The organism is Streptomyces flavotricini, from assembly GCF_020639365.1.
GTDB classification, from domain to species: Bacteria; Actinomycetota; Actinomycetes; order Streptomycetales; family Streptomycetaceae; genus Streptomyces; species Streptomyces flavotricini.
Genome location: NZ_JAINUL010000001.1, coordinates 67,746 through 125,004 on the forward strand (window position 1 = coordinate 67,746; position 57,259 = coordinate 125,004).

A 57,259-nucleotide genomic window follows, 5' to 3' on the forward strand; every position below is an offset into this window, starting at 1 on the left:
GAACCCGCCCCGCCGACACCCGTGCACTTCCCCGCCGCCGCAGCAGCACTGGAGGCCATCAACCAGTCCGTAAGAGACGCGCAGCAGTCCTCCGCGCAAACCCCGCTGCCCGCGGCGGGTGCCGGCCCGCACCCGGCCCTGACCGCGCTCCTGATGCTGCGCGAGATCCGCGAACAGCTCGCCGGCTGGGAGAGCGGCCTGATCGAAACCGCCCGCGAACAAGGAGCCAGCTGGGCCGACCTCGCCGGTCCCCTCGGCGTCGCCAGCCGCCAGGCAGCCGAACGCCGCTACCTCCGGCTGCGCCCCGGCAAGGCCGGGAGTACCGGCGAGGAACGCGTCCAGGCCACCCGCGACACCCGCGCCGCCGACCGCACCGTCACCGCCTGGGCCCGCGACAACGCCGCCGACCTGCGCCGCCTCGCCGGCCAGATCACCGCCCTCACCGGCCTGCCCGCCAGCGCCCGGAGTGCCGTCGAGGACCTGAACGCAGCCCTCGGCGACAACGATGCCGCCCGCCTCGTGCGTCCCCTGACCGACACCCGGCCCCACCTGAGGCCCGAGGACACCGCACTCGCCGAAGACATCGACGCCATGACCCGCCACACCCAACAGCTCCGGCAGGACACCCACGACCAGCGCAGCACGTGACCCGCCTCGAAATCCCTTCTCCAACGCACCAGAAGCACCGCCCCAGGCTTATGTCGCCCCCGGTAGACCCCACACCCTCGCCCGCTGCGTCGCTGGAGGGAGCCTGCACTTCCGGTCCCCTGTGGGGCCGATACAGCACGAGGCACAACACGACGGGCCTCCGGGGCAGCCGTGCCCGCACCCCTCGTTCAAAGAACCGGCCAGCCCGAAAGGCAAAGTTCCAGGCCCAGCGGGACGCGCCATGTCCACCCCGGTCCCCCGCTCGCCCCCTGCCAGTGCTCGGCGTCTATCCGGCCCGCACCACCCGGCGTGGCGGGAGCACCAGACCGTTCGACTGAACGAGCACGAACCGGCCCACTTCTTCCCTTCTGGAATCGAACAGAATTACGTTCACAGGTGACCGATCAGACTTCCTTCCCCGACGACCTCCTTCACCTCCAGGAACGCCTCCACCGGGCCCATGCCGAGCACCGCGCCTACTTGGCGGCACTGCCCTGGAGCGTGGAACCCATGAAGGGCTGGGCGCGCGGTGAGCGGTACTCCCACCGCGGGGACGTGCCCGACAGTCCGGGCTGGAGCGACGAGCAGAAGGCGACGGTCGACCGAATGTGGGCCGAGCTGCGGGTGCTGTCGAGCGCGGTGGTCGACCATCCCTACTGGAAGACCATTCCCGCCGAGGTCCTGGTGAACAGACGCATGGAGCTGAAGCGGCAGGCCCTCCCCCACGAACCAGGCGACACACCCGAAGCGCCGTAGCCGTCATGCCGGAGCCCCTCACCGGCTCGTCTTCACGACGGCCGCGAGGCCGCCGTCCGCAGTGGCGGGGTCCGGTAGCGCTCACGGACGGTGGTGCTCGCGTGGTCGCGCCAGTCCCTGCACAGCTCCTTGAACTCGCGCCGCCGTTCCACCAGAAGGAGGCGCAGCCGAGTACCCGCTCGGCTGGGCTGCTCTCCCGGGCGACCAGCCGCTGCATCGTCGCGCGGAGCCGTAGGGTTCGGGACGGATGGGGCCGTAGCGCAGGGTCGACTCGCGGCCTTCACAGCCGAGGACGCCGGTTCGAATCCGGCCGGACCCGCCCCTCCTGCACGAGTGGAGCCCGCCGCCATCTTGACCGAGAGGCTCGGTGCGGTGGTCACTGCGATACGCGGCGGGCGTAGCGTTCGTGGGCCGATGGGCGTGTGCAGCCCAGCGCGAAGCTCGTGCGCTGGCAGCCCGTACGGTCCTCGACGGCGAGCGGGAGAGCGGAGATGGCCGCCCCCATCGGCAAGACCTGCGGGAGGACGCCGGCTGATCGGCGGCGTGCGCCATGGCGGGCAGGGACAGGGCGAGAGCAGCGGCCGCCACGACGGCCCGCATCATGATCATCGCAAGGCGGTTCTATCCGCCCCCACCTCGTCAAGAACAAGGCGCGGAGCCGGGGTTAAGCTGCCAAGGGGCCATGTTTCACCGGCGAAATGCCACTGCTGTGCCTGTACGCGTCCTCCCCCAACGCCGGACGAGGTCAGGCGCCCGGGATGCCTCGCCGATCGCCATCAGGCTCGCCTCGAAGCACCCACGAGTACCCGAGGCGCGAAAGGCCGCAACCGGCTCGGGGGGAGAGCCGATCGGGGCGGGCCCGGGCCAGCCGGGGATTCCCCGTCCGCCCCGAGGCAGGTGTGAATTTTGGTGAGAGCCCTCGACCCCCGCACCGCGTCACGCCTCACGGGTGGCTGCCCGGGATCGCCGCGGCCGGATCCGTGCGGGGCGCTCCACGCCGTCCAGGAGACGCCGCGGACATCCCGGCCCTGCCGCCGAGTTTCGGAGGCAGGGCCGGATACGTGCCCGCCCGCGCCAGCCTCACCGCTCCCCGCGGCTCCCCGCAAGGCGTCCCCGCTGAGGGCTGCCCGCACGGGTCCAGTCGGCGAACCACCAGGCTGCGGTGACCACGGCAGCCCAGAGCAGCCCTTGCAGCAAAGCTTTAGGCCACGCCGCCGACTCACCCCATCGCTCGACTCCCGTCAGCACCCCCCAGGCCACCACGAGGACCACGGCCGTACGCACACGTCGATGCTTGAACATGCGCACAACCTGCCCCGGACACCGATGGCCAACAGAGATCAGTGCGCCATTTTCGGAGCAGGCCGTGGTGAAAATTGCGCTGATGCCCCTGCTGGCCGCATAGAGCCGCGGATCCCGGTCAGGTGCGGGGGTGAGGACCGACTACGCGAACGGAGGCATGACGATGGACTGGCGTCACCGAGCGGCTTGCCGCGAGGAAGACCCGGACTTGTTCTTCCCCATCGGGAGCAGCGGCCCAGCCCTGCTCCAAATCGAAGAGGCCAAGGTGGTGTGCCGCCGGTGCCCGGTCTTGGAGCGCTGCTTGGAGTGGGCTCTCGAAGGGGGCATGGACATGGGCGTGTGCGGAGGCCTCACCGAGGAGGAACGGCGCGCCGTCAAACGCCGCAGGGCCCGGGAAGCACGGGCTCGCCTCCACTCCTGACCACGCCTGCCCTCGGAGCCCGTCCGGCAGGTTCACTCCACGCCGAGACAGCGGCGGCACCTACGAACGCTGTGGGCCGTCCCCGCGCCCGGCGCGGTCGCCGCGGATAGGGCCCACTCGTCCCGCGGCAACCGCTGCGCAGACGCGGTATCAAGGCAGCCATTCCCGAGAAGCCACCGCCGACCTGAGACCTCTGCGGCAATCCAAGAACCTCACTCCCACCGCCGCGGCACGCCACTTCGGCGTCTGGCCGGCCACCATCTCCACCCTCGAACGAGAGCGCGCCGAGACGACGGCCCCGCCCACGCTTGCCGGGACTGGCTCCAGGCCGCCTGACCACCGAGCAGAGTTCGAAGCTCCTCACGCGGGAGCCGAGGGAGCTCCCGCGCCCGGAAGCCGGTTCGCCACCAAAAGCGCCTCGGCAGCCGTCAGAGCGGCGTGCGCAGTGCGGCAGCCGGTGAGGACGTACGGGGTGTAAAGGCAGCTCTCCAGCTCCGCCCGCTGCGCGGCATCGTGGGGAGCGACCAGGGTCCTGCGGCGCGCCGCCCGCACCTGGCTCACCTGCTGGCGCAGGACGAACGGGGACGGGTACAGCGCCGTTGCGGGGGGCGGGGCCGGGGCGGTGCGGGCGCGTTCGATCTCCGCGCGCACCGCCCGCTCCGTGCGGTCGCCGCCGGGCGGGCCGCAGACGTCATCGCGCAGGCCCATCACCACCTGAGCCGTGAGCTCCCGTGGCAGGCCAGCGGCACGGGCCGCGCTGTCGAGGATCCGGTGCGCGACCGTGACCGTGCACGGGACCAGCGCCATCAAAACCCCCACCGCCGGCCCGCCCTCGCCGACGCCGTGCGTGGCAAAGGCTGTACTGGTCATCTCGGGCTCCCTTGCTCACCCCTGCGGGCAGCAAGCCCCCTGTCTACAACCACACCCCACGTCCACCCGCTCCGGGCGGACATCACGCCGCCCGGAATGCTGCCTGCCGTTGACCGGACGTCAACCCGCCATCAACGCGTGCCCCTCGGAGATGAGCAGCCCTGTGCAGACGGTGCGCTGCTGGGACGGTGGTCGACCAGGCCGGTCCCTTGGGTCCCTGCCGGTCCGGTCCGACGCGACCGGGACGGCCGCCGATCTCGGAGGTGAGCAGGTCCCCTGCTGCGTCACGAGGACCGGCCCGGCCGATCCCGCACATATCTCCCAGCGACAGCCATCACCCCGTTCGTCGGCTTCGGGGAATCTGCGTGGCAGGAGGGCACGCACGCGGCGGTGGGCCGCTCCCCGGTCGGGGAGCGGCCCACCATGGCCTGTCGCCGCAACTTACGCAGGCCGCGCTACCAGCGGTACCAGCGGCCGCTGCTGCCCTTCGGACGGGCGACGAACCCGATCAGCCACAGGACCAGGACCGCGATCGCGATCCACCAAAGGATCTTCACCGCGAAACCGGCGCCGAACAGGATCAGGATCAGCAGGAGAACCAGAAGCAGGGGAACCATAGTTATCAACCTCCGAAGCGTCGACTGCCCGCCTCTGCGACGGTCATGCGCTCGATTCTTACCCGGTTCTTATGCGTATGGCCGGGCAAGAGCGACGGTCGGCTACGACGTGGCGTAGCCGGTTCGCCCTGTCGGCGGCAAGGAGGGGGTTTGCGGTCGCCGGGCCGGAGCGGGCGAGCGGTCACGACCAATCCGGTACCACACGAGGAGGTCCGGATGCCGGGCACGGAGAAGACCACGGCACACGCCGAGCAGGCCAAGGGCAACGCCCGACAGGCCAAGGAAGACGTCAAGGACACCTTCCGCCACTGCCACGCCCACACCCTGACACTTCAACCCCTTCTCGGGCCCCGACCCCTCCCCCGGGTCGGGGCCCGGTCGGTCCCGTCCCGGGCAAGCGCGGGCGCGCAGGCGCGATTGATACCACTGCCAGGCGGTAGGGCAGTGGTCGGCGCCAGGACGTGGGCGTGCCGCTATCGACTCCACCTCCGTCAGATCCGGCACCTGCTGCGGGGTGGAGGTGCACAGTTCAGGACGGGACGAGCCCGGGAGGAGCGCGCCGTCGAGCAGCGCCGCCGCGGCTGGTGGTGGGGTGCCGATCCGGCACGACGCCATTTGCCATGCACGTGCCATAAAACCTAGGGTCGGGCGGATTCTGATCATTGACACGGGAGTTCCCGCCGCCATGCGCATTCACCGGCTCGCCAGCGTCACGACCACCAGCTTGCTCTGCCTCACGGCCCTGACCGCGTGCGGGAGCGGTGACGAGGGCGGATCCGTCGACGGGGCACTGGGCAACCAGGCACCCGCTAAGAACGGCGGCACCGGCGGCTCGGGAGGCTCCGACGGCGACGGAAAGGCCGGCGCACCGGGGCTGCCCAAGGCGGGCACGATGGCGAAGGCAGCGCAGATCGTCAACGCCTACGGCGCCTGCAACGACATCTCCACCGACCCGAAGGACGACGACTTCTTCCCCGGCGACGAAACCTACGACCAGAAGTGGGGCGTCACCGAGCGCGGCGCCTGCGGCAAGGGCACCCGCATCTTCATGTTCAAAGACCTCAAGACCTTCCAGGCCACGTACAAGGCCGAACTCGACGCAGACCGCAAGGAAAGCCCGAACAAGGGCCACCGCGGCAAGTTCCTCCTCGGCCAGGACTTCGCCGTCCTGCCCGACCAGAAGCCCGTCATCCGCAACGCGATCAAGCCCGGCGGCCTCCTCATCCTCAACTGCCACCCCGACTTCAACCCTCCCAGCGGCTACCGTAAGGACCCCGCACTCGTGAAGGGCTGCGTCCTGACCGACTACTTCGAAGACTGACCGGCCCCACGCACCGAGACGGTCGCGGTTCGTCGGAGGTAGGCCCCCGCCCGGCCGAGGCGGGAGGGACTGTGAAGAGAACGGGTCTGTTCCGTAGTCGGTGGTGACGGTGAGTGCTTGCCTCTGATCATCGAGCGTGCATGAGGCGAACACGCGTGTAGGAACGGCGTTTTCGGGGTTGCCGGCGTTGGTCATCGAGGATGTGGCAGACGGTGGCGAGATAGTCCGGGTTTCGGCTCGGACCCGGGATGTTCCTGTTCCCTGTCCGGGGTGCGGGGTGGTGACGGGGAGGATCCACGGGTATCACGGCCGGACGGTGCGGGATGTTCCGGTCGACGGCCGGCAGGTCGTGGTCCGGAGTTATGCGACCGGGCGTCCGCCCGGCTCACCCGGTCGCTGGCCGTGCCCGTGTCGTACGCCTCCGCCTGGGGTGGGTCAGTTTCTGCCCGTGCTCGTCGCGACCGGCTCCTGGAACGGTTCGAGGTCCGAAATCTCCGCCAGGGACAGATCCAGGGCCTCGTGGAGGAAGCGGACGATCGTCCAGTGCGGCAGGATGCCCTCGTCCACCGGGCCGAATTCCGCGCAGTACAACGGAATCCAGCGCAGCGCCTCCTCGACGGCCCGCTCCCGGCCGGGGTCGGCCTGGTAGTCCTCGTACCCGATGCTGCGGTGGTGAATGAAGAAGCCCCCCGGGAGGCGCTCCTCGCACAGCGCCCGGTACTCGCGCGTCTGCAGGATGAGGAAGTGCCAGATCTCGTCGATGTCCTGCTCCACCGGGAGGAAGAGCCCGCCCAGGCGGTCCGGGTGCGCGGAGACCAGGTAGAGGTAGCGCATGCATTCCAGCACCTGGCGTTCGGCGTACGGACGCCGTACGCCGGTGCGGCGCTGCGCATGGCGGACCGCTTCCTCGTGGAGCGGCTCCCCGAGGAGGGTGCGCAGCGCGTCGGGCGTCGTACGGGGGCTCATGCGCCTCCTCCTCGGGGGTCCGCAGCCGTCGGTTCCCGGCTGTCAGCGGTTGCCAGCCAGGCGTACTTGCCTGACGCGCCGATCGGCAGGTGGGCGGTGTGCTCGGTGCTGGAGGGTCGCCCGGTGAGGGCGGTCACCGCGGCGGCGAGCGCGGCGTCCCGGCCTTCGGCGGGCGGGCGCCCGTCGAAGGTGGTGTAGCGCAGCAGCGCCGCCGAGCCGGGGCCGCCGTGCGTTTCCAGGCGGTAGAGGAAGACCTCCGGCGCGACGGCGGCCACGCGGTCGTCGAGGTCGGCCTGGGCGACGGGCCCGTGCGGGGTCTCCAGCAGCTCCTTCTCGCGCCCGCAGAACGCGACGACCTTCGCCGGGTCGGCGCTGCCGTCCGAGGTGCGCACGCAGTCGCCCGAGCGGTAGCGCACCAGCGGCATGTACGGGTTGCGGATGCTGGTGACGATCAGGCTGTGGATGCCGCTGCCGGGGGCCACGGGGACGAGCTCGATGCCCATGCGGTCCAGGTACGGGTGGTAGCGGCCGTCCCGGTCGCTGTAGTACAGGTACCCCAGCTCGGTGCTGCCGAAGAGATCGATCACCGGTACCCCGAACCGCTCGGCGAGGTAGCGGCGAACGTTGGCCGGGGTGTACTCGTACGCGGTGACGACGCTGGCCGGCCGCGGGAACGTCTCGGGGCTCCACAGACCGAACTCCTCGGCCCGGCGCGCCAGGTGGGCAAGGTGGTAACCCGAGCAGTCCAGGTGGTAGTCGCCGTCGGGGTGCGCCTCGGAGACCTCGCGGATCTCGGCCAGCATCCGCTCGACGTCGGCCCTGTCCCACTGCCCGGGGTCCAGGCGCAGGTTGAGGTACATGGTGCGCTCGTCGAGCCGGCGGTCCTCCAGCGTCGGGGTGGCGACCGGTTCGGTGCCTTTGCGGCGGGCGTTGACGCGGGCCACATGCTCGGTGGCGAGGACGGTCGTCAGCGAGACCCGCCGGCAGCCGCCCGCCCAGGTCTTCGCCAGGTCCGGGTGTTCGCTCCACAGCCGGTAGTAGGAGCGCAGCAGGAAGTACGGGGGCCGGATGAGCTGCATCCGGGCGTGGTGTGTGCCGGTCGACCAGACGTACTCGGCTTCGCCGGCGGCCAGCGCGGCGGCCAGGCGCGGGGTCATCCAGTTCTCCGGAAAGCCCTGCGCCATCGCGGGCTTCTCGAGGATGGGGAACGCGTCCAGGTCGAGCGCGGGGCGGTAGAGGGGGATGTCCCGAATGCAGTCGAGGACGTCGGCGACCTTCAGGCCGTCCGACTGGGGGATGCCGGTCGGGGTGGATGTGCCGTCCATGGCCACTTTCCGTAGCGGGGCAGGGGGATGGGTCCGCCCGGGGCGGGGCCCCGGGGCGGACGGACGGGGATCGTGGTCCCGTCTGCGCCGCGCCTCCGAGGGCCCCGCCGGCCGGGCGGTCAGGCCGGATCAGGTGCGTCAGGAGATGCAGCCGCTCTTGCCGGCGAGGCTGATGCAGCCCTCCTTGGGCGAGGCGCTGATACAGCCGTCCTTCGCGGACTGAGCCGAGTTGGCCTCGACCCAGCGGCGCCAGACGTCGTCCTGCGTCATGGTGCGAATGAGCTTCTCCACGGCGATACCTCCAGTGATGGGAAGACCATGGCATCGGTGTTTTCCACCGCCTCCCCGAAGGTAAAGAGAACGCCAAGTGCGAGTCAATGAAACACCAAGGGATGGCGTGTAATCGCAGGAGGAAGACCGAAACCGTCACGGCGGCGGCAGCGCGTCCGGAGGGCCGGACCGGTCTCAGGGCCTCGCCGGAACCTCGATGGTGACCCCGCGCAGCTGCGCCCAGCCCTCCAGGGTGGTGCGGCAGGCGTGGTCCAGGTGGCGAAGCCCGGAGAGGTCAAGCTCCACGGGGTGCCCCGAGGGCAGGGCTTCGAGGGTTTCGAGCATCCGGGGCAGCCGGAGGAAGGTGGCGGAACCGCTGAGGGTGACGAGGAACCGGCCGTCCGTCGTCTCATGCACGTCGAGGTGGACGTGCGAGGTCTCCCAGGCGCTCTTGGCCACGGCCAGGGCGATGCCGAACAGGACACCCTCGAACATGTTCGTGACGATGATGGCGATCGCGGTGGCGGCCAGGACCAGGGCCTCGCCTCGGTGGTGGCGCCACAGGGGGAGCAGATCCTTGACGGGGATGAGCTTGCAGCCCGCGTGGACGAGGACGCCGGCGAGGGCGGCCAGGGGGATGACCCCGATCGCGGCCGGCAGGAGCGCGGCGAAGAGCACGAGCCACAGCCCGTGCAGGACACGGGAGAGCTTGGTCCTGGCTCCGGCCTGGACGTTGGCCGCGCTGCGCACGATGACGGCGGTCAGCGGCAGGGCGCCGAGCACGCCGCAGATGGCGTTGCCCGCGCCCTGCGCCATGAGCTCCTTGTCGAAGTCGGTCCGCGGGCCGTCGTGCATGCGGTCGACGGCGGCGGCGCTGAAGAGGCTTTCGGCCGAGGCGATCAGGGCGAAGGCGATGACCGTACCGACGGCCGCGAGGCTGCCCAGCGCGGCGAAGTCCGACAGTCCTGGCGGCTGGATGGCGGCGAGGAGTCCCTGTACGTCGACGCGGGGGACCGACCAGCCGGCCGCGGCGGTGACCGCGGTGGCGAGCGCGACCGCGGCCAGAGGGGCGGGGACCGCCTGGACCTTGACCGGGAGCCTCTTCCAGAGGACGAGGACGGCGATGGTGGCCGCGCCGACGGCGAAGGAGGTCAGGACGGCGCCGGTGGAGGCGATCTCGGTGGCCAGCCGCGGAATCCCCGCGATCTTGCCGAGTCCCGAACGGGGCTGCCCGACGCCGGCCATGGTGTAGAGCTGTCCGAAGATCAGGACGAGCCCGATCCCCGCGAGCATGCCCTGGACCACGGCCACGGTGATCGCACGGAAGAACCGGCCGAACCGGAGTGCCCCCATGGCGAGTTGGGCGAGTCCGGACAGCAGGACGACAGCTCCCAGGGCGCCGAGACCGAACTCCTGCACGGCTTCGAAGACCAGTACGGTCAGACCCGCGGCCGGGCCGCTGACCTGGAGGCTGCTGCCGGGCAGGCAGCCGACGACGAGACCGCCGACGATCCCGGTGACCAGTCCTAGTTCGGCGGGTACCCCGGAGGCGACGGCGACTCCGACACACAGGGGCAGGGCGACCAGGAAGACGACGAGCGAGGCCAGGAGGTCTCGTCGCAGATGGGCGGGCTTCTTGAGGGTGGAGAGCATCAGTGGACTTCCTCGCACGGCGGAAGCGGAAGGGGAAGGCGGAAAGGCGGCCCGTGGGGAGGGCGGATGAGGGTCACAGCGGCCGGAAGGAGCTGGCGGCCGACTGGTACGCCCGCACGGCCCCGGTGTGGACCTCGTAGTACCAGGCGTGCACCGTCAAGGTCCCGGCCTCCACCCGTTCCGCCACACAGGGGTGCTCGTACAGCCGCTCCAGCTGGGCGACCGCGTGGCGCTGGACAGCCTCGGCGAGGTCCGGTGACAGGGGCGCCGTCGTCTCGGGCCGGCCGGCCGCGTGCTCCAGCCAGCTCCGAACGGCGGGCAGGCCGGAGAGGTCGCCGCCGCTCACCAGGGCGTTGACCGCCCCACAGTGCGAGTGCCCGCACACGATGACGTCGCGGACCCCCAGCACCCGTACCGCGTACTCGATGGTGGCCGTTTCGGCAGAAGGACGGCCGCCGCTGTACGCGGGGACGATGTTGCCCGCCGTCCGCAGCTCGAACAGCTCGCCCGGACGGGCGCCGGTGATCAGGGACGGCACCACCCGGGAGTCGGAACAGGCGATGAAGAGGACTTCGGGGCTCTGCCCGGCCTCGAGGGCGTGGAATTCCTGGGCACGTTCCGCCACGTGGGCCGTGAAGGACCGTGCGTTGTCAACCAGGGACTTCATGGTGGCCTTTCTCCTGCGCTCGCGAGGGTGTGCGGGCGCGGTGTGTTCAGGTCATCAGTCGATGGATGGGTCGGCGCGCCCCAGGGGCATGACGCCGGTGTTCGCTCGTCGCCGCCCGCGCCGCGAGCCGATGCGGGGCGGGACAGCACTCGGTGATCTACTTGACCACCTCGCGAACACATCTTTGCCTGAAGATTACCTCGACCGCGGAGGGGGCGTCACGGCCCAATATTCGCCAATAGCTCTACTTCTAGGGGTAGTTGGCGGATTTTCGACGACAATGCGTTCGGGTGCAGGACCCCCCGGAAGGAGGTGGCCGACGAGCCACCCCCACTTCCCACAACGCCGGACATGCACCAGGATGTCGCTCCCGTGCCGCCGCGCCCCCGCGCACCCGCCGGCTCCTCGCGCGGCGACCGCACCCACCACCGCACCCGCCACTGCCGACGCCGCCCCCGACGGGGCGGCCCGCCTGCCGCGTGCGGGGAGATGGAGCAATCGATGGGAACCACCACCGCCGCCGGCGCCGACCGGGTCGACGCCGTCGTCGTCGGCGCCGGGCTCTCGGGGCTCTACCAGCTGTACCGGCTGCGTGCGCTCGGCTTACGGGTAGCGGTCTTCGAGGCCGGCGAGGACATCGGCGGGACCTGGTACTGGAACCGTTATCCCGGCGCACGCTGCGACGTCGAAAGCATGTCGTACTCGTACTCCTTCTCCCCCGAACTGGACCAGGAGTGGGAGTGGAGCGAGCGGTACGCGTCCCAGCCGGAGATCCTGCGCTACATCCACCACGTCGCCGACCGCTTCGGCCTGCGCGGGGACGTCACCCTGCGTACCCGTGTCACGAGCGCCGCGTACGACGGCACCACGCACACCTGGCGCGTCTCCACGGACACCGGGCGCACCGTCACCACCCGGTTCCTCGTCCTGGCCTCGGGCTGCATGTCGGCACCCAAGGACCCCGGAATACCCGGGCAGAACAGCTTCACGGGCGAGGTCCTGCACACAGCCCGCTGGCCGAGCGAGGAGGTCTCCTTCACCGGCAAGCGGGTCGCCGTCATCGGGACCGGGTGCTCCGGGGTCCAGGCCGTCCCCGTGATCGCCGAGCGGGCGGCCGCGCTCACCGTCTTCCAGCGCACCCCGGCCTACGCGCTGCCCGCCCACAACCGCCCGCTGCTCGGCGCCGAGACCGCCGAGCTCAAGGCCCGGTACCCGCAGTTCCGCCAGGCCCAGCGGCTCTCCCGGGGCGGTACCGTCTTCGAACCGCCGACCGGTTCCGCCCTGGCGGCCGACGAGGCGGAGCGGACGGCCGCCTACGAGGCGGCCTGGGGGTCGGGACTGCTCAGCGGGCTCCTCCGCACGTACACCGACATCCTGACCGACGAGAAGGCCAACGCGACGGTGGCCGAGTTCGTCCGGTCCAAGATCCGGTCGATCATCGACGACGCGGAGACGGCCGAGGCGCTCTCCCCGCGCACGTTCCCGTTCGCGACGAAGCGCCCCTGCCTGGACACCGGCTATTACGCCGCCTACAACCTGCCCCACGTGATGCTGGTGGACCTCCGCGCGACCCCGATCGAGACGATCACGCCACGGGGGATCCTGACCACGGAAGAAGAACACGCCCTCGACACGATCGTCTTCGCCACGGGCTTCGACGCGCTGACCGGATCCCAGCTCGCCATCGACATCGTGGGCAGCGCCGGCGTGAGCTTGAGGGAGAAGTGGGCGGACGGCCCCCGCAACCACCTCGGGCTCATGTCGGCGGGCTTCCCCAACCTCTTCACCGTGCTCGGCCCGCTCAGCCCGTCCGTCCTCAGCAACATCGCGGTCTCCCTTGAGCAGCAGGTGGAGTGGATCACCGACTGCATCGCCCACCTGATCGGCCGCGGCCTCACGGAAATCGATGCCACTCCGGAGGCGGAGGAGGCCTGGGGCGCCCACGTCGCGGAGCTCGCGGACCGGACACTGTACCCGACGGCGGAATCCTGGTACATGGGATCCAACGTCCCCGGAAAGCCGAAGGTGTTCCTGGCCTACACCGGCGGGCTGGACCGGTACCGGGCCGTGTGCGACGCGGCGGCCCGAAACGGCTACAGCGGCTTCGTCCTCTCCGGCGACGCCCGCGAACGATGACGGGTGAACATCCACCTCATGGCGCGCCTGGGTCTCTTCTCGTTCTGCCAGTCAGCGCGCGGCGTCAGATGCGGTGCATCGCAAGGCGGAGGGTCGTCCTCATACTGGGCGTATTCGGGTGATCCCGACCACGCGGCGAGGTGCCGTAGCCGGCGCCGCGCGCCCGCCGGGGATTACGGGACAGCCCTCAGGACTTGACGTCCCAGAGGCTTCGCGTGACCCAGCCCTTGTTGACGAAGTCGAAACCGTACCGGTTCTTCAGCGCGACCATCTCCGCGCCGGTGAGCTGACGGTCGCTTTCTCCTGTGCGGGCGATCGTGCCGGAGACCCCGGCGCCGTGTCCCCCGAAGGTCCACCAGACCGTCAGGTGGCGCGGGTCGCGCGTGTGCTCGGCGATCGCATTGTTCTCATGGATACGGCCTTCATAGGTGACGTACCCGCTGGCCCCGGCCAGGACCCAGTCCGGGGCCTTCACGGGATCGCCCTTCCAGGACACGTGGGGGGTGCCGAACTCGTCCATGCTCATCCGGTCACGGCGGGCGATCGCCGTACTGGCTGCCACCTGGATCTGGTCGTAGGGGGTACTCCGGGGCAGAACCACGATCCTACTGGTCACATAAGTCTGGTGTCCGGCCAGCCAGCTGCCGAAGACGTGCCAGCTGCCGGCCTGCAGCAACTCGGGCTGCCCGCTGATCTCCCAGCGTGAGACCGGGCGTCCCGATTCGACATCACGCTGCCATTGCGAAGGGGGCCGCCGTTCAGGGCTGACCGCCACCGCGGTTCCCAGAACACGGAACTCCGGGGCCAGCAAGTACACGCCGACGTCGCTGCGGTTCTCGAAACTGATGGTGACCGGCAGTGCGAATGCCTTCTTGTCGGCGCTGAGCACCGGTTCGCCCAGTGTCACGTCCAGCACTGGATTGATCTCGGTGTGATAGGGCTGGTAGAGCTGCGTGTAACCGAAGTTCGCGACAGCCACGGCCCCCGACACGATCACAGCCGCCGCGATCCGCTTGGGCGCGGGGATCTCGACTGACGTCCGGTAGACGGCGACGGCTGCCCAGGCTCCCCCCGCGGCGAGCGCGCACCACACCAGGAGATAGGCGGTGGAGTCTCCCTCCCTCAGCGTGGTGATGAACAGCATGAGGTTGGCCGTGGCTGCCGTCACGCTGCCCAGCAGCGCCACGAGTCCGGAGTAGGGGAAGCTCTGCCGGTACCAGTGGTCGACTGCGGCGATGGCGCCGAGCAGGACCACGGCCGCGGCCACGATGAGCAGCACACCGGTGAAGCGTCCGGTGTACGCCAGTGCCGTGCTGACGTCCAGGACCCCGAAGAACCCCAGGAAGCCGGTCGTCACGAGGAGGATCAGAACGATCAGCAGCAGGGATACGGAGGCCCGGTCGGCGCGCCGTGCGGTCCGGACGGGCGGTACGCGGGTCCGCCGTGCGCGGGTCCGCGCTCGTGCTCGTACCGCGTCAGCGCCCCGAGCGGTCACAGTGGCGAGCCTCTTCGGACGGGGCCGCGGACACCGGCCCCGGTGGTGTGGATTCATGCGTCAGTCCTCACCCGGCCGCCGCCGGAGCGCCGCGTCGCGGTCCCCGAGCAGGCTCGCACGCCGCCCGTGGCTGAGAGCACTGGCGATGCACCGGTCAGCGGACTCATACCGGTCCAACGAGTGGCACAAGCCCGGGATACGCCTCGATTCTCCGACGGCGTCGGCTGACCGGTGCAAGACGCCGGCGAGCGCGGACCTCACGCACCGCGCCCACTGCGCCTGTTGCCCTGGCCCGCCGGAGCGCTCCCGGGCCGACCCGTCAAGGACGGACAGACGGCGCCGGGTTGCGAGCCCCGGCGCCGCGTTCTCGGTCAACCAGTGGGTCGAGCCGTTCCGGCGTAGGCTTGGATTGCCGCCCGGGTGTTCCGCGGTGCGTGGTGCGGCTGTGCTTGAGGACGCGGTCCCCGAGGAGGCGGACTCTCGACGGTGTCGGCCCCGACGCGCAGGGCAACCGTGGCCACCGTCAAGCCCACTGCACCCGCGCCGATCTGCCGGCAGGCGATCTCCAGACACTTGTGCGCCTTCGCATGGGGAGGCACCGCAACTCCGCCAGCCCTGGCCGCGGCCGCCAACCGGCTGATGTCGCGCTCCATCACGTCGACGTCTGCCACCAGCGCCCGCGTGACCATGCCTCAGGAAGACCTGCCTCTCGCTTCTGGAGCCGAAAGACTCCTGACAGCATGCCAGCGCGGCGATCCCCCCTCACGGCAGGCGCGTGGCCGGGAAGGCCCTCGGCGCAGCCCCGCCGGCGGTCTCCTCCCGGAGGAGGAGGCCGGACCGGGCCGCAGGTCCCGGACCAGGAGGTGAACGGGACCGGGGTCCTCGTGCCCTTGGGCGATGTGCCGTACCAGGGCGGGTTCCTAGCCTCGGGGCATGCGATCACACGAAGCGGACGATGCTCAAGGAGACCCCGTGACCCCTGTCAGCCCCGCCGCACGCCGCGCCTTGGCCGTGGGCTTAACCCTCGCCGCCTGCCTCACGTCCTCCCCCGTCCTGGCCACGGCCGCCGAGACCCCCGCCCAGGACAGCTCCGAGGCTGGACTCGACCGGTACTACCGCCAGCACCTCGGCTGGGGCAGCTGCATCAAGGGCCCCGACGACACCACGGGCCGCGATCTGGACCAGGCAGGCGTGCAGTGCGCGGACGTGACCGTGCCCCTGGACTACGCCGACCCCCGGGGGCGCACGATCACCGTGGCGATCTCCCGGCTCAAGGCCACCGACACCCGCCACCGCACCGGCGCGATCCTCCTCAACAACGGCGGTCCGGGCGGTCCCGCGCTCCAGTCCCCGCCGCAGGCCCGTGCGTCGATGAAGGAGGTCGGCGCGCGCTACGACATCGTCGGCTTCGACCCGCGCTTCATCGGGCGCAGCACCGCGCTGGACTGCGGCTTGCCCGTCGGCATGACCTGGCTGTCCGCCGGCACCGGCCGGGCGGGCTTCGACCGCCAGGTCACCCTGCAGAAAGGCCTGGCCGACAAGTGCCGGGCCACCGACGCCGCGGTGCTCCCCCACATCACCACCCGCAACACGGCCCGCGACATGGACGTCATCCGCGGCACGCTCGGCGAGCGGAAGATCTCCTTCCTGGGCTACTCGTACGGCACCTACCTGGGCACGGTCTACACGCAGATGTTCCCCGGCCGATACGACCGGATGGTGCTGGACGGGGCGATCAACCCGAACGACTACCGCCCCCGGCTGCTGAAGGGCACCGAGCTCGAGAACGAGAAGGCGCTGTCCGACTGGGCCGCCTGGGCCGCGGAACACCACGACACCTACGGCCTCGGCCGCAGCCGCGCCGAGGTGCTCGCCACCGTCGACCGCATCGTCGCGGCGGCCGCGCGCGGTCCGCTGACCATCGGCGCCGGCGCCGATGCCTTCCGGATCGACGACAGCCAGGTGCCGCTCCTCTTCTTCTCGGGCATCGCGGACGACACCGCCCCGGCGCGGGCGTCGTTCGGCGAGCTGCTGTCCGTACTGGCCAAAGCCGCGCAGGGCCGCCCGACGACGGTGCCGCCGATGCTCGTCCCGGAGCTCCGGTACGTGCTGCGCGGTGAGGGCGAGCCCACCGGCGCGCAGTCCGCCGTCATCTGCGGGGACGTGGCCGCCGCGCGCGATCCCGAGCTCTACTGGCGGGACATCGAGCGCAACCGCATCGCGCACCCGCTGTTCGGCGCTCTGACCAACAACATCAACCCGTGCGCCTTCTGGGACTCGCCGCGCGAAGAGCCCACCCGGGTGCGGCGCGATGCCCCTGCATTGATCGTCGCCGCCACCGGTGACCCGCGTACGACGTACAAGGGAAGCGTCGAGCTCCACAAGCAGCTGCCGAGCTCCAGGCTGGTCACCCTTGAGGGCGCCAACCGGCACGCCCTTTTCGGGCGCTACGGCAACGCGTGCGTGGACGACCAGGTCAACCGGTACCTGGCCACCGGCAAGCTGCCGGCGAGGGACCAGACCTGCGTCAAGCAAGCGGGATAGCGGCCCGCGGTTCACGTTCCGAGTGCGCGGGCCAGCAGCGTTCTCCGGTTGTTCGTCGCGGTCTTGGCGAACACCGACTTTCCCCCACCGTTTCGCCCGGCCCGCGCACTGACACGCTGCCTGGGCGCGCGGTCGACTAGCCACTTTGATGTCGTCGGGTTTGGAGAGCGCCTGGGTGCTTGCTTCCGGGCCAGGGTTGTGCTCGGCATGACGAGGGGGGGCCGGGGTGCTACGGCTGGTTCGCTGCCGCTCCGACGCGCGGAGAGCTGGAGAGGTTCTTCCGTCTGAGTACCGGGGCGCTGATGGCCGTGGCGGTTTGGTCTCGGGGCCGGTCGGTGGTCCTGTCTCCTGAAGGCTGCTGACTCCGTCAGTGTGGGTTGTCGTGCTGCGCGAGGGCGTTCTCCCGCAGGTTCGGTTCCTTGCGGAGTGTCCTGGTGAACCATGTGCCGTAGCGGTCTCCCAGGATGGGAGCTGATGCTCCGTGAAGGATGATGCTCAGGCCCACGGTCACGGCGATGACCTCGCTCAGCAGGGTCTCCCCGGGCAGGTGTTCTTCAAGGGCGAGCAGACCGAACACGAGGGAGGCGAGCCCTCGCGGGCCGAACCAGCCGATGTACGCGATGGAGGCGGGGCGCAGGCCGGTGCCGGTTAGGGCGAGTGCTACGGGCAGCATCCGGATGACGGTCAGGCTGAGCAGCGCGTAGAGGACCGTGCGCCAGGTCAGGTGCTGGAGTGTGGGTCCCAGGATGACCGCGCCGAAGACGAGGAAGCTCAGCGAGGCGAGCAGGAGGCCGATGCGTTCGGTGAACCTTGTGCTCTGCGAGGGGTCCGCGTCTTGGGGAGGGATGCCCAGGCCGGCGGGTGTGCGGCGCAGGTGGATGCCGAAGGCCAGGCCGGCAACCCAGGCGCCGATGAAGCCGCTGCCCTCACCCATGACGCAGAAGGCGTATGCGATGACCGGGACGGCGAGGACGAGGAACTGCCGCCAGTCGGAGCTGCTCCACCCCCGGACGAGCGACCATCGCAACAGGCTCGCCCCGCCCCAGCCGGCCGCGATTCCGATCGCGCCGCTCAGCAACAGCGCGCGCAGGAACGTCTCGGCCACGCCCGGGTGGCCGTGGCCCTCGCCCGCCGCCGCGAGTGCCAGGACGAAGAACGGAAGGGCCAAGCCGTCGTTCAAACCGGATTCGACGGTCAGGCCGCCGCGGACCAGCGGGGGCACCCGCTTGTTGGAGAAGGCCTGCTGCCCGAGCGCGGCGTCCGTCGGCGCGAGGATGACGGAGGTCAGGGCCAGCTCCCACACGCTCAGGCCGGGCAGCAGCGGCCAGGCCACCAGCCACCCCAGAGCCATCGCGACCGGCAGGCCGACCGCGAGCAGCCGCAGTGGCAGGAACTCCTCCCGGCGCAGGTCCCGGGCCCTGATCCCCGCCGCGTCGGCGAACAGCAGGAGCACCAGTGCGCTCTCCAGCAGCGTCCGCGTGACCTCGGGATCCTTCGCCCGGTCCAGCAGGTCCAGGCCCAGGGGGCCGATCGCCAGACCGACGAGCATGAAAACCATCGGTCCCGAGAGCACCGTGGTCGACAAACGCCGTGAGAGCGCCCCGTAGCCGACGACCGCACTCCCGGCGACCACGACGGCCCAGCCGTTCATCCGCACTCCTCACGCCCGCCTCGCGCAGAGAGGCGAAGTCCGACTGTATGGCGGCGCCGGTCAGATCTACGGGAACCGTGCTCCGAACTCCGCCGGACCGGCCCGGTCGGCCCAACGCGACGGTATCGAAAGGTGGTCGAGAACACGCCCGATCCGATGGCCCTGCGCTTGGCGCCAGGTCCGGGGAGAGGGTGGGAGCGTTCTCAGTCGACGGGTTCCACGGTCGGGAAGGTCCAGGTGCCGTCGAGGATCTCGGGCCTCGGCCGGTAGAGGCGGACGGTGTAGTTCCAGCCGTCCATGATGCGCAGGCAGTTGGGGCGCCCGTCGGCGCACCCTCCGAGGTTGATGACGAACGAGCCGTCCGGCTCCCTTCGGGCATTGAACTGGTTGAGGACGCATCCGCCTTCGCTGCTGTCCTCGAAGTAGCCATCGGCGTTGTAGAGGGAGATCGACCAGAAGCCGTCGACGGGCACGTCACCGACCACGATGCGGTACTTCCCGACCGGCAGGCCCGGCTCGACCAGCAGGTAGAACGCCTCGCTCTCGGGGAGGCCGGCCCAGCCCACCGCCGTACCGATGAGGTGCCGAACAGGGTCGACGTCCTCACGGCGGCCGAACATTCGCTCAGTTCCGGGCAGGGTCCGGCCGAGCACCGCGAGCGCGTCCCGTACGGCGCTGAGGGAATCCTCGTCGTAGTCGGGTACGACGAGCGGTTCGGCCGACCCCGCGGACAGCCTCAGACCGTCCTGCAGGGCGTTGGCCTCGGCGACATCGGCGGGGTCGCCCGGGTCGACCAGGACGCGCATCGTCAGGAGTACGTGGCGGGTGCCGTGGTCGTTGATGGTGAGCCGGTGCTCACCGGGCGTGTGGATGACCTGGTTGACGTAGTGGTCCTGGCTGAGAACCATGAGCGACGCGTAGCGGTCGCCGCTGTCCGGCATCGTGACAGTGGCGCCTTCGGCCAAGTCCAGCACGGCGAAGCTGTACAGCGTGTCGCGGTTCATCCGGACCGATGTCTGCTGATCGAGCGGTGTCGGCACCCGGCTGTGATGCCATCGGTTGACGCCACCGCAGAGCGCCATCAGCTTCGCCATCGCACGGTTGGATTCGGCCCGGACGAAGTTTTCGACCGTTACCTTGACCTTGTCACTCACGGCCGGTGCTCATTCCCAGGGATCAAAGTTGTTCACCCCGTCGACGCAGCCCTGGTACATGTTGGCCAGGTTGTCGGAGACGATGTGCGCCACGCCGTGGGTGGTGATGGTCAGGTCACGGTCCACCGTCCGCGCCTTGTACGTCCAGCCCTCGGGCAGAGTGAGGCGCTCGGCCAGGCGGGGCAGGGCCGATTCGGTCAGGCTGTGATCCACATGATCGGTGAAGGTCTGCATCACCCAGGTGGTCTCGTCGGGCGATCTCAAGAGGAAGACCGGCCGTCCGCTCAGGAACGTGTACGTGTTGGCCCGGTGGATCTGCATCGGCCGGTAGGCCAGCGCCGACTGGTCCCGCTGCGGGTCGAAGCCGGCCGGCATCTGCATGTCAGCGAGGCAGTTGAACATCAGGCCACCCAGCTCACGGGGCTCGCCTGCGAGGTCGATGGTCAGGGTGTCCATCATCCAGAACCGTCTCGGGTTCTTCCACACCAGATCGCACCCGGTGTCCTTCGCCAGTTGCGCGGTGTCGATCGCCGCGAACTCATCGGCCGGGCACGGGCCGAACCCGCTGGTGTTGTAGACGAGGCCTTCGAACGCTTCACCCGCCCGGCTCAGCAGGAAGATCTCTCCTTGGGCGTAGGCCCGAAGATCCTCCAGATGCATCGGTGTGTCGGTCATACGGGTAACCCTTCTGCACAGGTGGGGCCACTGCACCTTCTGACCCGCGAACGGGTGAGGCGGACAGCGCTGACCTTCCAGAGAGACGAAGGTCAACCACGGTGGACGTTGCTGACAGACCGGATCCTGGAGGAGGCGGGCGGAGGCAGCCCCGTCCTGGTCGAGGCTCGGCACCTGGTCAGTTGCACGCTCTGATACCGCACCGCCGGACAGGACCGGTAGGTGTGTGACGTGAGTCCGCCGGACCGCGAAGGAGGGCGAGAACCATCGAGTGCCTCGCGGTTTCATCCACCTGGCATGGCGGTGGACGGTGGTCCGTGTGGCAGGCGAACTCGACATCGCCACGCAAGAGGCGCTGCGCATTGAATTACACAAAGTGATCACAGGTGATCACCATCGTGGACCTTGGCTGGCTGGACTTCTGCGACGCCAGCGGGCCCAGCGCCCTCGTCGCCGGACAGCATCGAGCCCGCCGACATGCAGGCGAGCCACCTCTGGCGTGTCCGCAGGGCCCCGTCAAACGCTTGCTGGAGGTGACCGCGGTGTGGCTGGAGCTGCACACCCGGAACGCCTGCGACGCGGCCGTCTTCTACGGGGAGGTCGTCATCGTTCCCGACGCCGCGCCGTGGGACGAGGGGAAGCCGCAGGTGACGGTGAGCGCCCCTGACGGCGCCCGGTTCACCCTCGACGAGCCCGCTGCGCCCGCTGCGCGCTCTGCGCAAGCCGGGGGCACGGCTCGCTTTCGGTGGCGTGGAAGCGGAACATGGAAAGTGACCTTCAAACCTGTTCATGGAGGTGAACCGCTATGACACTGCCTGTACGCCACAGGCCCGGCCGGCTCGTGGAGAGGGCTTTCCCCTCGCTGGGCTGGGGCGAGCCGATGGCCGCCGAGTTCGACGAGCTCTTCGAGCGAATGAACCAGTTCCTCGCGTCTGCCGCGCCCTCTGGGGCATGGGCTCCGCTGGCAGAGATGCATGAGACGGATGACGCCTATGTGGTCGAGGCAGAAGTCCCGGGGATCAAGGACGAAGACATCGACGTGGAGATCGGTGATCGGGAGCTGTCCATCACCGGGGAGTACAAGGAGCGCGAGCGTGAGGGTGTGTTGCGGCGTACCACGCGGCGCACGGGACGCTTCGAGTACCGGGCGCTGCTGCCTTTCGACGTCAAGGCCGAAGCCGTTACGGCGACCATGGCCGACGGAGTGCTGACCGTGACCGTTCCCAAGGCGGAGGCCAGCAAGCCCAGGCACATCGAGATCACTTCTGGCTGACACACGCGGGACTTTCACTGTTGAAGCCAGGGCTCACATCGAAATGCTGCCCAGAACAGCAGCCGGGGACCCTCGCCCCCATGATGCGAGGAGGGCCTCATCACCGCACCTCACGCCGCCTTCTCAAGCCGGTGACGTGCGGCTCTCAACCCTGCTGAAACGGATCAGCAGGGGTCTGATCGCTTCCACCGGATACAGCCAAGGTTGAAGGTTGACACGCCGCTTACCCGCATCTGCGTGCCGACACGATGCTGGCACGATGCCCTTATGCAACCGCCGCTCACCCTCTGTTACAGCCCCCGGCGTCCGCGCCGAACGGCTGGCGCCGACGGCCAGCTCACCGCGGGCGCCGGTGAAGGGGAAAGCCCAAAGGCCGGGTGCCGGTGATGTCGGGCAGCGAGGAAGAGTCTGGACGGCCGGGCATTCCCGACAGGCCGATGGCGTTGCGGCTGGATACCCAGCTGGAAGAGATCGCGGAGAAACTACGGGAACTGGGGCGGGCGAAGGGCCGGCTGGAGGGCTTGCTGGACGCAGTCCTGGCCTTGAGCCGAGAGGAGGATCTTCCCGCGGTGCTGCACCGCGTCGTCACCACCGCCATGGAACTGACCGGCGCCCGCTACGGTGCGCTGGGCGTCCTGGACGAGTCCGGCCAGGAACTGGCGCAGTTCATCACCGCCGGCCTGTCGACGGCAGAACTCGAGGACCTGGCGGGGACGGAGTTCCCCCGAGGACGCGGCGTGCTCGGGCACCTGATCCGCCACCCCAAGCCCCTGCGCGTCGAGAACATCGCCTCGCACCCGGCCTCGGTCGGCTTTCCCCCCGGACACCCGCCCATGCACACCCTTCTGGGCGTCGCCATCAGCGTCCGCGGAACGATCTACGGCGACCTCTACCTTTCCGAGCGGACAGACGGCGCCCCCTTCGACCAAGACGACGAGGCCATCGTCCTCACCCTGGCCGGAGCCGCTGGCATCGCCATCGACAACATGCGCCTGCTCGAACAGCACCGCGAGAGCGCCGAACGCTTCCAACGGCTGCTGCTCCCCACCCTGCCCGACCTGCACCCTTTCACCGGCGCCGCCACCTACCGACCCGCCACCGCCCCCGGCCACCTGGGAGGTGACTGGTACGACGCCATCTGGCTCCCCGACAACACCTGCGCCGCGGTCATCGGCGACGTCGTCGGCCACGATCTGCACTCGGCCGCCGCCATGGCCCAGACCCGCAGCATGCTGCGCGCCCTGCTCTACGACCATCTCACCCCACCCAGTGCCGTCCTACACCAGCTCGACCGCACCCTCAACGCCCTCACCGACCTGCCCGTCACCACCGCCTGCCTCGCCCGCATCGAACCCGCCCACCAGGGCTGGACCCTGCACTGGAGCACCGCGGGCCACCTTCCCCCGCTGCTGATCGCCCCCGGCCATCGGGCGCGATACCTCCAGGCCGAGCCGGGCCTGCCTCTCGCGGTCGGCGTCGAGCAGCCCCGCCCCGACCACACTCATCCCCTTCCCGCTGGCGCCATCGTGGTCTTCTTCACCGACGGCCTCATCGAGCACCCCGCCCACAGCATCGACGACGGCCTGGCCGCCCTCGCCGAACTCGCGACCCTCCACGCAGGCCTCCCCCTGCAGGACTTCGTGGACACCCTGGCCGACCACCACCCCAGTGACGGCCACGACGACATGGCCATCCTCGCCCTGCGTACCCCGGAAGCCTGACGCGAGGAAACCCGCAAGCCCGCCGGTCAGCCCTGGAATGGCTCCGCTTGCCGCAGTGGGCGGGAGGAGCTGTTGAGCTGGGTCATCAGCTCCCGGTTGGTCGCCCGCGCAGCCTGGAGGTCCTCGTCACGTTCGGTGAGCCGGTCTCGGAGCTCGGCCACCTGTTGTTCGAGGTCGTTGATCTTCCTCTGGAGAGCCCCGGTGTCGTTGGGAGCACCAAGGCCGGTGGCGCTCCAGGCGTCCTGTCCGAAAGCTTCGGACAGACGTGTTCGAGCCGGTTCACGTGCCGTGCGAGGCGGGTGTTGCGGTCGGTGAGGTTGGCCAGATCGGCCAGCAGTGACGGTCGGCTGACCTGCGGCTTTTCGGGCCCCTCCTGTGGTTGTGCGGCCCGGCTCAGGACGGCTGCGTGCAGATCGCTGTGCCGGTAGATCAAGCTGCGATGGACGCCCGCCAGGCGGGCGACGGCGGCCTCCCGTCCGACGCGGGCGGCAATCCGCTCCAGCACCCCGGCGGCGCGCAGCGCGGCCAGCGGCGCGTCCGCGGCCGTGGCGGCCAGCTGCTCGGTGATATCGACCAGGAGGGCGGCCAGAGGCTCCGGCAGGCGTGCCGCCTTGTCGCGGACGAGGGACAGGCGCGCGTTGCAGTCCGCGAGCGGTCCGGTGAGGTCGACATCCGCCTCGTACGGGGGCTGGTCGCCGACCGCGCCCCAGTCCACGGCATACTCCGCAGCGCCCCGCCAGCCACACGCGAACCCCGCCCTCAGCGCCTCGACACGCGTGCGGCCGCTGCCCGGAGGCCGCCATCAGGTCCAACCACCGGTCCTGGGGCAGCGACCCTCGCCTGGCCTCCTGTCGTCAACTACTCCCGCGGACCAAACCCACGCCCTAGACTGCGACCGCTCCAGGACTCATCAATAATCGGGAGGGCGTGCGAGATGAAACGGGCTCTGATCAGCACATTCGCGGCCGTGGCGTTAGTCGTGTCCGGGGGAAGTGCGGCAACCGCTTCCGACGGCGCTCCGCCGCGCACGACGCACGGCCCTTGCCAGTACACACAGACCCCGGACGAGCCGCCGGCGCGCTCTGTTCCGCTGCCGCCCGACCCGCGGCGCACCCCCAGTCGTGGCACGGTTGACATGGCTGTTCCGACCAGCCAGGGCCCGCTCCCGCTGCACTTGGACCGGGCCAAGGCGCCGTGCACGGTCCAGAGTTTCCTGCACCTGGCACGGCATGGGTTCTACGACCGAACGGTGTGCCACCGTCTGACGGCGTACCCGACGCTGAAGGTCCTGCAGTGCGGCGACCCGACCGGTACCGGTGAGGGCGGACCCGGGTACAAGTACAAGGACGAGCTGCCGGTGGACCTGCCACCCGCACCGACCGATCCGACCGGCGCACGCCGCCTGTACGGGCGCGGCCTGCTGGCGATGGCCAACGCCGGTCCGGACACGAACGGCTCACAGTTCTTCGTCGTCTACGGCGACTCCGCACTGCGCCCGAACTACACGGTGTTCGGCACGGTCGGCCCCGACGGCCTGACCACACTCGACAAAACCGCCGCCGGAGGAATCAAGCCGACCGCGGAGGACCCGGCACCGGTCGACGGCACACCCGTACTGCGGACCGAGCTGCTCCGCGTCAGCCCATCCTGTCGGCATTGACGCAATCGCGACGGAGCCGCGGCCGCGCAGCCTGCCGGCCTCGTCCCGGCCGCCGCGGTGGCCTCTCCACGGGGTGCCCGCCCCCGTCCAACCACCCTCCTCCCTGCACCGCAACTGGAGCAGGGCTTGCAGAGTTGACCCGTTGGGCCAGGTCCGCGCTCAGCCACGGAAGAGATGCGATAGGCGTCCCGACGGGTCAGGGTGAGGCGGGCTCCGCGGCGTGCCACGGAGGTGTCGGCGTACCGTCGGGATTCAGGCCATAGGGCCACAGCCTGTCGAGTACTTGCCGTAGCCAACGGCTCCGTACCAGGTCACGTTAGATGGCCCGCCGGGCCAGGGTTTCGGCGCCGTTCCGGTTCCCGGCCTCCTCTCGCATCACGACCAGGCGGCCCGCGGCGTAGGTGTCGCCGTGGTGGGCGGCCCGCTCGAGCGAGGCTTCAGCGTCCTTCCGGCGCCCGGCCCTCCCCAGCAGCAGAAGGCGCCAACCGGGCAGAGAGACAGGTGTGGGGCGCCGTCGACTACGACGGCGCCCCACACCTGTCTGCGATGGAAACCCTGTTCACGCCTCTACAACCGAGGCCGGGCTGCTATCCGGCAGCTGGAGCGGTCCTGCTCCACCTCGTCGAGCAGCCGCTCCAGCTGCCGGATCGCACGGACGAGCGCCGGCAATCGTCAGCGGCTGCCCATGAGGGTGTGAAGCCCGGCGTTCACACCGGGGCGCACCTTGCTCGATGCGGCACGAGTGACAGGTCAGGCCAGGCCCGAGGCGATGGCGCGCCGGACGGCGTCCGCGCGGTCACGGATCCCGGCCTTGGCGAACAGGTTGTTGATGTGCGTCTTGACCGTGGCCTCGCTGATGAAGAGCCGCTCGGCGATGCCCCGGTTGGGCAGGCCCTGGCCGATCAGGGCGAGGACCTCGCGTTCGCGGGGGGTGAGGTCCTCGGGCAGGGGCCCGTCGAGCGAGGGCGCCTTCGTCCTGACGGTGGCGAGGAGGCGGTCCTGGACCTCGCGGTCGAGTACGGACTGACCGGCGGCCGCAGCCCGGATCGCGCGGGTGATGTCCTGGCGTCCGGCGTTCTTGGTCAGGTAGCCGCGGGCTCCCGCACCGAGCGCGCCAAGAATCGAGTCGTCGTCGGCGAAGGTGGTCAGGACGACCACCGCGACCTCCGGGTGCTCTCCGGCCAGCCGGCGGGTCGTCTCGATGCCGTCCATGACGGGCATCCTCAAGTCCATCAGCACCACGTCCACCGGGCCGGCGGCGACGGCCGCCAGCACCTCGGCGCCGTTCGCCGCGGCCGCGACGACCTCGACGCCCTCGGCCAGGGCGAGGACCGCGGCGAGGGGCTCGCGGACCGCGGCCTGGTCGTCGGCGACGACCACCTTCAACTGCTGTTCCTGCGCTACGTCTCCGGTCATTGCGGGATCACTGCCTCCACTTGCCAGTCACCTTGGTGCGGACCCTCGGTGACCGGGCTCGCCGTGAGCGTTCCCCCCAGCTGGGCGACGCGTTCACGCATGCCGATCAGTCCCATCCCACTGCCCTCGCCCGGGACTGCCGGGCGGGTGGCGGGACGGTTGCGGATTCTCAGCGCGGTCGATGCCCGGGCGAACGCCAACTCGACTGAGACGGCTCCCCCGGGTGCGTGCCGGGCCGCGTTGGTCAGGGCTTCCTGGGCTATTCGCAACAGGCTCCGCACCACCTCGGCGGGCACCTCGCGCACGGCCCCGGTGACGGTGAGTGCGTCGCGGTGACCCGAGGACGCGAGCATCGAGGCGAGGGTCTCCCGCAGCGGAAGCGCGTCCTCGCGCAGGGCGTGCACGGTCCACTGCGCTTGCTTCAGGCTCTCCTTGACGAGGCTGTGGGCCTTGGCGTGGGCCTCTCGGACCTTCTCCAGGTCCCCCGTGTCGATCAGCGCGTCCGCCAGCTCCAACTGCATGTTGATCCCGGCGAGGGAGTGCGCCAGGACGTCGTGCACGTCCCGGGCGATCCGGCCCCGTTCGGTCAGCACAGCGGTGCGTGCCTCGGCGCGGGCGGCGCGTTCGGCCGACTCGGCGGCGTCGATCGCCGCCCGTACGGCCTGCCGCTGACTGCGGTTGACGATTCCGATCAGGACCGGGGCGCCGGTGGTGAGGCCGAACACCCACGGCAGCACCTCGTGCCCCGGTCCCAGGCACAGGTACAGCACGGCACCGCAGAGCAGGCTGCAGAACCCTGCCACGACGAGGGCCTGCCGGGTGTCCAGCCGGTATCCGATGTGGCCGGCGAGGAAGAAGGCGAAGAGGTAGCCCGTTCCACTGCTGCTCAGGCCGATCAAGGCGGCCGCCGCGCCGACCCCGAGCGTGAGCCAGACCATGGCGAGGCGCGGCGGGACCTTGTGCTCGGGCAGCCGACGGGCCAGCAGCGCGGCGGAGTTGACCACGACCAGGGCGGCCACGGCCAGGCCCCGGCCGCTCAGCCCCACGGGCCGGATCGTCAGGACTCCCACGACGACGACCGCGAGGGAGACCACCCATTGCACGCGCGGGTCGTACCCCGGTACGGGGCGCGTGCCCGCACCTCGGGCGGTGTCGTCGCCGGGGTGCGGGGCGCTCTGGTCTGCGGGCACAGGCCGAAGATACGGCACGTTCAGACCGTGGTGCCGAGCACGGGCCGGGTCGGGGCTGTCCGTACCGCCCGGCTGCGTACGTAGATCGTGGCCACCCGGGTGACGACCTCGGTGATTGCCATGAGGACGAAGGCCGTGACCCACGCCTGCCCGCTGGTGATGTGGTGCGCGAGGCTGAAGCGGGCGACGTCGTCGGCGCCGCCGCCGTGCTCCACCCACGTCTGGAAGCCCATCCGGGCCCCCATGCCCGCGATCCAGAGGACCGCCGACACGGCGCCCGCCTTGATCAGGAGATCTCCGTCGAGCGTGCGAATGCGGGTGTAGATCCCGCCGGCGATGCCCAGCACGGCGCCCACCGCCGTCAGGGCCCCGATCAGGACGAGGTCGTTGCCGGCGGTGGGGACGGAGTCCAGGTACGAGTACCCCACGAAGGCCACGATCGCCAACGGGAGCAGGAAGGTCTTGTGGTCGAGACGGCCCTCCCGCAGCTGCCGGAAGACGATCAGGACGAGAGCGATGTCGGTGATCCACTCGGTTGCTGTCATGTCCTCCAGACTGCTGCGGCGCCGTTCGCCGCGCCTGGACCCGAGGGTGGAGAAGGGGGTGGAGATCCGGCACGGGCGTCCCCGTCCGCCAGATCGGCGCCATGGTCGTCCGAGGCACACGACGGATCCGGCCGGAGCGGACGTCAGGCGACGGGACGGGCGTCAGGCGTCGTGCGTCAGTCGTCAGGCGGCGGACGACGGTCCGGGCCACAGGATGCCGGCTCCCACGGCGCCGGCCGGCGCTGGTGGACCCGCGCGGCCGCCGAAGCCCGCGCCACCCGGCCCGCGCGGTACCAAGGCCGCACCCCGGGCACCAAAGGACCGCACGCCCCGCCGCACCACGCCCGATACGGCCCGGAAGTGTGCGTTGGTGCCGTAGGCGGCGTCCGCCACCACGGCCGGAGGCCGCATGTCCCACTCGGCCAGCGTGTCGAGCATGTCCAGGGCCAACCGCCATTTCTCACGGTGTGTGACCTCGGACGGGACGCGTGTGGATGTCCTTCGATCGTTGTCTTCTTCCCATGACCGAGGCAGGAAGAGTCTCCACTGCAGCGGGCAGGAGGCAGTGTCCGGCGCGGCATGGACGCTGACCGCGACCTGGCAGTTGGCTCGTTCGCCCAGGGCACCGCAGTACTGCGGGGCCACCCCGACCGATATTTTTCTGTTTTTGGGTAGCGACACATCGTCGATCACCCAGGCCGTCGGAGCGATGAGCGGCAGCATATGCTCGCAGATCCGGCGCTGCACCGGCACCGGATCCCCAGGTGGACTGGTTCACGAACTGCTGCAGGTTCTGCTCGTTGCCGTCCGGCAGCCGGGCCGCCATGGCCTGGATCGACTTACGCCGGTCGTCCAGCATCAGTCCCCGCAGGTAGCAGTCGCTCTTGGCCCGCTGGTCCTTGCGCCTCAGAGAGGCGAACACGTGAGCCACATACGACACCAACCCAGCCCGCACACGGCCCACTTCGCGTGCATCCACACATTCGGCATGTCCGCCACGAGCAGCCCGAACCGCAAGGCCTCACGGAGTCCCACTAACGACTTGTCGAAGCCCTCATGCACGACGACGGTGGAGACGCTGCGCATCAGCACCTGGAAAGGCATCTCGCCCGGCTGCTGCACGGGCGCGGCCCGGTTTCCGGCAGAGAAGCGGATCTTCGTATCAGCCTAACGAGTCGGCCCCGCCCCGACACGACCCAGCCACCCGAAGAGACCGAGGCGGATCAACCTGATGGAAATCGCCCCTGCGGACGCCGAAGTGCCATGCGGCCTGTCCTGGCCGAGGGGACGTGCCGTCGAGCAGGGCGGGCAGGTTCCGGCGGCGAGCGAGGGCGGCCACCCGGTCTGGGTGGACGTCGGGGAACTGTCCCTGTCCTGCCTCATGGGTATGGCAGGCGCCCGGGCGGGAAGGCGGTGAACGGCCCCGGGGGCTGCTGGACTGGAAGAACGACCCGACGAAGAGGACCGACGTCATGACCCGCACCCGCGCCGATGCCCGCACCGCACACCCCCGGCACGAGCGTCGCGGGGAGGCACGCCTGCCCGCGGTGATCGCCACTCTCGTCGCGATCGGGCTGTACCAGGTCCTGCCGCAGCAGCTTCTGATCGGCCCGCGATACGTACTGCTCGCACTGGAGCTGCTACTCCTCGTACCGTTGATCGCGATCAATCCCAGACGGCTCACCCGTCAGACCAGGCTCTCCCGTGTCCTGTCCCTGACGCTTGTCCTGGTCATCGCGGCGAGCAACCTGGTCTCACTGGGAATCCTGATCCACGACCTGGTCTCCACCAGCGTGAAGGATGGAGGCTCCCTGCTGACAGCAGCGTTCCAGGTGTGGCTGACCAACATCATCGTCTTCGGCCTCGCCTACTGGGAACTCGACCGGGGCGGCCCCGTCAGCCGGACCCAGACCCCCCGCGCCGAGCTGCCGCTGGCCGACTTCCGCTTCTCCCAGGACGAAAACGACGACGCCGTCCAGGAAGTCGCGGACGGTTCCAGCGTCACCTCCGACTGGGTACCCACCCTGATGGACTACCTGTACGTGTCCGTCACCAACTCGACCGCCTTCAGCCCGACCGACACCATGCCCCTGTCCACCCGAGCCAAGATCATGATGAGCGTCCAGAGCGTCGCCGCCCTGATGACCTCACTCCTCGTCATCGCCCGCGCGGTCAGCATCCTCCACTAGTGCCGTGAGCCAGCGGCATGGAGCAGATCACGGCGTTGGAGTGGTGAGCACCCCAGCGCGATAGCCCTCAGCAGCGGGACGGGAACCGGCTGGACCCGCGGAGCCTGGTTCGATTCCTCATGGAGGTGGAGTGCTCCGCGAGACGACCACGGCCGCTACGGAGCGGCCGAGGCAGACATCGAGTGTCTGGCTCCTGGTGCAGCCCATTTACCAGGTGTGCAGGCGGCTGTTGGGCCGTCCTGGTGACCGACGCTCTCGTCGTTGAACCAGTAGTCCCCCGCGGCCAGGTACCGGAAGGAGTGCGTGCTCTCGGCCGGCAGCTCGACCGTGACAGCCCGCTTACCGTCCCTGCGCGGGCGCAGGGTGCGGACGCCAGGCTGCCATTCGCTGAAGTCGTCCACCCCACGGACCGGCCCGGGCGGAACGTCGGCGGGAAGGATGAGAGCGACCTCGGTGCGTCCTTGCGCAGCAAGCGCTCCAGCATGGGGATCGGCTCCTGACGGCGAAGGCGGATGGAATACGGCCGTCCTGCGCACCGGACCCGAAGGCCGCACTCCGGCGCATCCACACCCGGGCCGACGTCACTCTTCGCGACGATACGTCGAGACGTGACACTCCGTGTCAGCGTGGGTGGCAGGAATCCGTACCCCCGCAGCAGGGAGTCACCGTCATGGGCGGTATCCAGGACAAGCGGCAGGAACCGGGCAAGGGCCGCAAGGAGCAGCAGCGCCCCCACGGGCCCGGCCAGGACCCGGCCCACCCGAGCCCGGCGCCCCGTCCCGCGGCAAAAGCCCCGATGAGAGCAAGCGCCGCGAGGACGACCCCACCACGAGGAGCGCGACCTGCGCGAAGAAGAGTTCTGACCTGCACGGCACCCCACGCACGCACAGCCCGGCCAGGCGCTCCGAGGCACCCCGGCCGGAGTCTGTCACGCCACGCAGGCAGGCCCTGGCCTGGTCCGGACTGAACACCGCCGACGAACCACAGCCGGCACCACGGCCGCGGAAAGAAGGAGCGCGTGCCACAGACGCGGCCAGGGGCGACCGGGTGCAGATCCGCCAAGGTCGACACGAACGCCTGGACGAATGGTGGGACGATGGCAGTACCAGCGGTAGAGGCGTTCGTACCCGTGCGCCCATCCCGAGACAGACAGCAGGCCAGGCCATGACGAAACAGCCGAAGCCATCCCAGCCCACCCACGGCAAGGGTCCCAGCCGTTACGAGGGCACCAAGCAACACGGCTGGTCACCGGATGTGGACGAGACCCATCAGCAGGACAACCCGAGCGCCCACCGCTCCTTCCACCCAGACAAGTACGCACCCGCCAAGGGCCCCGAGCCGGCCGTGTCCACGGAAGAAGAGGCGGGCAACCCCCACGGCAACCCCGTCAAGAGCCGGGGCAGGCGCGGTGAGGAGCAGAACAAGGGCTCCGGAAACAAGGGCATGCACGACCTCGGCCGCCGAGGCCGCTCCCAGCGCCCCAGCGGAACCAAGGACGCCTCAGCCACCACAGGCATCAACCCCCAGGACCCGCCCGGCACACGCAGCGCCGGATAGCGACAGCACCCGAGCACCGCGCCAATCCGGTACGCATACCCCTCGCGGGTCGACCACCACGGCCGCCGACAACACACGTCACCCAGCCGATGCGACCCGTGTCTGCTACGTAAACCCTTGGAAATCTGACCGCCTGCCCCCGGGGCGTCCTGGGCGTCCTGCTCTGCGCACTCGATGGCGTGCCGACGGGGTTGTGTGAGCTGTCGTTTGCCGGCTCGGAGGGCACGCGAAGGAACGAGCGCCTTCTGATTTTCCGGATGCCGCCGGACGCCGGCGGAAGACACCGACGTGGCAGGTCCGCTCCTGGCCATGCCATCCCACCCATTGAGCCCGTCGATGAACACCACGACCCGCCCCACACCGCCCGCAACCAACCGCACAGACCAACATCCTGCTCCCGGTCCGGACCCCGTCCCGGGCGCGCAGATCGTCAGGTCGGCCGGCCGCGCAAAGCCGGCTGTTGTGGGCCGCACGGAAGATTTCAGTGGCCGACACCGTGACCTGGGCGCTGAGACAGGAGGCGCCGGCTGCGCGCGGAGCTGCGCCGGCTCTGCCTGGCCCGTTGTCCGACCAGTACGCAGGTGGCCGAAGGCCTGTTGATCTCCCAGCCAAAGATCAGCCACATGGGGAACTGCCGCCGCGCCATCAAGCCCGTGATGTGCGGGACCTGTGCGGCCTCTACGAGGTCACAGACCCGCGGGTCGGCCCACCACCCGGCCCGGCCGTTCCGCTTGTGGGCCGTGCTGGATCAATCGGCACTGCGCCGCAGGGTCGCCAGCCCCAAGATCATGTGCGACCAGGTCGCGTACCTGAACCACCTCGGCGCGCAGCCCCAGATCACCGTGCAGGTCCTCCAGCGCGAGGCGGGCGCCCATCCGGGCGTCTCGGGACGGTCCTCCATCCTCGGCTTCCCGGGCGCCGCCACGGGGACGGTGCATCCGGAACGGTTCACCAGCGACCTCTCTCTGGAGAAACGATCCGACGTGCAGCACTACGGCCTTGTGCACAACCACCTTCAGGCCCAGGCCCTGACCCCTGAGGACACCCGCGACTTCATCACCCACGCCGCCGAGGTCCGATCGTCTCTTGCCAGCCGGTGGACAGCACGCGGTACGCAGAACGACTGGGCGTCGTCTGGACTGTGGCCGTGGCTTCTGGAACTGTGGGGGGGACAACCAGCCTGGTCTGGTGGGAGACCCCGCGCCGCCCCTGCGGCCATGTCAATGGCCAAGGCCTGGTGCGGGTGGTCTCGCTCGGCTGCGCGTGGCCCAACGCCGCGCGCTCAGCGGCCTTCTCTCCCGCATCGGCGGGCGACCGTGATGGGCTCGACCCCTGAACGGGGCGAACCATGAACGACGGCATCCGCGTCACCACGAGCCACGGTCCAGAAGGCACGGTCATCACGGTGGCCGGCGAACTGGACATGGACACCTGCCCGCCCCTGCACCAAGCCACCGCCGCCGCGGCGGCCAATGGCGCCCCCTTGCACCTGGACCTCGCCGGCGTGCCCTTCATGGACGTCAGTGCACTGCACCTGCTGCTCGACCTCCAGCGCGACTTCCAGCAGCGGCCGGCATCCTTGGCCATCAGTGGATTCCAGCGGCAGCCCACACGGCTCCTCACCCTCACCTCCAGCAATCACCTGCTCCGCTGCCCCCCGCCCCACAACCTCGTCTCTACGCTGGTGTGAGCGAAGTGCGTGACATCCGGCTCTCCGCCTCGGCGCTTCCGCGCCCGTGCGAGGTGGGCGAGCTCGTCGTGGAGGAGCCGGCCGGCCAGCGCGCCGCCGAACACGACGACGCCCACGCCGACCAGCCAGGACTGGATGACCGGGACGGTTCCGAACGGGCCGTAGGTGACAGCGCGCTGGATACGATCAGTGGTGAGAACACGAGCAGGGAGAAGAGCCTGAGGCCGAGCAGCCCGTTCATGGTGGCGACCGCCCCGGGCAGCAGGGTGGCCCGGGCGATGCGGCCGCCGAGCAGGAGCCGCTGGGACCACCAGAAGGACTGGGTGCCTATCAGCACCTTGACCACCCCGCGGGCCAAGGATTCGCGTCACAGGGGCGTGATCGCGGACAGGAGGAGGACCTCGCCACCGGCGTGAATGCATCGCCGCAGCCCCGCTAAGTTGAGAGCCTGTATCTGAACCCCGCCCGGACGTCCGACATCTGGCACGCACGCTTATCCGAACGGGAATCAGCCACAGGCTCTGACCGGCAGGGGAAGTTGCGTTCGGTAAAGTTCCGCGTGCGCCGGGCGGGTGCCGTGACCCGGGCCGAAATCGACTGTAGGGGAATCGAGTTGGACACCGTCTTTCATCCGCTGGAGGGCGACGATCCGCGGTCCGTGGCCGGATACCGCATCGCGGCCAGGCTCGGCGCCGGCGGCATGGGCAAGGTGTACCTCTCGTACACGCCGGGCGGACGGCCCGTCGCGATCAAGGTGATCCGGCCGGAGTTCGGCGAAGACGCCGAGTTCCGCCGCCGCTTCCAGCAGGAGGTGCGGGCCGCCGAGCGCGTGCAGGGGCTCTACACCGCGCCGGTGATCGACTCCGACACCGAGGGCCGCCGCCCCTGGCTCGCCACGGCCTACGTCCCCGGGCCCTCCCTGGCCGACGCCGTACAGCGCCACGGTGGGCTGCCCGTACCCACCGTGCTGCTCCTGGTCGCGGGCGTCGCCGAGGCCCTGCAAGTCATCCACGGGGCCGGCATCGTCCACCGCGACCTCAAGCCGTCCAACGTCCTGCTCGCCGGCGACGGGCCCCGCGTCATCGACTTCGGCATCGCGCGGGCCGCCGACGCGACCGCCCTCACCGGCAGCGGCGTCACCATCGGCACCCCAACCTTCATGGCACCCGAACAGGCCGCGGGCGATGCGGTCACCCCGGCCACCGACATCTTCGCGCTCGGCCAGGTCGCAGCGTACGCGGCGACCGGCCTGCCCGCGTTCGGCGAGGGCACCTCGCACGGCGTGCTCTACCGCATCGTCCACGAGCAGCCCGACCTCACCCGACTCCCGGCCCAGCTGCAGGAATTGGTGGCCCGCTGCCTCGCCAAGGACCCGGCGGCCAGGCCCTCGGTCGACGAGGTCCTCGCCCTGTGCCGGGCCGCCAACGGCGACACGCCGCTGCGTCGGCCCGAGGCCTGGCTGCCCGGTGCGGTCGCCGCCGACATCACGCTGCGCGCGGCGGCGCCCGCACCGCCCGAGGTGACCCGGGTTCCGGCGGCCCCGGCACCGGCGCCGCCCGGCCACACGCCGACGGTGACCGCCTCGCCCGCCGCGCCGCCCGCCGTCCAGGGCGCGTACGGACCGCCGACGCCGCCCCCGCCGGGCCCCTACGCCCAGCCATCGATGCCACCGGGCTACCCGCCCCGGCCGTCCGCGCCGGGCCGCCCCAACCGGCGGCCGGGCGTCGCCGTGGCGGTCGGGCTAGCCCTGGCGCTGCTCGCCGGCGGAGGCCTGTACCTCGTGAGCCGCAACTCCGGCACGGAAGAACAGGCCGCCGGGAAAGGGAAGAGGGCCTCGTCCACCCCGAAGGCCTCGCAGCCGCCGACCGGCGTGGCCAAGGCGCCGGAGCCGGTCACCCGCACGGGCATCAACCTGCCGGAAAACTACACCCTGAGGTTCGGCGACGGTGAGCTGCAGCCGCAGGAGTCGGGCGGCCCCGCCGGCGACCTGGAGTTCGCCGGACACTCGCTCCCGTACCGCGTGCGCACCCAGGCGGGCAACCACCTCGTGCTGCTCGACCCGGGGCAGGCCGGATCTCTGGACACCTGCCGCGACGAGACGCGCTTCGCCAACTACATCCCCCTGGACAAACTGTCCCCGGGCGCCCAGTTCTGCGTCCTCACCAAGGCGGGTCACATCGGCCTGATCACTTTCCGGGGACAGACGGCCAACACCGACCCCGCCTTCCACGTCACCCTCGACGCCACCGTCTGGCGCCGGGCGGTCGCGCCCTCGTCAGCGGAATGACCCGCCCGCCGCAGCCCGGTCAGATCTCCGTCGGAGGTACGGATTTCCTCCACGAGTGGCGACTCCACCACCGCCCGCAGGGCCACGGTCAGCCTGTGCCGGGGCGGTAGACGCGCACCCTGCGCTGCGCGACAGCCAGGCGCCCGCCCGCGAAGATCACGGGGCGGGTGCCGCCCTTGGCGGTAGCGGAGATGGGTGAAGGCGACCAGGCGGCCGCCGGCCTGGACCTGGTCCCCGAGGCGCAGTTCGGTGGGCGGCACGTCCACCGGCATCTTTCCCGCCGCGATCCGTAGCCCGTCCTGGCCCTCGTCTGCGGCGGGTGCGGCCGGTGGCGGTGCGGCCGGATCGCAGGCGACGGTACGGGCGATCCACTGAAATCCGGCCGCATCCGCCAGGCGCGCCACGAGGGGGGACGGGCAGAGGCCGACGGCGTGGCCGTGGGCCTGGCGCTCGCGGTCGAACATCGCCTGGCCGACGGCGTACTGGCCGGCAATGTTGATGAGCTTGGGAGTCACCGCCGCCCAGGCTTGAGCGGGGTGGGACGAAGAGCGTCGGATCGGGGCCTGCGCGGCATATTGGCTCTTCTCGGTGATCACTTTGATCCAGGTCCTGAGCCGTGTTGTGCTCGGAGTCGATCCCCGCAACCGCTTCACCTTCGAAAGTGGTGACCTCGGCGCTGCGGCGGAACAGGGGCTCGTACTCGGTGAGGGCGGCCCCGATGTCGTCGGGGTGGGCTGCGAGGGCCTTGCCGAGTTCGGCGCCGTCGAGCACGGCCAGGTTGGAGCCGTCGCCATTCGGGGGCGCGAGGTGGGCGGCGTCGCCGAGCAGGGTGACCCCCGGCACCCGGTCCCACCGGTGCCCGGTGGGCAGAGCGTACTGGGGGCGCAGGACCGGCGCCGTGTCGCCTTCGGCAATGAGAGCGGTGAGTTCCGGTGCCCAGCCGTCGAACTCGCGCGCGATCCGGGCGGTGGCCGTGGCGGCATCGGTGAAGTCGACGGCGGCGAAACAGTCCTGTGGCCTGGTCAGCGCCACGCAGGTGTGCTGGGTGTCGCCGTTCTCCCGGTGAGCGAAGATTCCGTCTGCTGTCGGCGCCGGTGGTGCCGGCACGGGCTCCTCGGGTCCTCGGGGTGGATATGACTTTGCCTTCCGGCGCGGCCACACATAGGGAACGGTGCGGCGACGGCCGCGGCGCACGCGCGGTACCCCCAAGGCCCACCCGGCAAGGAGGGCCCAGTACGCCCTCGGCGAAGCAAGTGCCCCCAGGCGCACGCAGCGTGTTTGGGTGAGTTGATGAAGATCTTGGTTCTGGGTGGAACAGCGTGGGTCGGCCGCGAGATTTCGCGGCAGGCGGTGGAACGTGGGCATCAGGTGACGTGTCTGGCACGTGGAAAGAGCGGCGCCGCGGCCAAGGGCGCGGTACTGATCGCCGCGGACCGGCATGATGCGGCGGCGTATGAAGAGGTCAGCGATCAGGACTGGGATGCCGTCGTGGAGGTGTCATGGCAGCCGGGCTTCGTCCGCGGTGCGCTGCGCGCTCTGTCCGAGCGGGCGGGACACTGGGCGTACGTGTCGTCGGTCAGCGCCTATGCCTCGCACGCCCAGCCGGGCGCTGATGAATCGGCGCAGCTGCTTACCGCCACGGAGCGAGAGGCAGTCGGCCACGACGAGTTCGGGCAGGCCAAGGTCGCCTGCGAGGAAGCAGCAGCCGCCGAACGGGGAGATCGGCTCCTTGTAGCGCGGCCAGGCCTAATCGGTGGGCCGGGCGATCACAGTGGCCGATCCGGGTACTGGGTCGCTCGCGCGGCCCGCGCGCCGCAGTCCCCGCTGCTCGTACCGGCATCTTCGGATGTTTCGACGCAAGTGATCGGCGCACAAGACCTTGCTGCCTGGCTGCTCGACTGCGCGGAGAAGGGGACGACCGGGACGTACAACGCGGTCGGGCCGACCATGGCACTCTCGGAGTGGATCACGCTGTCGCGGGAGATCGGCGGACACACTGGCCCGGTGGTGGAAGCGGAAGACGACTGGCTGCTCAAGCAGAAGGTGGTCCAAGCGATGGGGCCCGAATCGCTCGCACTGTGGGTGGCCGACCCGGAATGGGCCGGGTTCGGAGCCCGCAACGGCACCGCGGCGAACGCAACCGGTCTGCGGCACAGGCCCCGAGCACAACTGCTGGAGGCAACCTTGCGCTGGGAACGCGAGCAGGGACTTGATCGGCCCCGACGTGCCGGGCTCAGCACGGAGCGCGAGCGGGAACTCCTACGGACACTGAAGTAGCCATATGTGGTCGCCGGCCGCGACGGCGGCTTCGAAGGCGACTCCCGCCGGGGCCGCCGGCCTACCGTGCCCCAGGGGCGCCGCACCCCGTCGCAGCGAGCACCGGCGCAGCCGTCAGGACTAGCAGGGCTTTGTTAGGTGGTGTCGTAGGGCTGCCAGGTGGGTTGTCGGCAGGTGGGGCAGGTGCCGGTCCAGGTGGCGAGTAGGTGTTGGAGGAGGTCCGGGGCCTGGTAGAGGGTCAGGCCCTGGCAGGGGCTTTTGCTGTCGGACCTGCCGCGCAAGAACTGCTGGACGATCGCGGAGTGGGCCGGGGAAGCGACCCCTCACGGCATGCAGCACCTGCTGTGCCGGGCCTCATGGGACGCCGACGCGGTCCGCGACGACGAGGCCGCGGTTCTGGTCGTTTACGAGACCGGTGACCTGAGGAAGGGCACCCACACCGTCAGGGTCCAGCGCCAATTCACCCGCACGGCTGGGCGGATCGAGAACTGGACCGGATGCGATACGTCAAGCGGCCGCGGAAGGCGCTCGGAGCCGTGGCCCCCGCCGTCTTCCACGAGCGGCTGCTGGCCGACCTGCCTGGCTCTGCCTCGTGGGCGATCCCGTCCCGGACGATCTGCGGGTGGCTCCGTGCCGACGCAGCCGCATGAGGAGAGCCCAAGCCCAGCTTGCCGCTTCCTGTCGTTGCTCACTGGACATCTGTCCCACTCGGCGTGCGACCTCGACCGGGAGGGTCTTGTCTTCGACCGCCTGTTTCAGGTTGGGGGTGAGCTTCAGCAGCGCCATGTGCTGGGTTACCCAGCCACCGGATTTGCCGAGGGCTCGGGCGACGGCCCGCTGAGAGCCGTGCACTCCGACGAGCCGCTGAAGCGCCCTGGCTTCGTCCAGGGGATCGGGGTTCTCGTGCTGGACTGCGGCGATGAACGCGGTCTGGAGCAGTGTGTCGGCGTCTTCGGCAAAGGAGTCGTCGAGGGGGGGCTCGAAAGCACCGACGCTGCGGGACCTGCCGGAGACCCGGTGGACAACGTCCTGGACCTCCTGGATGTCCTGATGTCCTCCTGCCTCTTGGCCCGCGCGGACCCAGCCGGCAAGGAGGAGAAGCTGAAGGCCCTGCCGAAGCTGAATCCGGCGCCGGGCCGGGTGACGAGGGGCGGTTCCGGGGCAGCGTGCGGCTCAGGACCCGGGGTATCGTCCAGTGAGCTGGTCCTCGCCGTCTCAGGCTGCGGATGTCGGGTTCGCCGATTCGGCGGCGCGGCGGTACTCGGCGTTGATGCGCTGGGCCTCCTCGAGCTGGTCCTCGAGGATCACGATCCGGCACGCCGCCTCGATGGGGGTGCCCTGGTCGACGAGTTCGCGGGCGCGGGCGGCGATGCGCAGCTGGTAGCGGGAGTAGCGGCGGTGGCCGCCGGCGGAGCGGAGCGGGGTGATGAGGCGGGCTTCGCCGATGGCGCGGAGGAAGCCCTGCGTGGTGCCGAGCATTTCGGCGGCCCGGCCCATCGTGTAGGCGCCATCAGGATCGCCCGGGCGGAAGTCTGAGCCCGGGTACCGCAGGACATCGATAGTGAGGTGGTCTCCGGTCAAGCAACCGCGATCCCCGCATCACCCGTCCTTGTTCGGGCGGGTCAGCGGATACAGAAAGCCGGCGAAGTATCAGGGCCGGCAGATGGTGTAGCAGTTCCTTCGGGGCCCTGGTGCCGTACGGCACCAGGGCCCCTCCACGCGTTCCACGAGAGAGGTTCCATGACAGCAGACGCCTCGTTCAGCCGTCTCGACGACGACGACTACCCCGCCTACACGATGGGCCGGGCCGCCGAAATGCTCGGCACCACCCAGGGCTTCCTCCGCGCCATCGGAGAGGCCCGCCTCATCACCCCGCTCCGCTCCGCGGGCGGCCACCGCCGCTACTCCCGCTACCAGCTGCGCATCGCCGCCCGCGCCCGCGAACTCGTCGACCAGGGCACCCCCATCGAGGCCGCCTGCCGCATCGTCATCCTCGAAGACCAGCTCGAAGAAGCCCAGCGCATCAACGCCGAATACCGCCGGACCGCCGAATCGGCGAACCCGACAACCACACCCTGAGACGGCAAGGACCTGAGACCCTCCCGGGGTCGCGTGATCCAGATCCGGAAGGGCTGCCCCACCCGATCGTCTGCCCCGCCTGTCTCACCCCGCCGCGCCGCCCCGGAGGGCACCGCCCGAGAGCCTCAACGACCAGCCAGGGCCTGCGCCCGGTACAGCTCTTCCCGGCACGGGCCCCGCCGTGGCCTGGCCAACCTGTCCCGACTGGCCCGGGACTTCCGCCCTGGCCGCCGTCCCAACCCTGGGCTTGCAAGGACGCCACAACCGTGTCCTTGGCGACATCCACTGGTCCCACGCCAATACCGACCAGGCCGTCGCAGCGTTCGGAGCCAGCCGCGCCGAAGCCGAAGAAGACGGTGCCGCCGGCGCGCGCGCAATGATGCAGGTCCGCCTCGCCCTCTCACTGTCCTTCGCCGACCCGGACCGGGCCGGCGCCGAACTCTCCCTCGCCCACCAGCCGCGAAAGAGCCTCGACCAGAGGAGCTGGCCGCCGCCATCGGCCGCCTGCGCGAACTCACCGCGACCGGCGACTTCGCCTACTTCACCGACATCGCCCCCTTCATGGGCGGCCCGCCCCTGTCCGCTCCCACCACCACGCAGTGGATCGGCAGCCCCGACGCCGTCCCCGCCCGCTGGCAGCACCTCGTCCACACCCGATGTACCCGTACCGGCCGCTAGCCGCAGCCGCGTCGCGGCGCCGATCGGAGGCTCGTGTGCCCGGCCCACACACGGATCGGGGCCCGATTTCACCCTGGCTGGCTGTTCAGCCGCAGGGGCGTGAGGTCACTGGGTGTCGGTGCTCTTGCCCACGAGCGAGGACAGCAGCTCGACCATGGTCGCGTCGACCGTGCGCTGCTCGTCGATGAAGCCGTCGATCTTCCGCTCCAGGCCGTCCAGCCGCTAGGTCATATGATCCCGAACTCACGGGAGTCCTGAGCCGAGGTCTCTTCGAAGCGCCAAGTCAGGGCTGATCCGCCGAGGCATCGTGTTCGGGGGCCTTGCGCCAGCGGGCCTCGCAGAACGAATAGAGGCCGAACACCAGGAGGCCCAATGCCGCGGCGATCAGCAGCACCGGCCCCACGGGGGTAGCCGCGAACGATCGCAGCGTCTCGTCCAGGCCCTTCGCCTGGCTGGGGTCGAACCGCACCGCGGCAAGTAGGACGAACAGGCCCGTCATGACGGCGACGACGCCGCACGCCACGCCGCCGACGATGCCCAGACCCGCGACGATGCGCCGCGTCGTCGGGCTCATCTCGCCCGTACGGAGATTCTTCTCGAATTTCCGCATCAGGCTGCGCACCACGATCACCACGCCCACGATGGCCAGAACCGCCCCGAACACGCCGACGAGCACGCGCCCGAGGGGCCAGTTCAGCACCCTCGCGGTGTACTCCTTCGACGAGTCGTCGCCCGCGCGAGTCCCGGCGGACCCGCCGACCAGCGCACTCTGCACCACGCCGACACAGATCACGGCGTAGAAGACCGCGATGCCCAGGGAGCCCAAGCGCCGGGTCCATGTGTCACCACCTGCCGTCGCCTGCCCGAACACGGCCTCGGACAGCCGCCACAGTGCCATCGCCGCCAGGCCCACCGCCAGCGCCCACAGCAGTACCCGGCCAAACGACTGCTCGGCGATGGTCCGCACCGCTCCGGACCGGTCGGCCTCCTTGCCGCCGCTGTCGCCGCCGAAGCCGAGCCGTACCGCGAGGAGCCCGACCAAGACGTAGATCACACCACGGGCGCAGAGCCCGACCCGGGCCGCGACCTCCATAGCGCGGCTGTCGGCCACACGCTGCCCCTGGCTCTTGACCTGTGCGGCGTCCTTCTCGATCGCCATACCTGGCACCTCCCGTGCCCTGCTCGGATGTCGACACGGTGCGCACACCGAGCCGACGGGACCCGGCCCACCGTGCGGCGCCCTGTATGGATGGGAACGTTGCGGCAGTCGGTCTATCCCGCGCTGGGGGTGCCGGGAGGATCCTGGAGGACGACACCGGTAGTGGCGGAGGCGTCCTTGGTCCCGCTGGGACGCTGGGAGCAGCCTCGGCGGCCGGTGTCGTGCATCCCCCGGTCGCTGGAGCCCTTGCTCTGGTCCTCACCGCGGCTGCCCGTGCTCCTGGAGGGGTTGCAGTGGGGATTGCCCGATTCTTCCTCGGAGACGACGGTCCTACCGGGGCCCTGGGCGGGTGCGTACTTCTCGGGGTGGAAGGAACGGTGGGCGCTGGGGTTGTCCTGTCTGTCTGGTCTCGTCCACGTCCGGCGACCAGCCATGCTGGTCGGTGCCCGTGTGCGGGCTCGGCGCTTCACCGTGGGTGGGCTGGGAAGGCTTCGGCTGCCGCTTGGCCATGACTTGACCTGCTGTTCTGTATGCGGAAGGCGTAGGCCGCCTGAGCGCGTCGACCCTGCCGCCGATTACCCCTATTGTCCCACCGCAGGGCCCCAGACCGCCGTCCCACGGCCTGAGGAGCGGCGGCGGTCGCTCATGCGCCTCCAGTCGGTCTCGCGGTTCCCGATACGGATCCGATGCGGTACTCGCTACCGTTGGGAAGAGGTTTGCCGCGCGAGGCCCGCGGCGCTACCTTCCCCCTGCGATGTGACGCGTGAGGGCCGGCTCCGCCCGTGCCCGCACCCTCCTGCCTTCGCCGGACCCTGAGCGTGCACGGAAGCTGATCACGTCTCTGGCCGGGGCGCGCGGGGCTGCCGCAGTTGTGACTCTGTCTTCTCAGGTGAAGACGAATCCGTGACCGCTGGAGGCTGATGTGGCGCGTGACCGGATCGGACTGGCCGAGGTACTGGCCGCGGCGGAGGCCGCCGCGCCAGTGCGCTCCCTCAACGTCGTGGCGCACAATCTCCGCGACCGCTTCGACGCCCACTACGTGTCGTTTCTGTTCGTCGACGTCGTCGGCCGACGTCCGCTGAGGGTCAGCGACACAACGGCCACGAAGCTGGAGGATCGCGCCGAACAGGTCCCCCTCGTCGGCAGCGGCGTCTACGACCAGGTCCTGCGCACGCAGAAGCTGGTGCTGGCGCCGGACGGCGGCCACGGGCAGCGGGTACTCGCCCCGGTCAGCAACCGCGGGGACACCATCGGTGTCCTGGAGCTGTTCCTCACCCAGGGCACACCGGAAGTACTGGCACAGCTGGAGGAGGCAGGGCACGCTCTGGCGCACATCATCGTCACCGACCGCCGCTTCACCGACCTCTACCACTGGGGCAATCGCACCACCACCGTCAGCCTGGCCGCGGAGATCCAACGCCAGCTCCTGCCTTCCGGCCCGTCCTGCGAAGCAGCCGAGTTCGCCCTCGCCGGCGCCCTGGTCCCGGCCTCCGACATCGCCGGCGACACCTACGACTACAGCCTCGACAACGACACCCTGCACCTGTCCATCACCGACGCCATGGGCCACGACGTCAACGCCTCGCTCATGGCCACCCTCCTGGTCAACGCCTCCCCCGGCGCCCGCCGCGCCGGATGTGACCTCGCCGAACAGGCCCGCCAGACCCACCAGGCTCTCGTCGACCACGGCCACCACACCTTCGCCACCGGCCAGCTCCTGCGCATCGCCCTCGACGGAACCGGCTCCCAGCTTGTCAACGCCGGCCACCCCCTCCCCCTCCTCCTGCGCGACGGCACGGTCACCGAAGTGCCCCTGGCGGTGAACATGCCCTTCGGCGTCACCCACCATCAGGGCCGCTACCAGGTCCAGGACCTCAACCTGCGGCCCGGTGACCGCCTTCTGCTTCACACGGACGGCATGCAGGACCGCGAGGCCGACACGGTCGACCTGCCCGGTCTTCTGCGCAAGACCGCGGCCGAGCATCCGCGCGAGGTGGTGCGCACGCTGGTCGGCGCGGTAACCGGCGCGTACGACGGCCGGCCACCGAGCGACGACGCCACCGTCCTGTGCCTGGACTGGCGCGGACCCCATGACGGCAGTCGCAACGTGAATACCGGATCCCTGACCGACTACTGGACAGGTTGACGGGACCGCCGGAGCGCCGCAGACAGGGGCCGCCGCGACAGCCGGGCAGACGCCTGGTCGAGGTGTTGACGTGCTGCGGTTACCCATAGGCAACCGCAGCACGTCAAAACGCAACTCCGCTTGCCCCAGGGCGCGAGCCGAACCCGCCGACCTCGCTCCTCCTCCGCGACGCCGTCGAGGTAGGCATCGAGCGCAGCCAGGTCGGGTGCACCTCAGACCGGTCAACCCGGCCGACCCGAAGCGCGCCGCCCCAGAAGGCCACGTTCGTGGTTCGTGCATGCTCCGGGTTCGGGGGCTAGGAGCGTGTCTCAGTAACCGGCAACCCGCCTGTGTTCGTGATCATTGGTGCGGGATGATCTCGGCATGCGTGGTGGCGTCGGGGAATGGACCTCGCGAGGGCCGGACTCGCTCCGCCCCCGACCGCGAGGACTGCCGCCAGCCTGGACACCAGCAAACGCCGCATCCAGCGCATGGTGAGCATGCCTGCACGGTAGGGGTGCGCATCACCGGCTCCGGGTCAGCGATCCGGTAAGAATATTGGCGCCGCAAAACGCGTCCGACGCAAGATGGTTCGGCGTGCCCGGCGGACACCGTCGAGCCACGTCCACGGCGTATGCCCGCTCCCACGGGCCTATGTTCATGGGGTTCTCATCGACGAGACCACAGCCCCGAGCCGCCACGCCATCGAGTGATGCGCCTCAGCCAGGCGAGTGACAGCGGCCACCGCAGGCTGCTACCGGGCGGGCCGGTGTTCCAGGATCGGTGCCGCCGCCCTCTCCGGCGGAATGTGCATCGACCACGTCTGTGCCGTCCGATCGGCTCGACCACGCCTGTTCGAGGAGTCCCATCCCATGCGTTCACGCGTCATCGCCGTCATGGCCGCCGCGGTTGCGGCCACTGCCGCACTCGCGCAACCCGCCCACGCCGCCCCGCTCGTCGACGGGGTCTACCGGTTCGCGGCTCTCAGCGACGGCAAGTGCCTGGTCTGGCCCAAAACACACGCGAGTATCGGCATGGTGTCGCTGGGCGCCTGCACGGACAACGCGTCCACCTCGGCGAACTGGCAGGTACGGCAACGCCCCAACGGAACAATGGAAGTCTCCACGCCGGGTTCCAACCCGCGCACCTGCCTGAAGTTGACTGACGACTACAGAGTGATGGTCAACGACTGCGCTGACAAATACTCCGAGTGGACCGTCTCCTACGGCTCCGCCGGGCCCGGCAGCGTGGTGTGGGCCGACATCGAGCACACCCCCAGCGACCACTCCGGCTCGTGGGGGAAGCTGGTGGACAATCCCAACGTAACCGGTCGAATCGTGGTGAGGCAGGCCCCCATCGAACCGCACTACTGGGCATTGCAGCAGGTTAGCTAGGAGCGTATCTCAGTAACGGGCAACCCGCCTGCGTCTTGTGATTTTTCATGCGGGATGATCCCGGTATGCGTGGTGGGGATGGGCTGTTCGCAGACGAGCCGGTCAAGGCGAAGCGGCGTCAGGGCCGTCCGGCGGCGGTGGACAAGACGTTCCGGGCGTTCGACCCGCACCAGGTCCTGCTGCTGCCTCCCTCGCTGGACGACTGGCTGCCCGAGGACCACCTCGCCCGGTTCGTCGCAGACCTGGTCGACGAGGTACTCGACCTCTCCCCGATCCTGGCCGCCTACATCGAGAAGCGCGGCCACCCGCCCTATGACCCCCGGCTGATGGCGCGCTTGCTGATTTACGGCTACACCACCGGTGTCCGCCCCTCCCGGGCGATCGAGCGCAAGTGCGCTGACGACGTGACGTTCCGGTTTCTGGCCACCGACCAGGCCCCGGACTTCCGCTCGATCGCCCGGTTCCGCCGCCGTCACCTCAACGCCCTGGCCGACCTGTTCACCCAGTCGCTGCACCTCGCGACCAAGCTCGGCATGGTCAAGATGGGCCGCGTCGCCCTGGACGGCACCAAGCTCGAAGCGAACGCCTCCAAGCACAAGGCGATGAGCTACGGCCGCCTGATCAACAAGGAAGAACGGATCGAAGTCGAGATCGCCGAGTTGGAGGCCAAGGCCACCGCCCTGCTCGCCGACGCCGAGGCCACCGACGCCGCCGAGGACCAGGCCTTCGGCCCCGACGGCAAGGACACCGACCTGCCCGCCGAACTGGACCGCCGCGAGAAGCGCCTCGCGCGCCTGCAGGCCGCCCGCGCCCAGATCGAGGCCGAGGCCACCGAAAATGCCCGCCGCCACGCCGAGGACAAAGAACGCCGCCGCCAGCAGCGCAAGGGCACAGCCGCCGAGCAGGCCGTCACCGACGCCGGGGAGAAGGCCGCCGCCAAGGCCTGCCCGAAGCCGAAGGCCCAGGCGAACTTCACCGACCCCGACTCGCGGATCATGAAGAACAGCGACGGCGCTTACATCCAGGCCTACAACGCCCAAGCCGTCGTCGACGAGCAGCACCAGATCATCACCGCCGCCGACGTCACGACCAACGCCTCCGACGCGCTGAACTACACCACCATGCTGGAGCAGTCCGCGGCGAACACCGGCACCCACCCCAAGCAGGCCCTGGCCGACGCCGGATACTGCTCCGAGACCAACCTCGAAGCCGGCCGGGACCGCCAACTCGCCTGCGGAACCGATACATTCATGGCCACCGGCCGCCTCGCCCACGACGAGCAGGTCCCACCCGCACCTCGCGGACGCACTCCCAAGGACGCGACCTTGAAGGAGCGCATGGCCCGCAAGCTGCGGACCAAGCCCGGGCGAGCCACCTACAGCCGCCGCAAGGCCATCGTTGAACCCGTCTTCGGACAGATCATGACCTGCCAGAACGGCCGCCAGCTCCTCCTGCGCGGCGAAGACGGCGCCCGCGGCGAGTGGCGTCTGCTGGCCGCCTGCCACAACCTCCGCAAGATCTTCCGGCACGCAGGGACGGCAGGGATCGCCGCCCTGGCCGGCTGACCGGCCGGGCCTCCCCGGCCACGTGACAAGCCCTGTCGGCCGGACACCCGGCCGACACGGCCCCGCCAGTGCCTCACACGCCCGGACAGGGCCGCCGCAACCGATCCGCCGGTCACAGCAACGGACCCGCTTGCTCGTTACTGACCCACGCTCCTAGCGGGGGTTGCCGCGCCCACCAAACCACTTGGCGCGCCCGTGGCCCGCGGCCGTGGCCGTGGCCGTGGCCGTGGCCGTGGCGGGATGGTCGTCCCCGACGGCCTGCGCGGTTTCCGCGCCGGCGGCGTCACGCTGCTGGATGAGGTCCTCACGTTCGGGGTCCACTACCGCGCTCCCGCGCTTCGACGGGAAGGAGCCGTCGCGACGGGCTGTCCGGCAGCGCCGGCCAGCATGAGGACCAAGCCGAGAACTGCGAGGGCGCCGATGGCGATGCCGTAGAGGACCACGCCGGTCGAGCTGGTGACGTGGTAGCCGAAGGACGAGAAGTCATTGGTGAGTTCGTGGGCGCTGCCGAGATCGGCCATGACCCAGGCCACCGTGACGATCAGAGTGGCGATCAGGATGATGAGGCCGAGTATGAGGATCATGGAGCGCTCCCCACTTCGCACTGCCTCGTGCGAATGAGCGACCGCGGTGGAGGCCCGCCGATCCAAGTGCGCGTCTACCCGCAGGTCGCGCAGCCAAGCGGACCGGGGCTCGCTTCACGCCTGGGCAGGGCGACAGACCAGCTACGCGGGCAACTGGGGACCCTGCCTCGACGGGGCCGGGTGGGGCGCAGGCCGGGATGGGCACTGTTGCACAGTGTGCACCTGGGCCCCAGGGGCATGCCCTCCGCAGCGTTCCGCCCCCACGCGCGCAGACCTGCGACGGATCCACCGAGCCGCCTGAAGGTGCGGCCGAGCGGGGGACAGCTGTACCGGGTGGCGTAGCCGCCTGCTACCCAGGCCGACGCAGCGGGCAGTGATCGTCATCGCTCCCCCGGCCACCGCGGCGCAGGGAGGAACCGGCCGCGCGGCCAGCGGTCAACCCTGACCTGTCCGGCGACGGAGCAGCGGCGGCTCGCACATGGGAAGCCGCTAGCCCTCGGGGATCCACCTCGGGAGCATGGCCCGCAAGACGCTCGGCGCATCAGCAGGGTCGGCCAGCACGAGCGTGATGGCGGCGAGGGCAAGCACGTGCAGGGGGCCGCCGAGGCCGTACGTAGTGAGCGGCGAGGCCACAACAGCCCCGGGATGTACAGAACATCAGTGCCCGGCTTATGGAGAAAAGCTTCGCCGTCGACGCCGGCGAGCTGATCACCAGGCTGTGGAGGCTCGCCGAGGCCGGCAAGCCGGCTCCCTACTTCGGTGACCCGACCCGCTTCGGGGCTCTTTAAGCCGATGTCCTGCGCCCGGGGCGGGGAAGCCCGTAGCCGAGGGCCTGGGCAAGCCGCCTCTCGCGGGTGGTTTGCCCCGGGTCCCCTCGGGCTTCCCCAGGCGCTCAGGCTTGTCCGGCTGCCGGCTCCCACAGCGGCCGGGCACGGCCGGTGCCGTCGCAGTGGAAGCGCTGGCCGCCGCCTGGCGTGCTACGGGCCCGATGGTGCCGACGGCCTGGCGCAGGAGCTGGGTGAGGCCGTGGATGTGGGCCGGGTGCAGGGCCAGTTCGTGCCGGGTGCCCACCACGATTTCCAACGTCTCCCCGGAAGAGCACTCCTGTCGTCCGTATTCAGGGCAGGCACCAAATCCGCTACAAGGTCGTGCAGGTCGGCCATGGTCTCTCCGCCTGCCAGCTCCACCCGCGCCCAACAGAGAAGTTTGATCCTCTGACGGAAGGAATTCAGGGCGCGATCATCTCGCCTTCTTGCGCGATGTGAAATATCACATCACACAAGGCGGGTTGATGGCCCGTCACGCACCGACGAAAACACAAAGGAGAGCACGTCCCCATGAACCGCTTAGCCCTTCTCGCGGTCGGCGTTGCCGGCCTGACCGTTCTGGCCGCCGGCCCGGCCGCCGCTACCCCCGAGGCCGCCGCCGACCAGACCGTGACCACCTGCGGGAACTCGGGCCTCCAGGCAGGCCTGCTCACCCGGCTGTGCGCGGACGTCACCGGTAACGCGGTGCAGTTCTACGGCAGGGTCAGCCTCGCAGGCCCGCCCTCTCCCGGCAGCCCGACGCCCGCCACAAAGGAGCTGTCCACCACGCTGTCCGCCGAGGTCGTGGGAGCCGGCGCCCCGCCCCTCACGCAGGACAAGCCTGTCGTCTTCACCACCACGACGCTCGAGGTGCGCGGCCCGGCGGGCACCGTCCCCTGTGGCACCACGGTCCGCGGCACGTTCGGCGTGGCCTCCTTCCCCTGGACACCCCAGCCGGTCGTGCACGAGGTCACCCTCACCTGCTGACGCCCCGCCACCGGGCGACTCGCCCAAGCGGGTCGCCGACGCGGCCTCCACCCGCACTGCCGCCACGCAACCGGCCCAGGCCCGCTCCACACGGCAACCTGCCCCGCCCCGGCTCTCACCTGGGCTGCCCCCTCTCACCGGAGGACAGCCCTCGCCGCGAACGGCCTGCCGACGGGGGGCGCGCCCCGCTCCCACGACACAAATTGCGAAGGCCGGCCTGGCGTCGCTGCGGGCGAGCCAGGTGAGCACCATGCCGGTCTGTAAACCCGGCCCGCACCTCTCCATGCGCACAGGTGGTTTCGCACTTGACCCACGTGCACCGAGGGCATGTACAAGGCGCCCGGCCACAGCGGTGATTCCTCTCCCCCACGGCACCGCTGTGGCCGCCACCCCAAAGCGGGCCCCAGGCGCCGATCCGTCGGGGCGGCCCCCGGCCCTGCACCCGCCAGGGTGTCAGGGCCGGGGGCCGCAGCATTCCGGTGGGCGCGCAGTCGACGGCCCCCGATCCGGGCTAGCCGAGCCGACGCCCGCCCCGGCCGCCCACCTCCTGCCAGCAGACTTCACGCCCGGCCGGTGGAGCGGGTACACGGACACGTCGCGCGGGCCCGCGCTGGATGCCAGATCATGTGACGGCCCGGCGCCCGGCACGCGCGGAGCTGTTGTGCCCGCCCTGATTCGTACCCGCATCGGCTGTGAAGGTGCTGCTGCCCATGAGGCCGACCGCAACCGGGCACTCAGAGCAGGGCAGCGGCCACGAGCCTGGCCATCTGGACACTCTGCGCTGGCACCGGCCGCGAGCTGGCCTCGGACAGGCCGGCCGGGGTGTCCTCGGGGAAGCCCAGAACGCCCGCACCGAGCAGGTCCAGGATCTCCTCGGTGCACCTTGCCCAGCTGACCCCGGTGCGTGACGAACCATGCCCGGCGCTTCCACCACGTGAACGGCCGCCCCGTGCACGTGCGGATGCGGGCCTGGCCGACGAATGAGGGCGGGTGCCTGGTCATAGCCACCGACCTGATGGTCGGTGGCGGGCCGGTCAACACCACGTGAGTCGCCGATCACGCCAGCCAGCCGGCCACGAGGATCTCAGCGGGGCGGCTTGCAGCAGGATGCCCGCGGTCCCGGCCCGCTGGCCCTCTCGGCCGGCTCCCTGTAGGAGAGCCTCCAAGGGGCGGTGGATTGCGGCCTGCTCGCTCCCGAGGTCGCCGCCGGTGTGGTGGTGGTCAGTACAGGCCCATTCGGCGGGCAGTGTTCTCTCCGTGCTGCATCCGCTGGTGGGCACCTTCGCCGAGGGCGGTGAGCACGCCGGCGACGACTGTTTCGATGATGGCCAGGGTAGGGACGAGGCTGTCGTAGGGGGATGGTGCGGCGACCTGGCTCGGCAGTACTACCTGTGCGTGCGCGGCGGCGGGTGAGAGCCATACGTCGGTGAAGAGGATGACCTTGCCGCCGTGTTCCTGGACGAGTTCGGCGATGGAGACCTTGTCCGGCTCGTAGCGCCGGTAGTCGAACAGGACGAAGACATCACGTCGGTTCACCGCTGCGAGCTGCGCGGTGCGTTCGACGTCGCGGTCCGGCAGGAACCGGACGTCGTCGCGTACCTGCATGAGGTGCAGGCCGAGGTATTGGGCGAAGAGGTTCGTGAAGCGGCCGCCGGCGAGGGTGATGCGGCGTTTGCCGTCGGAGAGCAGTGTGATCGCGTGTTCGAGATCGTGCGGGGGTAGTTCGGCGAGGGTCTGGGCCACGGCGGAGCTGAAGAGGTTGCTGCCGCGCTGGAGGAGGGAAAGGTCCTCGGCTCCGTCTTGGTTGCGGCCGTAGTCGGTTGCCTCGTAGAGGGAGAGGGGGGAGGCGTTGCGTTCGTCGAGCTCTGCGCGGAGCGCGGTCTGGAAGTCGGGGAAGCCTCGGTAGCCGAGTCGGTTGATGAAGCGCAGGACGGTGGGGGTGCTGACGGCGGCGCGTTCCGCGAGGACGGCCATGGTTTCGAAGCCGGCGGAGGGGTAGCCGGCGAGCAGCACCCGTGCGACTTTACGTTCGGCGGGGCTGGCGTCGCCCAGCTTGAGGCGGATCTCGTCGGCGAGCGTGCCAGGGGCCATGCGCGGGCTCTTCCTTCGTGTGTGTGGGTGCTGGGCGGGTCAAGGTCGAGCTTAGTGTCGGGCCTCGCGGCTGGGGCCGGCCGGATCCCCCGGATTCCGCCGGCCCTGTCGCCCGGAGTGCGTCAGGGCAGAGTCACTCCGGTGCGACGGCTATCCGCAGGCCAGTGACGGTTTGCGCGGTGGCACCGTCGCTGGTCCAGGCGGTGAATCCGGGTTGCTTGGTGAAGGTGACGGTGAATCGGGGGCCGCTCTCGAAGGTGCTGGCCGTGGTGGTGCGCTGGGTGCTGGCGGTCAGGGCGCGGGCCGTGTTCAGGAAGGAGTAGGGGACGCCGGCAGGGTTGGCCGGTGAGTAGAAGACGTCCGAGTTGACCGGTACCGGTGAGGCCGACAGCGGGATCAGCGGCCACTTGCCGCTGGCGGGCAGGATCTGCCAGCGGTTCGGGTCGTAGCGGTCGCCGCTCGAGAGGTAGCTGTAGCGGGCGCCGGTCAGGGACCATCCGGCCGGCGAATTGCTGGTCCGGACTTGGCGCAGGTCGAGGACGGCGACACCCTGCGGACCCAGAACACGCAGTCGCTCGCGGGGGGTGTTGGGGTCATCGACGATGAGCGCGGTGTTCTCTTCCAGCGCGTACACACGGTCGTGTCCCGTGTCGGCGGCCAGTCGCAGGGCCCTGCCTTCGCGTCCGTTGGTGCCGTTGTGGGTGTCGATCAGTCCTGAGCGCAGGAAGCCGAAGCCGCCTTCGGGGAGGTATCCGAGGCGGGCGGGGTCGTCGAAGTAGCCGGGGCTGCTGCCGTCGCGGAGTGCTTCGTAGGAGTCGCCTCCAGTGACCATGTCGGCTCCGGCTGCGATCTGTGCTCCGGCGCTGGATCCGGATACGACGGCCCCGGCCGCGAGCTTGGCCCGGATGGCGGCGAGAACCTTGGAATCGGTGTGCGCGGAGCCGTGGAGCAGGGTGGTGACATAGCGGTACTGGTCGCCGCCGCCGAAGAAGAAGCCGGTCATCGAGTTGACCTGCCGCACCACCTCGTCGGAGTCGGCGTTGGCGATGTGGTCGAGGTCGACGGGGATCCACTGGGCGTCGGCGGCGCCGTGCTGCTTGAAGAGCCCGGCGTAGTAGGCGCCGTTGCAGGCGGAGTTGCTGCAGTTGGCAGGGTCGTTCGCGTCCGGGTCCTGGCTGGCGGGGATCGAGGCGGCGGTGAGGACACCCATGCGCGCTTTCGATCCCCCCGCACGCTTGATGATCTCGCCGTAGATCTGCGTGTTGTCGGCCTTCAGGCCGCCACCGATCAGGACGAGCGAGCCGCGGCCGCCGGCAGGTGCGGAGCTCTGTGCATGGGCGGAGGGGGCGAGGGTGAGAGCGACGATGAGAGCGGTGCTGCCCACCAGTGCGGTACGGCGGGCTCCGGTCGGTACGGGCATGAGGGTCGTCTCCTGTGGGTGGGGTCTTGTGGTGGCCGGGACCACAGCGGCGGGTGGCTGCTGCGGTCCCGGCGCGGGTCGGCAGCCCGGTGCGTGGTGGGAGGGGCTGCCGGAGTGGGGTCCCGCACCGGGCAATGGCGCGATCAAACCGGTACGGGACGTCTGGGGAAGGTCAGCCGGTGCGGCTGTCGCCGAGGTCGGCGATGAGTGAGGCCAGGAGCGCGACGCGGGCCGGGACGGTGGAGGTGTCCAGCCATTCCTCGGGGGTGTGGTCGGCTCCGCCTACGGGGCCGAGGCCGTCGAGGGTGGGCACGCCGAGGCCCGCGATGAAGTTGGCGTCCCCGACACCTCCGGTCGCAGCTGCTCCCAGGCTGATTCCAAGGCCTGCGGCTAGGTGTCTGGCCTGATCGAACATGCAGCGTGAGGAGGGTGTGTCCTCCATGGGCGGGCACAGGTCCAGCTGCTCGACGGTCGCCGTGGTGCCGGCCACGGCGGGCCGTGCCGCGGCTGACTCGATCGCGGAGCGGGCTGCTGCGAGTCCGGCTGCGGTGGCCGAGCGGACCTCGACGCGCAGCTCGGCTTCCGGGCAGACGATGTTGGTGCGGCTGCCGGCCCGTACGACACCGACGTTGACGGTGACGTCGTCCCAGTGGCCGTTGAGGGACTGCAGGGCCACGACCAGGTGGGCGGCGGCCAGGGCAGCGTTCGCTCCGCGTTCCGGCTCGATGCCGGCGTGCGCGGCCCGGCCGGTGACGCTCACACGGAAGTCGGCAACGCCTTTGCGGGCGATGACCAGGTCGCCGTTCTCCCGGGCGCACTCCAGGGCGAGGGCGAAGTGGACGCCGCGGGCTGCTGCTTCGGTCATCGGGCGGCTCGCCGGAGAGCCGATCTCCTCGTCTGGGGTGGCGAGGAAGACGAGTTCTGCGTACTGGCTTGCCCGCGTCTCCTCCAGGATCTCCAGCGCGGTGATCCCGGCCAGCAGGCCCGCCTTGTCATCGCTGACACCGGGGCCGCGCGCCGTGTGGCCGTCGAGGTGAAAGGGCCTCGCTGCGGCAATACCGTCGTCGAAGACGGTGTCGAGGTGCGCGACGAGCAGGATGCGCTGTCCGCCCTGCTCGACCGGAAGGCTGCCCGCCTTGCGGGCGAGGATCATGTCGCCGACAGGGTGCCCGTGAGAGGAGGCGGGGGTGACGCGCTCGACGTCGAATCCGAGCCGGTGCAGCCGGTTCTGGGTCCAGTCGGCCATCTGGTTGACGCCGACGGGGCTGTAGGAGCCCGAGTCGATGGCCACCAGGGCAGCCAGGTCGGTCAGGTAGCCCTCCAGACGGGCCTCGGCATGCGGGAGCAGCGGGTTGGTGTGCAGCTGTTCCCGTGAGGGGGCGGTCACAGGACCTTCGAGAGGAACGCGCGGGTGCGTTCCTGGCGGGGTTCGACGAGGACCTGGCGCGGGTCGCCGGATTCGACGACGACGCCGTCGTCCATGAAGACGGCGGTGTCGGCGACCTCGCGGGCAAAGCCGATCTCGTGGGTGACCACGACCATCGTCATGCCGTCGGCGGCGAGCCGGCGCATGACGTCCAGTACGTCTCCGACCAGTTCGGGGTCGAGCGCGGAGGTGGGTTCGTCGAAGAGCATCAGTTTGGGTTTCATCGCCAGGGCGCGGGCGATGGCGACGCGCTGCTGCTGCCCGCCAGAGAGCTGGGCCGGGTAGTGGCCCGCCCTGTCCCCGAGGCCCACCTGTTCCAGCAGATGGTGGGCCTCGTCCCTTGCCTGCGACTTGTCGGTCTTGCAGACGTTGACGGGGGCTTCCATGACGTTGTCCAGGGCGGTCATGTGAGGGAAGAGGTTGAAGCGCTGGAAGACCATGCCGATGTCGCGTCGCCTCGCGGCGACTTCCTTCTCACGCAGTTCGTGGAGCCTGGATCCGTTCTGGCGGTAGCCGACCAGGTCGCCGTCGACCGCCAGCTTGCCGCCGTCGACTCGGTCGAGGTGGTTGATGCAGCGCAGGAACGTCGACTTGCCCGAGCCGGAGGGACCCAGCAGACAGCACACCTGGCCGCGTTCGATGGTCAGGTCGATGCCCTTGAGGACTTCGAGTTTCGCGAAGTGCTTGCGCACGCCGTGGGCGTGGACCATGGGGACGCTCACGCACCCGCCTCCTTGGTGTTCTTCTTCGTGCGGGCAGGCTGGGCCAGTGCACCGGCAAGCATCCGGCGCAGGGGCGAGGTGTGGCCGCCTCGGTCGGTGCCGCGGCCGTAGCGGCGCTCCAGCCATGCCTGCGGGATGCTGAGCAGGGTGACCAGGCCCAGGTACCAGAGGCTGGCGACGACGAGCATGGGGATGACCTGGTAGTTCTGCGCGTACACGTCCTGGATGTTGGACATCAGGTCGTGCGCCGAGATGATCGACACCAGGGCGGTCATCTTCAGCATGTTGATCGTCTCGTTGCCCATCGGCGGGATGATCACCCGCATGGCCTGGGGCAGCACGATCCTGCGCATCGTCTGCGCGGGCCGCATACCCAGGGAGTGCGCGGCTTCGCTCTGGCCGGGGTCCACCGACTGGATGCCGGCCCTGACGATCTCCGAGGCATACGCGGCCTCGTTCAGCCCGAGGGCCAGCAGGGCTGCGATGGCCGGGGTGAGGAGGGAGTTCGTCTCGACCTGGAAGAAGGTGACGCTGGTGAACGGGATGCCGATCTTCACGTACTGGTAGAGGGCGGCGGCGTATCCCCAGAAGATGATCTGGACCAGCAGCGGGGTACCGCGGAAGAACCAGACGAACAGTGAGGACATCCCGTAGAGAACCGGGTTGGACGACAGTCGCATCACCGCGACCAGCGTGCCCAGAATGAGCCCGAGGGCCATCGCGGCCACGGTGAGCCACAGGGTGGTGACGAGTCCGGAGAAGATCAGGTCGGCGAACAGGAAGTGCCCGATGATCTCCCAGTGGAGATTGCTGTTCTTCGCCAGTGATCCGGCCACACCGATGAGTGCAGCAATGGCCGCGACGGCGGCGATCCAGCGGCCGTAGTGGCGCAGCGGCACGACGGTGAGCTGCTGGGGCGCGGGACGGTCGGTGTCCACGGGGACTGTGGTCGTGGTCATGTTTAGTCCACCGCCGCGTTCTTGGTGGCTTCCTTGACGGCGATGGAAGCAACCCCGTACTTGTCGAAGATCTTGGTGACGGTGCCGTCGTCGATCAGCGCCTGCAGGGCCTTGTGGATCGCGTCGCTGAGCTGGGGCAGCTTCTTGGAAACCGCGATCCCGTTCGGCGAAGCCCCGTAGCCGCCCGCGGCGGCCGGGTCGTCGACGACCTGGAAGGCGTTTCCGCCGTCAGCGGTCTTCGCGGTCCAACCCGCGGCGGGCTTGGTCTGCACCTGGGCGACGACCTTGCCCGAGCGCAGGGCGAGCTGCGCGTCGGAGTCCTTGGGGAAGGTCTGGATGTCGATCTCCCCCCTGCCCGCGGCCTTGCACTTGGCCTCGTGGTTCTTGAGGAGGTCGAGCTGGTTGGTCGCCGCCTGCACCGCGGCCTTCTTGCCGCACAGGTCATCGAGGGTGGTGATCTTCTCAGGGTTGCCCTTGGCGACCATGATCCCGGAACCGGAGACGGAGTAGTCGACGAAGTCGACGACCGCCTGGCGCTCCTTGTTGTCGGTCATTGCCGACATCGCCGCATCGAACTTGCCGGCCTGGATCGCGGGCACGATCCCGTCGAACTTCTGCGGCGCGAAGTCGAACTTCACACCCAGCTTCGCCCCGAGCGCCTGCCCCAGGTCGTAGTCGAGCCCGGTGAGCTCCGGCTCGCCCTCGGCCACGAACATCTCGAACGGCGCGTAGGGCACGTCCGTGGCCACGCGCACGGTGCCCGACTTCTTGATCGCGTCCGGCAGTGCGTCGTGCAGCGCGGTGTCCTCCGTGACCGCCGCACCTGCGACGGTGATCTGCTCACCGCCAGCGGACTTGGCGGCGTCGGCGGAGTCCGAACAGGAAGTGAGCGTGGCCAGCGCGGTCGCGGCCGTCAACGCAATGATCAGGTTTCGGGACAGACAGGTGTTCATCAGGCGTATGCCTCTCCGGTCTTCGGGCCGACGGG

The 57,259-nt window shown here is 70.0% G+C and carries 48 protein-coding genes and 6 pseudogenes; 24 read left to right on the top strand and 30 right to left on the bottom strand.

Annotated features, from left to right (window positions below; all coding sequences use genetic code 11):
• The 3 genes from K7B10_RS00310 to K7B10_RS00320 form a co-directional block, all read left to right on the top strand.
• On the top strand, positions 1-648 hold a 648-nt coding region (locus tag K7B10_RS00310; RefSeq protein WP_267501299.1), incomplete at its 5' end, for an HSP18 transcriptional regulator.
• Positions 649-1,044: 396 nt separating this feature from the next.
• Positions 1,045-1,404: a DUF8825 domain-containing protein gene (locus K7B10_RS00315; RefSeq protein WP_229333935.1), complete on the top strand. Its 360-nt coding sequence runs from the start codon at positions 1,045-1,047 to the stop codon at positions 1,402-1,404.
• A gap of 1,465 nt (positions 1,405-2,869) precedes the next feature.
• Positions 2,870-3,127 (top strand): WhiB family transcriptional regulator, encoded by a 258-nt coding sequence (locus tag K7B10_RS00320; RefSeq protein ID WP_229344661.1) that lies wholly within the window; start codon positions 2,870-2,872, stop codon positions 3,125-3,127.
• A gap of 360 nt (positions 3,128-3,487) precedes the next feature.
• Here the strand turns inward: K7B10_RS00320 and K7B10_RS00325 are convergent, their stop codons facing one another.
• Positions 3,488-3,997: a DUF5133 domain-containing protein gene (locus K7B10_RS00325; protein ID WP_229333936.1), complete on the bottom strand. Its 510-nt coding sequence runs from the start codon at positions 3,995-3,997 to the stop codon at positions 3,488-3,490.
• Positions 3,998-4,452: 455 nt separating this feature from the next.
• Complete coding sequence (locus K7B10_RS00330) at positions 4,453-4,614, bottom strand: hydrophobic protein (protein ID WP_134067084.1); 162 nt, start codon at positions 4,612-4,614, stop codon at positions 4,453-4,455.
• A 685-nt stretch (positions 4,615-5,299) separates the two neighbouring features.
• On the opposite strand from K7B10_RS00330, the gene K7B10_RS00335 reads away from it, so the two are divergent.
• Positions 5,300-5,935 (top strand): hypothetical protein, encoded by a 636-nt coding sequence (locus K7B10_RS00335; RefSeq protein WP_229333937.1) that lies wholly within the window; start codon positions 5,300-5,302, stop codon positions 5,933-5,935.
• Between the two features lie 202 nt (positions 5,936-6,137).
• Positions 6,138-6,281 (top strand): annotated as a pseudogene (locus tag K7B10_RS41475) (transposase family protein); the annotation flags it as partial.
• An 89-nt stretch (positions 6,282-6,370) separates the two neighbouring features.
• On the opposite strand, the gene K7B10_RS00345 reads toward K7B10_RS41475, so the two are convergent.
• The 5 genes from K7B10_RS00345 to K7B10_RS00365 all read right to left on the bottom strand — a co-directional run bounded on the left by K7B10_RS00345 (position 6,371) and on the right by K7B10_RS00365 (position 10,816).
• Complete coding sequence (locus K7B10_RS00345) at positions 6,371-6,901, bottom strand: glycine-rich domain-containing protein (RefSeq protein ID WP_229333938.1); 531 nt, start codon at positions 6,899-6,901, stop codon at positions 6,371-6,373.
• The gene (locus K7B10_RS00350; protein WP_229333939.1) at positions 6,898-8,226 is read right to left on the bottom strand and encodes a phenylacetate--CoA ligase family protein; all 1,329 of its coding nucleotides are present in this window, start codon (positions 8,224-8,226) and stop codon (positions 6,898-6,900) included. The genes K7B10_RS00345 and K7B10_RS00350 overlap by 4 nt, the downstream gene beginning before the upstream one ends.
• Before the next feature lie 138 nt (positions 8,227-8,364).
• Positions 8,365-8,517 (bottom strand): hypothetical protein, encoded by a 153-nt coding sequence (locus K7B10_RS00355; RefSeq protein ID WP_229333940.1) that lies wholly within the window; start codon positions 8,515-8,517, stop codon positions 8,365-8,367.
• Positions 8,518-8,691: 174 nt separating this feature from the next.
• The gene (locus tag K7B10_RS00360; RefSeq protein WP_229333941.1) at positions 8,692-10,149 is read right to left on the bottom strand and encodes a SulP family inorganic anion transporter; all 1,458 of its coding nucleotides are present in this window, start codon (positions 10,147-10,149) and stop codon (positions 8,692-8,694) included.
• A 73-nt stretch (positions 10,150-10,222) separates the two neighbouring features.
• A complete protein-coding gene (locus K7B10_RS00365; protein WP_229333942.1) occupies positions 10,223-10,816 on the bottom strand; it encodes a carbonic anhydrase in 594 nt (197 codons plus the stop codon).
• 501 nt (positions 10,817-11,317) lie between these two features.
• On the opposite strand from K7B10_RS00365, the gene K7B10_RS00370 reads away from it, so the two are divergent.
• Positions 11,318-12,952, top strand: a complete 1,635-nt coding sequence (locus K7B10_RS00370; protein WP_229333943.1) for a flavin-containing monooxygenase — start codon at positions 11,318-11,320, stop codon at positions 12,950-12,952.
• 187 nt (positions 12,953-13,139) lie between these two features.
• Here K7B10_RS00370 and K7B10_RS00375 read toward each other — a convergent pair whose 3' ends face one another.
• A complete protein-coding gene (locus K7B10_RS00375; RefSeq protein ID WP_229333944.1) occupies positions 13,140-14,309 on the bottom strand; it encodes a hypothetical protein in 1,170 nt (389 codons plus the stop codon).
• A gap of 1,110 nt (positions 14,310-15,419) precedes the next feature.
• On the opposite strand from K7B10_RS00375, the gene K7B10_RS00380 reads away from it, so the two are divergent.
• Positions 15,420-16,991 (top strand): alpha/beta hydrolase, encoded by a 1,572-nt coding sequence (locus K7B10_RS00380; RefSeq protein ID WP_229333945.1) that lies wholly within the window; start codon positions 15,420-15,422, stop codon positions 16,989-16,991.
• Positions 16,992-17,358: 367 nt separating this feature from the next.
• Here the strand turns inward: K7B10_RS00380 and K7B10_RS00385 are convergent, their stop codons facing one another.
• From K7B10_RS00385 to K7B10_RS00395, 3 genes are all read right to left on the bottom strand, one after another.
• Positions 17,359-18,642, bottom strand: coding sequence for a cation:proton antiporter (locus K7B10_RS00385; RefSeq protein ID WP_229333946.1), 1,284 nt, complete (start codon positions 18,640-18,642; stop codon positions 17,359-17,361).
• 203 nt (positions 18,643-18,845) lie between these two features.
• Positions 18,846-19,796 (bottom strand): DUF1254 domain-containing protein, encoded by a 951-nt coding sequence (locus K7B10_RS00390; RefSeq protein WP_229333947.1) that lies wholly within the window; start codon positions 19,794-19,796, stop codon positions 18,846-18,848.
• Positions 19,797-19,805: 9 nt separating this feature from the next.
• Entirely contained in the window at positions 19,806-20,645 is an 840-nt protein-coding gene (locus tag K7B10_RS00395; protein WP_229333948.1) for a hypothetical protein, read from the bottom strand.
• 212 nt (positions 20,646-20,857) lie between these two features.
• On the opposite strand from K7B10_RS00395, the gene K7B10_RS00400 reads away from it, so the two are divergent.
• From K7B10_RS00400 to K7B10_RS00410, 3 genes are all read left to right on the top strand, one after another.
• Positions 20,858-21,280, top strand: a complete 423-nt coding sequence (locus K7B10_RS00400; protein WP_229333949.1) for an STAS domain-containing protein — start codon at positions 20,858-20,860, stop codon at positions 21,278-21,280.
• Positions 21,277-21,744 (top strand): Hsp20/alpha crystallin family protein, encoded by a 468-nt coding sequence (locus tag K7B10_RS00405; protein ID WP_229333950.1) that lies wholly within the window; start codon positions 21,277-21,279, stop codon positions 21,742-21,744. Before K7B10_RS00400 ends, K7B10_RS00405 begins: the two co-directional genes overlap by 4 nt.
• A gap of 437 nt (positions 21,745-22,181) precedes the next feature.
• Positions 22,182-23,465: a PP2C family protein-serine/threonine phosphatase gene (locus K7B10_RS00410; protein ID WP_229333951.1), complete on the top strand. Its 1,284-nt coding sequence runs from the start codon at positions 22,182-22,184 to the stop codon at positions 23,463-23,465.
• 85 nt (positions 23,466-23,550) lie between these two features.
• Here the strand turns inward: K7B10_RS00410 and K7B10_RS00415 are convergent, their stop codons facing one another.
• A complete protein-coding gene (locus K7B10_RS00415) occupies positions 23,551-24,180 on the bottom strand; it encodes a hypothetical protein (protein ID WP_229333952.1) in 630 nt (209 codons plus the stop codon).
• Positions 24,181-24,600: 420 nt separating this feature from the next.
• Here K7B10_RS00415 and K7B10_RS00420 point away from each other — a divergent pair, with 420 nt between their 5' ends.
• The gene (locus K7B10_RS00420; protein WP_229333953.1) at positions 24,601-25,125 is read left to right on the top strand and encodes a peptidylprolyl isomerase; all 525 of its coding nucleotides are present in this window, start codon (positions 24,601-24,603) and stop codon (positions 25,123-25,125) included.
• Positions 25,126-25,875: 750 nt separating this feature from the next.
• On the opposite strand, the gene K7B10_RS00425 is transcribed toward K7B10_RS00420, so the two are convergent.
• From K7B10_RS00425 to K7B10_RS00440, 4 genes and pseudogenes are all read right to left on the bottom strand, one after another.
• On the bottom strand, positions 25,876-26,541 hold the full coding sequence (locus K7B10_RS00425; RefSeq protein ID WP_229333954.1) for a response regulator transcription factor: 666 nt from the start codon (positions 26,539-26,541) through the stop codon (positions 25,876-25,878).
• Positions 26,538-27,731: a sensor histidine kinase gene (locus K7B10_RS00430; protein WP_372481343.1), complete on the bottom strand. Its 1,194-nt coding sequence runs from the start codon at positions 27,729-27,731 to the stop codon at positions 26,538-26,540. Before K7B10_RS00430 ends, K7B10_RS00425 begins: the two co-directional genes overlap by 4 nt.
• 20 nt (positions 27,732-27,751) lie before the next feature.
• The gene (locus tag K7B10_RS00435) at positions 27,752-28,276 is read right to left on the bottom strand and encodes a hypothetical protein (protein WP_229333956.1); all 525 of its coding nucleotides are present in this window, start codon (positions 28,274-28,276) and stop codon (positions 27,752-27,754) included.
• 324 nt (positions 28,277-28,600) lie between these two features.
• A pseudogene (locus K7B10_RS00440) lies at positions 28,601-29,255 on the bottom strand (IS701 family transposase); the annotation flags it as partial.
• A 493-nt stretch (positions 29,256-29,748) separates the two neighbouring features.
• On the opposite strand from K7B10_RS00440, the gene K7B10_RS00445 reads away from it, so the two are divergent.
• The 4 genes and pseudogenes from K7B10_RS00445 to K7B10_RS00460 all read left to right on the top strand — a co-directional run bounded on the left by K7B10_RS00445 (position 29,749) and on the right by K7B10_RS00460 (position 33,712).
• Complete coding sequence (locus K7B10_RS00445) at positions 29,749-30,465, top strand: hypothetical protein (protein WP_229333957.1); 717 nt, start codon at positions 29,749-29,751, stop codon at positions 30,463-30,465.
• Between the two features lie 1,164 nt (positions 30,466-31,629).
• On the top strand, positions 31,630-32,022 hold the full coding sequence (locus K7B10_RS00450) for a hypothetical protein (protein ID WP_229333958.1): 393 nt from the start codon (positions 31,630-31,632) through the stop codon (positions 32,020-32,022).
• 527 nt (positions 32,023-32,549) lie between these two features.
• Positions 32,550-33,095: pseudogene (locus K7B10_RS00455) on the top strand (DUF5753 domain-containing protein); the annotation flags it as partial.
• A 275-nt stretch (positions 33,096-33,370) separates the two neighbouring features.
• Positions 33,371-33,712, top strand: a complete 342-nt coding sequence (locus K7B10_RS00460; protein WP_229333959.1) for an STAS domain-containing protein — start codon at positions 33,371-33,373, stop codon at positions 33,710-33,712.
• Here K7B10_RS00460 and K7B10_RS00465 read toward each other — a convergent pair.
• Positions 33,661-34,046, bottom strand: a pseudogene (locus tag K7B10_RS00465) (hypothetical protein); the annotation flags it as partial. The gene K7B10_RS00460 and the pseudogene K7B10_RS00465 overlap by 52 nt on opposite strands.
• Positions 34,047-34,325: 279 nt before the next feature.
• On the opposite strand from K7B10_RS00465, the gene K7B10_RS00470 reads away from it, so the two are divergent.
• On the top strand, positions 34,326-35,999 hold the full coding sequence (locus K7B10_RS00470) for a serine/threonine-protein kinase (RefSeq protein WP_229333960.1): 1,674 nt from the start codon (positions 34,326-34,328) through the stop codon (positions 35,997-35,999).
• Here K7B10_RS00470 and K7B10_RS00475 read toward each other — a convergent pair.
• Positions 35,885-36,595, bottom strand: coding sequence for a hypothetical protein (locus K7B10_RS00475; protein ID WP_229345766.1), 711 nt, complete (start codon positions 36,593-36,595; stop codon positions 35,885-35,887). The genes K7B10_RS00470 and K7B10_RS00475 overlap by 115 nt on opposite strands.
• 7 nt (positions 36,596-36,602) lie before the next feature.
• Positions 36,603-37,073, bottom strand: a pseudogene (locus K7B10_RS00480) (FAD-dependent oxidoreductase); the annotation flags it as partial.
• A 216-nt stretch (positions 37,074-37,289) separates the two neighbouring features.
• Here K7B10_RS00480 and K7B10_RS00485 point away from each other — a divergent pair.
• Together K7B10_RS00485 and K7B10_RS00490 are read left to right on the top strand one after the other, a co-directional pair.
• Positions 37,290-38,276, top strand: a complete 987-nt coding sequence (locus K7B10_RS00485; protein WP_229333961.1) for an NAD-dependent epimerase/dehydratase family protein — start codon at positions 37,290-37,292, stop codon at positions 38,274-38,276.
• A gap of 258 nt (positions 38,277-38,534) precedes the next feature.
• Positions 38,535-38,765, top strand: a pseudogene (locus K7B10_RS00490) (transposase); the annotation flags it as partial.
• 18 nt (positions 38,766-38,783) lie between these two features.
• Here K7B10_RS00490 and K7B10_RS41785 read toward each other — a convergent pair.
• Both K7B10_RS41785 and K7B10_RS00495 read right to left on the bottom strand, forming a co-directional pair.
• A complete protein-coding gene (locus tag K7B10_RS41785) occupies positions 38,784-39,401 on the bottom strand; it encodes a ParB/RepB/Spo0J family partition protein (protein ID WP_443735280.1) in 618 nt (205 codons plus the stop codon).
• Positions 39,402-39,491: 90 nt separating this feature from the next.
• Positions 39,492-39,773, bottom strand: a complete 282-nt coding sequence (locus K7B10_RS00495; protein WP_229344664.1) for a MerR family transcriptional regulator — start codon at positions 39,771-39,773, stop codon at positions 39,492-39,494.
• Positions 39,774-40,016: 243 nt separating this feature from the next.
• On the opposite strand from K7B10_RS00495, the gene K7B10_RS00500 reads away from it, so the two are divergent.
• Positions 40,017-40,355, top strand: coding sequence for a MerR family transcriptional regulator (locus K7B10_RS00500; RefSeq protein WP_229333962.1), 339 nt, complete (start codon positions 40,017-40,019; stop codon positions 40,353-40,355).
• A gap of 961 nt (positions 40,356-41,316) precedes the next feature.
• Here K7B10_RS00500 and K7B10_RS00505 read toward each other — a convergent pair.
• The gene (locus tag K7B10_RS00505) at positions 41,317-42,192 is read right to left on the bottom strand and encodes a DUF1206 domain-containing protein (RefSeq protein WP_229333963.1); all 876 of its coding nucleotides are present in this window, start codon (positions 42,190-42,192) and stop codon (positions 41,317-41,319) included.
• A gap of 922 nt (positions 42,193-43,114) precedes the next feature.
• Between K7B10_RS00505 and K7B10_RS00515 the strand changes: the two genes are divergently transcribed.
• The 3 genes from K7B10_RS00515 to K7B10_RS00525 all read left to right on the top strand — a co-directional run bounded on the left by K7B10_RS00515 (position 43,115) and on the right by K7B10_RS00525 (position 47,276).
• Positions 43,115-44,338: a PP2C family protein-serine/threonine phosphatase gene (locus K7B10_RS00515; RefSeq protein WP_229333964.1), complete on the top strand. Its 1,224-nt coding sequence runs from the start codon at positions 43,115-43,117 to the stop codon at positions 44,336-44,338.
• An 851-nt stretch (positions 44,339-45,189) separates the two neighbouring features.
• A complete protein-coding gene (locus K7B10_RS00520) occupies positions 45,190-45,711 on the top strand; it encodes a hypothetical protein (RefSeq protein WP_229333965.1) in 522 nt (173 codons plus the stop codon).
• Between the two features lie 137 nt (positions 45,712-45,848).
• A complete protein-coding gene (locus K7B10_RS00525; RefSeq protein WP_443735282.1) occupies positions 45,849-47,276 on the top strand; it encodes an IS1182 family transposase in 1,428 nt (475 codons plus the stop codon).
• Positions 47,277-47,429: 153 nt separating this feature from the next.
• Here K7B10_RS00525 and K7B10_RS00530 read toward each other — a convergent pair whose 3' ends face one another.
• Both K7B10_RS00530 and K7B10_RS00535 read right to left on the bottom strand, forming a co-directional pair.
• Positions 47,430-47,597, bottom strand: coding sequence for a hypothetical protein (locus K7B10_RS00530; protein ID WP_229333966.1), 168 nt, complete (start codon positions 47,595-47,597; stop codon positions 47,430-47,432).
• Positions 47,597-47,860 carry a hypothetical protein gene (locus K7B10_RS00535; protein WP_229333967.1) on the bottom strand — a complete coding sequence of 88 codons (264 nt, stop codon included), beginning with the start codon at positions 47,858-47,860 and terminating at the stop codon, positions 47,597-47,599. Before K7B10_RS00535 ends, K7B10_RS00530 begins: the two co-directional genes overlap by 1 nt.
• Before the next feature lie 1,337 nt (positions 47,861-49,197).
• Between K7B10_RS00535 and K7B10_RS00540 the strand changes: the two genes are divergently transcribed.
• Positions 49,198-49,653, top strand: coding sequence for a hypothetical protein (locus K7B10_RS00540; RefSeq protein ID WP_229333968.1), 456 nt, complete (start codon positions 49,198-49,200; stop codon positions 49,651-49,653).
• A 904-nt stretch (positions 49,654-50,557) separates the two neighbouring features.
• Positions 50,558-50,701, top strand: coding sequence for a hypothetical protein (locus tag K7B10_RS00545; protein ID WP_229333969.1), 144 nt, complete (start codon positions 50,558-50,560; stop codon positions 50,699-50,701).
• Between the two features lie 173 nt (positions 50,702-50,874).
• Here K7B10_RS00545 and K7B10_RS00550 read toward each other — a convergent pair whose 3' ends face one another.
• The 6 genes from K7B10_RS00550 to K7B10_RS00575 all read right to left on the bottom strand — a co-directional run bounded on the left by K7B10_RS00550 (position 50,875) and on the right by K7B10_RS00575 (position 57,224).
• On the bottom strand, positions 50,875-51,744 hold the full coding sequence (locus K7B10_RS00550) for a MurR/RpiR family transcriptional regulator (RefSeq protein WP_229333970.1): 870 nt from the start codon (positions 51,742-51,744) through the stop codon (positions 50,875-50,877).
• Positions 51,745-51,877: 133 nt separating this feature from the next.
• Entirely contained in the window at positions 51,878-53,164 is a 1,287-nt protein-coding gene (locus tag K7B10_RS00555) for a cyanophycinase (RefSeq protein WP_229333971.1), read from the bottom strand.
• 172 nt (positions 53,165-53,336) lie between these two features.
• The gene (locus K7B10_RS00560) at positions 53,337-54,551 is read right to left on the bottom strand and encodes a M20/M25/M40 family metallo-hydrolase (RefSeq protein ID WP_229333972.1); all 1,215 of its coding nucleotides are present in this window, start codon (positions 54,549-54,551) and stop codon (positions 53,337-53,339) included.
• Positions 54,548-55,300, bottom strand: coding sequence for an amino acid ABC transporter ATP-binding protein (locus tag K7B10_RS00565; protein WP_229344668.1), 753 nt, complete (start codon positions 55,298-55,300; stop codon positions 54,548-54,550). Before K7B10_RS00565 ends, K7B10_RS00560 begins: the two co-directional genes overlap by 4 nt.
• Positions 55,301-55,308: 8 nt before the next feature.
• Positions 55,309-56,271, bottom strand: coding sequence for an amino acid ABC transporter permease (locus K7B10_RS00570; protein ID WP_229333973.1), 963 nt, complete (start codon positions 56,269-56,271; stop codon positions 55,309-55,311).
• A 2-nt stretch (positions 56,272-56,273) separates the two neighbouring features.
• Positions 56,274-57,224, bottom strand: a complete 951-nt coding sequence (locus K7B10_RS00575) for an ABC transporter substrate-binding protein (protein ID WP_229333974.1) — start codon at positions 57,222-57,224, stop codon at positions 56,274-56,276.
• Positions 57,225-57,259: the final 35 nt, after the last annotated feature.

Coding starts and splice junctions, on each gene's coding strand:
- K7B10_RS00320 (WP_229344661.1), top strand. CDS start 2,870: ATGGACTGGCGTCACCGAGCGGCTTGCCGCGAGGAAGACCCGGACTTG.
- K7B10_RS00325 (WP_229333936.1), bottom strand. CDS start 3,997: ATGACCAGTACAGCCTTTGCCACGCACGGCGTCGGCGAGGGCGGGCCG.
- K7B10_RS00330 (WP_134067084.1), bottom strand. CDS start 4,614: ATGGTTCCCCTGCTTCTGGTTCTCCTGCTGATCCTGATCCTGTTCGGC.
- K7B10_RS00335 (WP_229333937.1), top strand. CDS start 5,300: ATGCGCATTCACCGGCTCGCCAGCGTCACGACCACCAGCTTGCTCTGC.
- K7B10_RS00345 (WP_229333938.1), bottom strand. CDS start 6,901: ATGAGCCCCCGTACGACGCCCGACGCGCTGCGCACCCTCCTCGGGGAG.
- K7B10_RS00350 (WP_229333939.1), bottom strand. CDS start 8,226: ATGGACGGCACATCCACCCCGACCGGCATCCCCCAGTCGGACGGCCTG.
- K7B10_RS00360 (WP_229333941.1), bottom strand. CDS start 10,149: ATGCTCTCCACCCTCAAGAAGCCCGCCCATCTGCGACGAGACCTCCTG.
- K7B10_RS00365 (WP_229333942.1), bottom strand. CDS start 10,816: ATGAAGTCCCTGGTTGACAACGCACGGTCCTTCACGGCCCACGTGGCG.
- K7B10_RS00370 (WP_229333943.1), top strand. CDS start 11,318: ATGGGAACCACCACCGCCGCCGGCGCCGACCGGGTCGACGCCGTCGTC.
- K7B10_RS00385 (WP_229333946.1), bottom strand. CDS start 18,642: ATGAACGGCTGGGCCGTCGTGGTCGCCGGGAGTGCGGTCGTCGGCTAC.
- K7B10_RS00405 (WP_229333950.1), top strand. CDS start 21,277: ATGACACTGCCTGTACGCCACAGGCCCGGCCGGCTCGTGGAGAGGGCT.
- K7B10_RS00410 (WP_229333951.1), top strand. CDS start 22,182: ATGGCGTTGCGGCTGGATACCCAGCTGGAAGAGATCGCGGAGAAACTA.
- K7B10_RS00420 (WP_229333953.1), top strand. CDS start 24,601: ATGGCTGTTCCGACCAGCCAGGGCCCGCTCCCGCTGCACTTGGACCGG.
- K7B10_RS00425 (WP_229333954.1), bottom strand. CDS start 26,541: ATGACCGGAGACGTAGCGCAGGAACAGCAGTTGAAGGTGGTCGTCGCC.
- K7B10_RS00435 (WP_229333956.1), bottom strand. CDS start 28,276: ATGACAGCAACCGAGTGGATCACCGACATCGCTCTCGTCCTGATCGTC.
- K7B10_RS00445 (WP_229333957.1), top strand. CDS start 29,749: ATGACCCGCACCCGCGCCGATGCCCGCACCGCACACCCCCGGCACGAG.
- K7B10_RS00450 (WP_229333958.1), top strand. CDS start 31,630: ATGACGAAACAGCCGAAGCCATCCCAGCCCACCCACGGCAAGGGTCCC.
- K7B10_RS00460 (WP_229333959.1), top strand. CDS start 33,371: ATGAACGACGGCATCCGCGTCACCACGAGCCACGGTCCAGAAGGCACG.
- K7B10_RS00485 (WP_229333961.1), top strand. CDS start 37,290: ATGAAGATCTTGGTTCTGGGTGGAACAGCGTGGGTCGGCCGCGAGATT.
- K7B10_RS00495 (WP_229344664.1), bottom strand. CDS start 39,773: ATGGGCCGGGCCGCCGAAATGCTCGGCACCACGCAGGGCTTCCTCCGC.
- K7B10_RS00500 (WP_229333962.1), top strand. CDS start 40,017: ATGACAGCAGACGCCTCGTTCAGCCGTCTCGACGACGACGACTACCCC.
- K7B10_RS00505 (WP_229333963.1), bottom strand. CDS start 42,192: ATGGCGATCGAGAAGGACGCCGCACAGGTCAAGAGCCAGGGGCAGCGT.
- K7B10_RS00520 (WP_229333965.1), top strand. CDS start 45,190: ATGCGTTCACGCGTCATCGCCGTCATGGCCGCCGCGGTTGCGGCCACT.
- K7B10_RS00535 (WP_229333967.1), bottom strand. CDS start 47,860: ATGATCCTCATACTCGGCCTCATCATCCTGATCGCCACTCTGATCGTC.
- K7B10_RS00540 (WP_229333968.1), top strand. CDS start 49,198: ATGAACCGCTTAGCCCTTCTCGCGGTCGGCGTTGCCGGCCTGACCGTT.
- K7B10_RS00550 (WP_229333970.1), bottom strand. CDS start 51,744: ATGGCCCCTGGCACGCTCGCCGACGAGATCCGCCTCAAGCTGGGCGAC.
- K7B10_RS00555 (WP_229333971.1), bottom strand. CDS start 53,164: ATGCCCGTACCGACCGGAGCCCGCCGTACCGCACTGGTGGGCAGCACC.
- K7B10_RS00565 (WP_229344668.1), bottom strand. CDS start 55,300: ATGGTCCACGCCCACGGCGTGCGCAAGCACTTCGCGAAACTCGAAGTC.
- K7B10_RS00570 (WP_229333973.1), bottom strand. CDS start 56,271: ATGACCACGACCACAGTCCCCGTGGACACCGACCGTCCCGCGCCCCAG.
- K7B10_RS00575 (WP_229333974.1), bottom strand. CDS start 57,224: ATGAACACCTGTCTGTCCCGAAACCTGATCATTGCGTTGACGGCCGCG.